Genomic DNA, 57051 nt, shown 5'->3' with positions numbered 1-57051 from the left:
TCACCGTCGGCTCCGTGCCGCCCTTGCCATAGCAGGCCGGTCCCGGCTCGGAGCCGGCCGAGCGCGGCCCGACCTGGATGCGGCCCATCGTGTCGATGGAGGCGATCGAGCCGCCGCCGGCGCCGATCTCGACCATCTCGACCACCGGGGTCGAGACCGTCATGCCGGAGCCCTTCTTGAAGCGATAGGTGCGCGCCACCTCGAAGGTATTGGCGGTCTTGGGCGCGCCCTCCTCGATCAGGCAGATCTTGGCGGTGGTGCCGCCCATGTCAAACGAAAGCACCGACTCCAGCCCATGGCCGCGGGCGAAATCGGCAGCAAAGATCGCGCCGCCGGCGGGGCCGGATTCCAGCAGCCTGACGGGTTGTTCCGCCGCCACCTCGACCGAGATCAGCCCGCCGCCGGAATGCAGCATGAAGACCGGCGCCGAGACCCCGGCCTCGCCCAGACGCGTGACCAGCCGGCCGAGGTAATCGGCGACCTGCGGCTGCACATAGGCATTGGCGATCACCGTGTTGAACCGCGGCAGCTCGCGCATCTGCGGCGAAATCACCGAGGACAGCGAGATCGACAGCTCTGGCGCGGCCTTGCGCAGCGCCTCGGCCATCCGCACCTCATGCGCGTCATTGGCATAGGCGTGCATCAGCCCGATCGCCACCGCCTCATAGCCGCCAGCCAGCACCTGCGCGACCACCGCCTCGATGTCCGAGGATTCGAGCGGCAGCAGCACCTCGCCCGCCGGCCCCATACGCTCGCTGAGCGTAAACCGGTCCTCGCGCGCCACCAGCGGTTTGGGCAGGGTCAGGTTCAGGTCATACTGCTCGAAGCGGTTCTCCGAGCGCATCTCGATCACGTCACGAAAGCCTTCGGTGGTGATAAAGGCCAGCCGCGCGCCTTGACGCTGGATCAGCGCATTGGTGACCAGCGTGGTGCCGTGGATCACCTGACCGATCTCTGCCAACGCAACACCGGCCGTCTCGGCGGCGATGGCGATACCGTCGAGAATGGCCTGTTCGGGCCGGGCATAATCGGTCAGCACCTTGCAGGTCGCGAGCCCGTCGGGATGCGACAGCGCGACATCGGTGAAGGTGCCACCGATATCGACGCCGACACGGATCTTGGGATGGTTCATGGGTCAGAGGGCCTTGAGAAGCTGGTTGGCGGTAAAGGCGGAGTGATAGAGCCGCGACATCAGCGGCGCACGCGGCACCGTCGACATCTCGGTCATCGGCAGGGGCAGATCGGCACGGTCCATGCCGGTCAGCAGCCCGGCCATGGTCTCGCCGAACAGGGTGCCGGTGGTGATGCCGCGGCCGTTGTAGCCGATCGGCGTGAAGAGGTTGGGCGCAAGCTCGTGGATGCGCGGCAGGTGGTCGGGCGTCATCGCGATCTGGCCGTGCCAGGCCTCGTCGAAGTCCACCGGGCCGAGGGTCGGGAACAGCCGGGCAATCTGCTTGCGGGCAAACCGGTGCGACAGGCCGTGGTCCTTGTCGCCCATGACCTTGCCCATGGAGCCGACCAGCAGCCGGTCAGAGGCATCGCGGCGCAGGCTGAACATGAACTGCCCGGTGTCCCAGACCCCCTGCCGGTCGGGCAGGATGTCATCCGCCTCAGGCCCAAGCGGTTTCGTGGCCAGCTGGAAGTAGTTGATGATCGTGAAGACGCGTTTGAGCCCGGGCCAGAGATCGTCGGTATAGGCGTTGGTGCCCAGCACCACGGCTTTGGCGGTGATCACGCCGGCGGTGGTCTCGACTTTCCACAGGTCGCCGTCGCGGTGCAGCTTGGTGGCGCGCACCCCGGTGCTGATCCTCGCGCCGGCCCCCAGCGCGGCGCGGGCCAGCCCGCGGCAATACCCCATCGGGTTGATCGTGCCGCAGCGCCGGTCGACCAGACCGCCGTGAAAATGGTCGGTGCCGATCAGCCCGGAGACCTCGTCGCGCGACAGCAGGTCCACCGGCTCGCCCAAGCGCTGCCATTCCTTGTGCCGGTCCTGAAGATCGGCAAATCCCTTCGGGCCATGCGCGGCATGGATCGTGCCGGTGCGGGTCACCTCGCAGCGAATCTGGTGTTTCTCGATCAGTGAGAACACATGCTCCGGCCCTTTGCAGAACCGTTTGACGAACCGCGGCCCATAGGTCTCGCCCAGAAGCGCGCGGACCTGCCGGGGCGGCAGCCAGAGCCCGGCGTTGACCAGCCCGACGTTGCGGCCGGAGCCGCCAAAGCCGATCTGCTCGGCCTCGACCACATGCGCCGAAAGCCCCGCTTCGGCGCAATGCAGCGCGGTCGACAGGCCAGTGTAACCGCCGCCAACGATGGCCACGTCGACCTGCACGTCGCCCTCCAGCGGCGCCCGGTAGTCGGGCTCCTGCGCAGAGACATCCCAGAGCGAAACTGCGGTCATTCAGACCTCCTGATGCGGGCCACCGCCCACTTGCGCCAGAGCTTGCATGCGCCCCTGAATAGTGTCAATATTTGAAATAACTGTTCCGTATACCGGCACAGCCCTACCCCCGGAAGGATGGATGATGGCCGCTCTCAAGATCTCCTCGGCCCGGATGGTGGCCGAGGCCCGCGCCCGGATCACAGAACTCGAAACCGCCGAGCTGATCGCCATGCTGGACGATCCCGACGTCGTGGTGGTCGATATCCGCGACGTGCGCGAGCGCCAGCGCAGCGGTCATATCCCCGGCAGCTTTCACGCGCCCCGCGGGATGATCGAGTTCTGGGTCGACCCCGACAGCCCTTACTTCAAGGACATCTTCACCCAGGACGGCAAGACATTCGTGCTGCACTGCGCTTCGGGCTGGCGCTCGGCGCTGACCACGGCGACCCTGCAGGACATGGGGTTCGACGCCGTGCACCTGAAGGAGGGCTTCTCGACCTGGAAGGAACAGGGCGGTCCGGTGGTGTATCCCGACCCCAAACCCTGATCTGCATCCTGACCGGCCGGGGGACCGTGGCCCGTCAGAGAGGGGTTCAGACAGACGGCCGGAGGCGATCCTGTCCTTCTCTTGTTCGAAAATACCTCGGGGTGAGCCCGCAGGACGAGGGGCAGCGCCCCTGCCGCCGTCGCTGACAGATGCGACGTTCCGGGGTTGCCGCGCCTAGCTGCCGGCCAGCTTTTCCGAAACGGACCGGGCGGCATCGGCCACCAGCGCGCCGAACCGCTCTTCGCCGCCTTCGGGCAGGTTGATGTCGGGCAGAGAAATGCCCAGCGCCCCCACAGGCTCGCCCCCCGGCAGGGTGATCGCCGCGCCGAAGCTGAGGATGCGCTCGCGAAACTCGCCGGTGTCGAAGGCAAAGCCGCGCGCGCGCGTGCGCGCAAGATCGGCCTCCAGCGCCGTAAGATCGGTCAGCGTCCGGTCGGTGTGCCGCGTCAGAGCGCCACCGATCTGGTCGCGCAACGTGTCGTGGGCTGCCGCGAGGATGGCCTTGCCGGTACCCACGCAATGCAGCGGCGCGGTGCCGCCGATGGCGTTCCACGACCGGATCGGCTTCTGGCTGTCGAGCTTGTCGATATAGACCACCGACAGCCCCTCGCGCACCGCCAGATAGACCGTCTCGCCGGTTTCCCGCGACAGAACCGACAGCTCGGGCGCTGCCATGTCCCGCAGGTTCAGGTTCTCGACCGAGGCCCGGCCGACGCGCCATGTCTTGAGCGTGGCGGAATAGGTCTTGTCGGGCAGATGCTGGACATAGCCCAGCGTCGTCAGGGTCTGGAGCAGGCGAAAGGTGTTCGACTTGGTCAGCCCCAATTCCTTGGACAGCTCGGTGACACCCTTCGCCTCCTGCGAGGCCGCGAGGCTCTCGAGGATCGACAGCCCCTTCGACAGGGTCGAATCCACCTTGGGCTTTTCCGGGGCGTCCATGTTCATGCGGTGTCCTGTTTTCGCCTTGGTATCAGTTGCAGCCCGGCTTCGAAAGCCGGCGGGGCAGACGCCTTGACCGGGGCGCCGGACTGCCGCACAGACGTGTTTGCGATAATTTGAGATTTATACTTCGAGATGACGCGCGTACCCTCGCGCCCTTGATGCAACCGTCGAGACCTTTTCATGGCCCGCTCCCTCACCTCCCGCGACCTCAGCCTCAAGTCTCTCGAGCTGTTTCAGATCTGTGCCACCCAGGGCTCGCTTCAGGCCGGCGCGCGAGAGGCGGGGCTGACCGTCAGCACCGTCTCGCATCACCTGCGCAGCCTCGAAGAGCATCTGGGCGTCGAGCTGTTCAACCATGCCCGCCGGCCGATGGTGCTGACGCCCAAGGGACAGGCCTTCCTGCGCAATATCGACGACGCGCTGCGCGCCATCCGCAAGGCCCGCGCCGAGGCCTCTGCCGGCAGCGTGGCCGAGGCGAGCCACCTGCGGATCGGCTCTATCGAGGATTTCGAAAGCGATATCGTGCCCGGCCTTGCGGTGTCGCTGTCGTCCCACATGCCGGCCTGCAATTTCATGTTCTACACCGCGTCGAGCCACGACCTGATCGGAATGTTACGCAACCGTCAGCTCGACCTCGGGATCACCACCGCGCCGGATGAGCGGCTGAGCGATCTGCAGGACCGCCCGCTGCTGCGCGATCCGTTTGTGGTGGTGCTGCCGCGCCTCGCGTCGCAATCCCTGGCGAATGTGGTGGACGGCACGACCAAACTGCCGTTCCTGCGGTTTTCCGGCAACCTGATGATCGCCCGCCAGATCGAATCGCAACTCAGGCGGATCGGCGTGACCTCGCCGCATCGCTTCGAGTGCAGCAACAACCAGACGCTGATGGCCATGGTCGCCGCCGGTGCCGGCTGGACCATCACCACGCCGCTGCTGTTTTCCCGCGCCAAATCGTTCCACCAGCAAGTGCAGATGCACCGCTTTCCCGGCAAGGCCTTCGCAAGGACGCTGGCGCTGGTGACGACGCCCGACTGCTCGCGTTCGGTGATCGAGCTCGTGGACACCAAGGTCCGCAGCCTGATCCGCAGGCACGCCATCGCGCCGCTCCACCAAAGCGATCCCTGGCTCGAGGACAGCTTTCGCCTGATCGACTGACGCCGTGGGCAAGGATTGAGGAACGGCAACGCCCTGCGGGACCGATGCCCACCGCGTCGGCGGCGGGGTCCGGCCGCCATGGCATATCCGGTACCGCTCAGGCCACGAGGGACGGAATTTTATCGCCCGTTGGCAACAGGTTCCGCCTTACTCTCAAATCGCCGAAAGCGAACTGCGATATTTTGACATCAACATAGATCGCCATTGCACGTGCAGCAACTTGGCCGCCTACTGCCCCCAACATGTATCGGAGGCGCACCCCATGAAATCTCGGACCAAAGTTGTTGTGATCGGCGGCGGCATTGCCGGGTGCTCGACGCTCTATCACCTGACGCAGGAAGGCTGGTCGGACGTGGTGCTGGTCGAGCGCGACGAGCTGACGTCCGGAACCACCTGGCATTCGGCGGCGCAGGTGACGAACTTCGGCGGCACCCAGACGATGGTGGGGCTGAAGACGCATTCGATCGCGCTTTACAAGCGGCTGTCCGAGGACCCCGAGTATCCGATCAACTATCACCACGCCGACGGCGGCATCCGGCTGGCCAATACCGAGGCGCAGATGCAGGGTTATCGGCACTTCTCGTCGATGGCGCGGGGCATGGGGGTCGAGCTTGAGGTGATCGACGCCGAGGAATGCGCCCGGCGGCATCCGCTGATCTCGACCGACAACCTGCTGGGCGGGCTGTGGGATCCGCTGGACGGCGATATCGACCCGGCGCAGCTATGCCAGGCGCTGGCCTATCATGCGCGGAAGGCCGGGGCCGAGGTCTATCGCAACACGCCGGTCACCGCGCTGACCCAGCACAAGGACGACACCTGGACGGTGCACACCGAAAAGGGCGACATCGACTGCGATATCGTGGTCAACGCCTGCGGCTACCGCGTCAACGAGGTGGGGTCGATGATGGGTGTGCATCACCCTGTCGCCTCGATGGAGCACCAGTATTTCCTGACCGAGGATATCCCCGCCATCGTCGAGGCAGGCCACCGCATGCCGCTGTTGCGCTGCCCGATCAGCGACTACTACAGCCGGCAGGAAAAGAACGGCCTGCTGGTCGGGTTCTACGAACAGGGCTGCAAGACCTGGGGCATGGACGGCATCGATCCGAAGTTCGTCAACGCGCTCTGCCCCGATGACCTCGACCGGGTGATGGACGTGCTCGAGGGCGCCTTCGAGCGCATGCCCGCGCTGGCCGAGACCGGCATCCGCTCGATCGTCAACGGCCCGATCACCTATACCATCGACGGTGCGCCCTTGGTGGGGCCAATCCCCGGCAAACGCAACGCCTTCTGCATCATCGGCTTGCGGGCCGGGCTGGGCGAAGGCGGCGGCCACGGCTGGCTGCTGGCGCAGCAGATCGTGCATGGCGAGGCGCAGTACGACACCTGGGTCATCGACCCGCGCCGCTTCACCGGCCATGCCAACGTCGAGCTGACCGCGCTGAAGGCCATCGAGGACTACCAGAACGAGTTCCGCTTCCACTTCCCGCACGAGCACCGCCCCGCCGCGCGTCCCGCCAAGACCACGCCGCTGACGCCGGTGCTGGCGGCAGAGGGCGCCGAGTTCACCGTGGTCAACGGCTGGGAGCGGATGGAGTACCTCAAGCCCTCGCCGGAATTTCACCCGACGCTGAGCTTCAACTTCGACGAGGCCTTCGACGTGGTCGCCGCCGAGGTGAAGAACGTCTCCGAGAATGTCGGCCTCTGCGAGGTCAACGGCTTCAACCGGTTCGAGATCACCGGCGCCGACCGCCACGCCTTCCTCGACCGGATGTTCTGCGGTGCGGTCACCAAGCGCGATGGCCGCGTCGGGCTGGGCTACCTGCTCAACCACCACGGCATGGTCAAGGGCGAGGCGACCATCGCGAACCTGCCCGCCTCGGACCGGGGGCCGCAGCGCGTCTGGTACGGCTCGGCGGCGGCCAGCGAATACCACGACATGGACTGGCTCCGGATGCACCTTAACCCGGACGAGGACGTGCAGATCCGCAGCCTGACCAACGACCAGACCATCCTCGTGCTGGCCGGTCCCAAGGCCCGCGACGTGCTGTCCGCCTGCTCGCGCGGCGACTGGTCGAAAGCGGCCTTTCCCTGGCTCAGCGTGCGCGAATGCTTCATCGGCTTCGTCCCGGCCACCGTTCTGGGTGTCAGCTTTTCCGGTGAGTTGGCCTACGAGATCCACGTGCCCAACAACGCGCTCTACGCCGCCTACCTCGCGCTGCGCGAAGCCGGCGAGGCGCACGGGCTGAAACTGTTTGGCGCCCGCGCGGTGGACTCGATGCGGATGGAGAAAGGCTTCCTGCACTGGAAGGCCGACCTCTTGACCGAGTTCGACCCCTTCGAGACCGGCCTCGACCGCTTCGTGAAGCCCGAAAAGGAAGGTTTCATCGGCAAGGAGGCGCTGCAAAAACGCATCGCGGAAGGCCCGCGCGCGCGACTGGTCACGCTGAAGATCGACACCACCAAGGCACCGGCCCACGGCGGCGCCTCGCTGATGCAGGGCGATACGGTCAAGGGCACGATCACCTCGGGCGACTGGGGCCACCGGACGGGGCTGAACCTCGCCTATGCCTTCGTCGACCCGGATTTCGCCGCCCCGGGCAGCACGCTGGAGCTCGACCTCTGCGGCGATTTGGTCAAGGCCGAAGTCATCGCTCCTTCGCCCTATGACCCCGACTACAGCCGGATGCGTGCCTGAGCGTGAAGCGCCGCCTGCCGATCCCGGAAAGGACCGAGAACATGCACCTGTGCCGCGTCCCCCCAGCCCGGACTGCGCCACCGCGGCGCATGCACCCGCAGCCCGGAAGCACGGTTGCGCTGTCCTCGGAATTCGCCGGCCTGATGTCTGATTCTACACGGAAAGGCTGACACCATGGCCATCACCTACCTCAAGCAAGCCACCCCCCGCCCCGCGGTCGAGACCAGCGACATCCGCGACACCGTCTCAACCATGCTCGCCACGATCGCCCGCGACGGCGAGGCGGCGGTGCGCGACTACGCCAAGCGGCTCGATGGCTGGACCGGCGATATCGTGCTCTCTGACGCGGCCCGCCAAGCGGCCTGCGCCCGCGTCCCGCAGCAGCTCAAGGACGACATCCGCTTTGCTCAGGCCAACATCCGCCGCTTTGCCGAGGCGCAGAAGGCCACGCTCGGTGACTGCGAGGTCGAGGTCATCCCGGGGCTGATCGCGGGCCAAAAGCAGATCCCCGTCGCCAGCGCCGGCTGCTACGTGCCGGGCGGCCGCTACAGCCATGTCGCCAGCGCGCTGATGACGATCACCACCGCCAAGGTCGCGGGCGTGCGCCATATCACCGCCGTCTCACCCACCCGGCCGGGCGCCGGCATCCCCGATGCCATCGTCTTTGCCATGGACCTCTGCGGTGCCGACCTGATCCTCAACCTCGGCGGCGTGCAGGGCGTGGCCGCCATGGCGCAGGGCCTGTTCGGAGGCCAACCGGCCGACATCCTCGTCGGGCCCGGCAACAGCTACGTGGCCGAGGCCAAGCGCATGCTCTTCGGCGAGGTCGGCATCGACATGTTCGCGGGGCCCACCGACTCGCTGGTCATCGCCGATGCCACCGCCGATCCCGAGACCGTCGCCTGGGACCTCGTCAGCCAGGCCGAGCACGGCGCCGACAGCCCGGTCTGGCTGGTCACCACCGACCGCGCCCTGGCCGAGGCCGTCTTGGCCCGCGTCCCGGCCCTGATCGCCGAGCTGCCCGAGCCCAACGCCTCTGCCGCGCGCACCGCCTGGGCCGAGCGCGCCGAGGTGATCCTCTGCGACAGCCGCGAAGAGGCGGCGCAGGTCTCGGACCGCTACGCGCCAGAACATCTGCAGGTCCAGGCCGCCGATCTCGACTGGTGGCTGACCCGCCTCTCCGCCTACGGCTCGCTGTTTCTGGGCGCAGAGACCACCGTGGCCTTCGGCGACAAGAGCTCCGGCCCCAACCACGTGCTGCCCACCAGCGGCGCGGCGCGCTATACCGGCGGGCTGTCCGTGCACAAGTTCACCAAGACCGTCACCTGGCAACGCTGCACCGCCACGGCATCGCACGAGCTGGCCCTCCGTACCGCCCGGATCAGCCGCATCGAAGGGATGGAGGGCCACGCCAGAGCCGCGGAACTCCGCCTTGCCCGCGCCTGACAGACGCCCTAGCGGCTGTGCGCCTTAAAGCCGCGCGCGCTGAAGCATTCGGCTCAGCTGCCGGCGCCGTTTCGGGACAGCGAGAGACGACGCTTGCTCTTCGGCAGGGCGAACGCGCGCCGACTGCATCAACCAAGGTATCAATTTCAGGAATACCGACCCGCACCTAATTCGATTATATTTCTTCGCCACCAGCTTCTAAGTTGCTCGACATGCCAGCCGGAGGGGGCGCGGCAGACGAGGGAGGATGACCGGTGAAGACGATCTTTGTCATATTCGATTCATTGAATCGCACAGCGCTTGCGCCCTATGGCGGCGATGCCACGCTGACGCCGAACTTCGCCCGTTTCGCCGATCGCGCCGTCACCTTCGACAAGCATTACGTGGGCTCGCTGCCCTGCATGCCGGCGCGCCGCGACATGCACACCGGACGGCTGAACATGATGCACCGGCCCTGGGGTCCGCTCGAGCCGTTCGACAATTCCTATGCGCAGATGCTCAGCACCGCCGGCGTCTATACGCATATGGTGACCGACCATTACCACTACTTCGAACCCGGCGGCGCGGGCTATGCGCAGGCCTTCGACAGCTGGAGCTTCAAGCGCGGTCAGGAGTACGACCCGGTTACCGTGCGCGTGGCCCCCGATGTCGCGGCCCTGCGCGAGGGTTATGACCCCCGCCACTACCCGCTGGACAGGCTGCCCGAAGGCACGCTGACCCATCGCTCCACCGACCCGCTCGCCTATCGCCGCATGCAGCATGCCCTGAACGCCGAGCACATGACCGACGAGGCCGACTACCCGCTCGCGCAGTGCTTTGCCTCGGCTTTCGAGTTTCTCGACGGCAACAAGGATGCGGACGACTGGCTGCTGCAACTTGAATGCTTCGACCCGCATGAGCCCTTCATGGCCGCCGACCGTTTTCGCGACGGCGACGACAGCCGCCCGGTTCTGGACTGGCCGCCCTATGAAAGGCTGGCCAACAGCCCCGAGGAAATCGACAGCATCCGCGGCAACTACCGCGCGCTGTTGCGGATGTGCGACGATTATTTCGGCCAGCTGCTCGACTGGATGGACGCGACCGGCGCCTGGCAGGACACCTGCCTGATCGTCACCACCGATCACGGCTACCTGCTGGGCGAACATGAATGGTGGGGCAAGAACAAGATGCCCTGCTACGAGGAGATCGCCCATATCCCGCTGATGGTCTGGCACCCGGACCACGCCGATCAGGCCGGCACCCGCCGCGGCGGCGTGACCCAGACCATGGATATCATGCCGACACTGCTGGAGCTCAACGGCGTTCCGGTGCCGGGCGAGGTTCAGGCCCGGTCGTTGCTGCCGCATCTCGCCAATCCAGACGCGCCGGCCGAGGACCGCACGGTCGTCTTCGGCCTGTTCGGCGGCCCCATGGGGGTGACCGACGGCAGCTACAGCTACGTACATTATCCCACGTCCACGGCCACCGATGCGCTCAACATGTACACCATGGCGCCTCAGCACATGACCGAGAGCTTCTCGCCCGAGGAATTGGGCCAGGCCGGGATGGTACCGCCGCTGGGCTTTACCAAGGGCGCAAGGCTGATGCGGGTGCCGGTGGCGCGCGAGGTCAAGGAAGCGGGCTTTGCCGCGGCGGCCGACAGCGCTGCGGGATCAGCGGTCTACGACCTGCGGGTCGATCCGGGCCAGACGACACCGATCGAGGCACCGGGCACCACGGCGCGGCTGCAGCGCGCACTGGCCGAGACATTCGCCCGCCACGAGGCACCGCCCGAACTTTTTCATTACTACGGGCTGGACGATGTCCTGTCCGAAACCGCCGCGCCGAAACGTTCGGCCGGCTGAGAACTTCTTGGAGGAGGAGAAGGAAGATGAGTTTCACCACGAAGATATCCGCAGCGCTGGCCGGCGCCTTGATGCTGGCCCAGCCGCTTTCGGCGCAGGACTACCCCGCGCGCAACATCGAGGTCGTGTTCCCCTGGGGGCCGGGCACCGCCATGTCGGCGGTTCAGGTCATCGCCGAAGGCATGAGCCAGGAACTGGGGGTGTCGCTGCCCGTGGTGTCCAATCCGGGGGCGGCCGGCGTGCGCGCGGTACAGACCGGGCTGGACCGCCCGGCGGACGGCTACACCATTATCGACAACTGGGTCGCGCCGCTGGTGCTGCAGCCGCTGCTCGGCAATGCCGACTGGTCGGCCAAGGATTTCATCCCGCTCTATTCCGGCGTGACGGTCCCCTTTGCCATTGCCGTTCGCAAGGATGACGACAGGTTCCCCGACTTCCCGGCCTTTGTCGACTACGTCAAGAACAACCCCAACGGCGTGCGCTATTCGTCGGGCAGCTACGGCAACCTGCCGCATATGATCATGGCCCAGACCATGCGCGCCAACGGCGCCTATGCCCGCAACATCCCCTACCAGCAGGACGGTGACGCCCTGAAAGACCTGCGCGCCGGGGTGATCGACTACATGTTCGTCTCGCCCGCCACCTATTCCGCCAACGCCGATGCCTTCAAGCCGGTGGTGGTGCTGAACGACGACCCCGGCGTCAAGAAGTTCTTTGACGATGCGCCGCTGGTGACCGAGTTCGGCACCGACATTGGCCTGAGCGGACTGGCCCCGATGGGCTGGCACTGGTTCACGCTGCATCCCGACACGCCCGACGCGCAGGTGCAGGTGCTGCGCGATGCGATGGAAAAGACGCTGAACAACCCCGAGGTCGTGTCACGGCTCGAAAGCCTGAACTTCTTCGTGCCGAAACTGCCGCCCGAGGACTTCGAGGCCACCGTGACCAATGTGCGCGAACAGCTCTCTGCCGCCGCCGATGCGGTCGCTTGGGAAAAAGAGCAGCTGAACAACTGACCCCAGCTGTGCGCCCGGCCCGCAGACGCTGTGCCGGGCGCGACAGTCACACCAGGAGGTGACCGCCATGCCCACCGGATTTCGTGGCAAAATCGCAGAACTGGCCTTTCTCGGGATCTTCGCACTGATCACGGCGGTCGCCTTCTTTGAAACCCGCGTGACCCTGGTCGCGAAACGTGCGGCCAGCGGTGACGCCTTTTCCAACTCGGCGCTGTTTCTCGAGATCATAGCGGGCCTGATGGCCGCCTTTGTCCTGGTCATCGCGGTCCAGACCCTGGCCCGCGGCGCCAGGCCCGCATCAGACGAGGCGCCGACACTGGCCGGACGGACCGCACTGCGGCTGATCGGCTTCGTGGTAATCGTCGCCTTCTACGTCGCGTCGTTCCGGTTGCTGGGATATTACATTGCCACCACTCTCACGGTCGCCGGAATGCTGGCGGTGATGGGGACACGGTCGCGGCTGGCCTTCTTGGTCTTCCCGCTGGCCGTGTCCCTCATCATCGGCTTCGTCTTCGAGATCCTCTTCAACGTCGTGCTGCCCCTCGGCTTTCTCGGGCTGACGCTGCAATCGGTCCTCGGGTGATCACATGCTTCATGATCTGACATTCCTCGGCGGCAGCCTGCCCGCCTTTGCCATCCTCACCGTGCTGATCGGCACCTTTCTGGGGCTGTTCATCGGCGCCATGCCGGGACTCGGGCCGCTGATGGGCATCATCCTGATGCTGCCGGTCGCCTTCTACATGGACCCGGTCAGCGGCATGGGCCTGCTGATCGCGATCTATGTCGCCGGCTCCTGCGGCGGCGCGATTTCGGCGATCCTGCTGCGCGTGCCCGGCACACCGCTGGCCGCCGTGACCCTGCTTGACGGCTATCCGATGGCGCAGAAGGGTCAGGCGGGCGAGGCCGTGGGCCTTGCCATCACCGCCTCGGCCATCGGCGGCCTGCTGAGCGGCGTCGTACTGGTCTTCGGGGCCCCGCGTCTTGCCGCCTTTGCGGTGAATTTCAGCGCGCCCGAGTTCTTTGCCCTTGCCATCACCGGCATCCTCGCCGTGGTGGTGGTGGCCGGCGACAGCTTTGCCAAGGGGATCATCGCCGGGCTGCTGGGCATCCTGATCGCCACCGTCGGCACCGATCCGATGTCCTCGGTCACCCGCTTTACCTATGACAACAACGATCTGCTGGGCGGGATCGGCATCGTTCCCGCCGTCGTCGGCCTCTTTGCGCTGCCGGAACTCGCCAACCAGATCCTCGGCGGCCGCACCGAGGGACGCCGCGACATCGGAAAGTTCCGGGTCTCGTTCCGCTCGATCGGCACGGTTTTCAATGACAAGTTCAACCTGCTGCGGTCCTCGGTGATCGGCACCTTTCTGGGCGCGCTGCCCGGCGCCGGCGGCGTGATGGCCTCGTTCACCGCCTATGCGGTCGCCAAGTCCTCGGCCCGTGACAGCAGCGAATACGGCCACGGCGCCAAGGGTGGCGTCATCGCCTCGGAGGCGGCCAACAACGCCTGTTGCGGCGGCGCGCTGATCCCGACCCTGGCGCTGGCAATCCCGGGCGACGCGGCGGCGGCGGTGCTGATGGGCGCGCTGTTGCTGCTGGGCCTGCAACCGGGTCCGCAGCTCTTCACCCTGTCGGGCGACCTGGTCGAAGGCGTCTTTGCGGTCTACCTGCTGGCCAATGTCTTCCTGCTGGTTCTGGGATTCGCGCTGGCGCCGCTCTTCGCCTCGGTCCTGAAAATCCAGAACCGCTTCCTGATCCCGCTGATCCTGGTGCTCAGCGTGGTCGGCACATTCGCGGTGCAGTCGTCGCAGTTCGATCTCTGGATCATGCTCGGCTTCGGCGCGATAGGCTTTGGCATGCACCGCTTCGGCTATCCCGCCGCGCCGCTGGTGATCGGGCTGGTGCTCGGGCCGCTGCTGGAATCCAACATGCGCCGGTCGCTGCTGCTGTCGGGGGGCGAGCTCGACATCTTTGTGCAACGCCCGATCAGCGCCACCATCCTGGCGGTGAACCTGCTGGTGCTGGTGGTCGTCCTGATCCGGGCACTCCGGCGGAAAGACAAGGCGCCCGAGACCCTTCCGAGCCTCGGCGACTGAGATCAATTGACGGTGCAGCCGGGCCGGGCTTGGGCTATCGTGCGGAATGGAACGAGATCTCGCAGCCTTTCTGGCGATTGCAAAGACCGGCTCACTGTCGGCGGCGGCCCACGAACTTGCGATCACGCAGCCGGCCCTGACCAAGCGCCTGCAGAACCTCGAGGACCGGCACGGCATCACCCTGTTCGACCGCCGGCCCCGCGGCATGGAACTCACCGGTGCCGGCCGACAGTTCCTGCATCACGCCCGGCGCATCGAACAGGAATACCTGCAGGCTGCCGAGGCCATCGATCTTCTCAAGGTCGCCCGGATGGCCGAGTTGCGGGTCGGCGCCGGCCCCTTGTTCCACATCCGCTACATGGCCGATGTCTGGCAACGGATGCGGGTGGCGTTTCCCCGGCTCGGCCTGCACCTCGAGGCCGGGGTGAACCCGGTCCTGCTGCCCAAGTTGCGGAGCGGCGAGCTGGACATGGTGCTGGGCGCTAGCGAGTCGCTCGATCCCGACGATCCGCTGGCCTTTGTGCCGTTGCTGAAGGTTGATGTCGGCGTCGTCATGCACAGGGACAACCCGCTGACGCGAAAGGCCGAACTGGCGGCCGACGATCTGACGGATTTCGACTGGGTGGTCTACAGCGAGAACCCGCATTTCAAGGAACTGGTGGCGAACTTCTTTGAACGCAGCGGCGCGCGGCCGCCGGAGTTCATCTTTCGCACCTCGTCCTTCTTTACCGGTCTGCAGTACGTTCAACGGGTCCGGGCGGTGATGACCATCCCGCTCCAGCTTGACAAGGTCCTGCCGCTGCCCGAGCTGACGGTCGTGCCGACCACGCCGCTGATCAGCGAGAACCAGGCCGGCATTTTCGTCCGCAAGTCGCTGCAGGACTGCGCGGAAATCCGCACCATCTGCACCATCATGGCCGATCTCACCTCAGAGGCATCGCGGCGACAGGACCTCGGTGGCGCCCCTCCGCCCTCATCAGGATAACAGGCGCGGCGCGCCCCTGCCCTATACCCCTAGCCCCGCTCAGGCCCCTCCGCGGTCCTTCGCCCGGCCGAAGTCTTCTGCGTTTCCTCTCGACACTTCGGAGGAGCCTCTTGCCATCCCGCCACGGCACTTCGGCAGGTGAGGTTTACCCACGGGTACAGCTCGATTGCCTCGCATCAGGTCCCGTCACCTCAAATCGGCGTAGGCTTTGCCATTTCATGGGCAGGAACCGCGTGCGGATCTTTCAGGAAGCCGCCCAGCCGCGCGCGATAGTCGGCGGCCAGCTCGCCCCGCCCCGAGGCCTCCAAACGCTCGAGATAGAGCTCTGGATCGGAGTAGAGGACCGGGCCGCGCGTGAGGTTCTGCTGCATCTTGTCGGGCTCCGAGGTGGACCGCCCGGCGTATTCGAACCACCAATCGGCCAAGTCGGCCTTGAGAGGCGCTGCGCGCTCCGGCTGATCCGGCATCAGGTCGCGCGTCATGTGCGGGTCGTTGGACAGATCATAAAGCGCCTCGGGATCGGCCTTGTAGGTGCCCGGATGCAGCGTGCGGATATAGAGCAGGTCGCCCTTGCGCACCGCGCGCTGGAAGGTGTGGACCCCCTGGCTCAGGATCAGGTGATCGCGGCCGTCAAACTCCTCGCCGCGCAGCACCGGCGCGAAAGATTGACCGTGCCAGCCCTCTGGCGTCGGCAGGCCGAGCATGTCGCAAAGCGTGGGGCCGAAATCGAGGTGATAGAACAGCCCGTCATGCGAGCGTTTCTCGTCCGGCAGATCGTCGGTCACGCCGGGCCAGCGCACGATCAGCGGCACCCGGGTGTTGGCCGGGTGGGCATAGGCATGCTCGCCGTAAATGCCATGTTCGCCAAAGGCCTCACCGTGGTCGGCGGTAAAGACGATGGCCGTCTCGTCGTCGATCCCCAGCTCCTTGAGCTTTGCCAGGATGCGGCCGATGTGATGGTCGATATAAGAGATCGCGCCGTCGTAGCCGTTGATCAACTGCTCGAAATCGGCGCGGTTGGTGATCGCATGCGGCGTGATCTCGGGGTTTGGCGAGGGGTCGCCATAGGCACCGTGCAGGTCCTTGGCGGTGGCAGCACCGTAGAGGTCCTGGTGCGCGGCGATCGTCTCCGCGTCGGGCCAGTCAGGGGCCGGGCCGCTGGCGGCGGCGCGGTCCAGCGTTGCCTTGTCGATCTGGTAGTCGCGGTGCGCGTCCCAGAAGTTGAGCATCAGGAACCACTTGTCGTCCTTGCCACGCCGGTCGAGCCAGTCGAGCGCGGTGTCGGCCACGTCGGCGGCATCCTCGTCGATGCCGAGCGACAGGCTGGGGCGGATGAACTCCATGAAATTGCCGTGGAACCAGTAGGCTTGGTGACGCTCGGCGAAACAGGTCATGCCGACGGTGTGATAGCCGCCGGTGTTGGCCAGGTGAAAGCCGAGGAAGGGCGCGCTGCTGCGCTGGCTGCGCGACTCGGTCAGGTAAAGATCGCCGTCATTGCCCTGGTGCCCGGTCAGGCCCGTGGTGACGCCGAACCTCTGGGTGGTCATCGCGCCGCGCGACGGGACGCAGGGACAGTCGGAGCTGTGGTATTCGTCGAACCGCACCCCCCGATCGGCGATCGACTGGATGTTCGGCGTCAGCTTCCGGGCATAGCCATAGGGCGAGGTGTGATCGGGACGCAGGGAATCGACGTCAATGTAGATGATGCGCATGGTGGCCTCTCAGTCCGGAAGTACAAGATGTGATCTAACAAATACCACCAATATCGATCATAATCAAACTAATTTGAGAGGTATTGTTGTTTTCTGTGCGCTCCCCCCGGGCTGCGCTCGCACAAGGCTGTCACACCGCGATGACCACTTCGACGTTAAACTCATTCAGCAGAGCGGCCATCTCCGCAGGAAGCGGCGCGTCGGTGATCAGCACGTCGATACTGTCGAACCCCATGACCCTGACGGCAGAGGACTTGCCGATCTTCGAGCTGTCGACCAGCAGGACCCGCGATTGCGCCTGACCGGCGAGTGTCTTCTTGATTTCCGCATCCTCGAAGGAATAGTCGAACAGCCCGTCCTCGGTGATCCCGGCGACCGCGAGAAAGGCGATCTCGAACCGGAAATCACGCAGGTAGGCGACGGTCTGCGCGCCCACAGTCGACGGGTCAGCGCCGGCGATGCGGCCGCAGGGCGCGTAGATCTGCATCTGGTTTTTGGCCAGCAGGCGTTGGATCGGCAGCGAGGCGCAGACGATATGCACGCTGTTGTCAGAGATCTGCGAGGCCAGCTCGTAGCAGGTTGTGCCGACATCGATCGCGATCGTCGAACGCGGCTGGATGCGGCGGGCGGCACTGGCGGCGATGCGCTTTTTCTCGGGCCGGTTGCGGGTGGCCCGGTTCTCGACGCTGGGTTCGACCATCTCGAACACCTTGCTGCGCAAATCATCGTTCGAATGCGCCCCGCCGTGGGTGCGCACGACGTAGCCCTCGGCGCCGAGCTTGTCCATGTCGCGCCGGATGGTCATCTCGGACACGCCCAGCCGCTCTGCGATCTCGCTGACAGAGGCGTGGCCGTTATTCTCGACCTCGGCCAGAATGGCTTCAAGCCGGACGGTGGCGGGGATGCGTTTCGTGCTCATGGCGACAACTCAAAATTGATTTCGGGGCAAACATACAGGAAAACTATCAAAACCGAACAGACCTTGTCGATGGACCTTGTGCCTGCCCCGAGACCGTCTCACTCCGGGGGCCGCTGGTGTGCCCAGGGCGCCACACGCTCATAGGCGCGCGAGGCCTGCAACACCAGCGCGTCGGCATGGCGCGGCCCGACGATTTGTAGCCCGATCGGCAATCCTGCCTCGGACAGTCCGGCCGGAACGCTGGCCGCCGGGTTGTGGAACAGGTTGAACGGAGAGCTGAACGGCGCCCATTCCATCCAGTCCCAGTCATGCTCGGGGTAGTCCTCCGGCAGCAGGCGCCCGTTGGTGACCGGCAGGCAGGCAACCGCGGGGGTCAGCAACAGGTCGTGCTGTTCGAACCAGCCCACCAGCCGCTGGTAGATCGGAAAGGCGTTGACCTTGTCGAACAGGAACTCGCCGGAGGTCTGGGTCAGCGCGCCGCGGGCGCAGGCGACGAGCGCCGGATCGAGCGCGTCGAGATGATCGCCCAGCCGGTGGTTCACGATGGCCGACATGATCGCCTGCCAATTGCGCTTGGCAATCTCCATCGATCCCGACAGGTCCAGATCGGCGGGCACCACCTCGGCACCGAGATCGGCAAAGCGCTGCGCCGCCGCTTCGCAGGTGGCCAGCACCTCCGGGTCGATCTTGTCGACGAACCCGAGGTCTGCGCTCCAGCCGACACGCATCCCCTTGAGCGGTTTGTCGAGGCTTTCGAGGTACTTGGGCGAGGGACATTCCAGCGAATAGAGGTCGCGGTCGTCGGGGCCGGAACAGACCTCCATCATCAGCGCAGCATCCGTGACCGAGCGGGTCAGCGGGCCGTAATGGGTGTGCTGGTTGGTGTTGGGCAACATCAGCGGGATGCGGCCATGCGAGGGCTTGAGCCCGTAGATGCCACAGAACGAGGCCGGAATGCGGATCGAGCCGGCACCGTCGGTGCCGGTGGCCAGTGGAGCCATTCCCGCCGCAACCGCCACCGCAGAGCCGCCGGAACTGCCGCCGGGGTTGCGGCTCTTGTCCCATGGATTGTGGGTCATGCCGTGCAGCTCCGAATAGGTCAGCCCGATCCAGGCCATGTCCGGCGTGGTGGTTTTGCCCAGCGGGATCGCGCCGGCCCGCTCCATCCGTTCGATGATCGGCGAAAAGCCGGTGGCGACGTGACCCTTGTTGGGCAGCGATCCGACGGTGGTCAGCTGCCCCTTGTAGTCATCGGAATCCTTGATCGCATAGGGCACCCCGTGCAGCGGACCCCAGAACTCGCCGCGCATCTGCGCCGCTTCGGCCTGTTTCGCCTTGTCGCGGGCGATGTCGAACATCGGCAGGCAAAAGGCGTTCAGCTCGCCATCGCGCTGTTCGATCCGCGCGATGCAGGCCTCGGTCACCTCGACCGGCGAGAGCGTCTTGTCCCTGACGCGCGCGGCGATTTCGCTGGCGTCCATCCAGTGCAGGTCTGTTGCGGTCATCGTCTCAGATCCTCTGGCCGGTCAGGGCGTCGAACAGGTGCACCGCAGTCAGGCGCAGGGAGACCGGGATTTCCTGGCCGGGGCGCAGGTTGAGCCGCTCCTGCTGGGTGATCTGCACCTCCTGGCCGCCGATGGTGCCGCTCAGGATGGTCTCGTTGCCGGTGGGTTCGACCACGTCGACCTTCATCACCGTCATGCCCTCGCCCTGCACGATCTCGAAATGCTCTGGCCGGATGCCGTATTTCACCGCGCGGCCGTCCGGGCCTGTGACGCCGGCGGGCAGGGGCAGGGTGCTGCCATCGCTCAGCTCGAACACCGCCCCGTTGATGGTGCCCTCCAGCAGATTGATCGAGGGCGAGCCGATGAAGGTCGCCACGAACTCGTTCACCGGCGCGTCATAGAGCTCCAGCGGCGAGCCGATCTGCTCGATATTGCCGCCGCGCATCACCACGATCCGGTCGGCCATGGTCATCGCCTCGATCTGGTCGTGGGTGACATAGATCGAGGTCGCGCCCAGCCTCTGGTGCAGCGACTTGATCTCGGTCCGCATACGCACCCGCAGCTTGGCATCGAGGTTCGACAGCGGCTCGTCGAACAGGAACACCTTGGGGCTGCGCACGATGGCGCGGCCCATGGCGACCCGCTGGCGCTGGCCACCCGACAGCTCGCGCGGATAGCGTTCGAGATAATCGGTGAGGTTCAGCGTCGCGGCGGCTTCGCGGATCCGGGCCTCGGTCTCGTCCGCCGGCACCTTCGCCAGCTTGAGCGCGAAGCCCATGTTCTGGGCCACCGTCATATGCGGATAGAGCGCGTAGCTCTGGAACACCATCGCAATGTCGCGATCGCGCGGCGCGATGTCGTTGATCACGTCGTTGTCGATGCTGACGGTGCCGCCGGTGACATCCTCGAGCCCGGCGATCATCCGCAGCAGGGTGGATTTGCCGCAGCCCGAGGGACCGACGAGGGCGACGAATTCGCCGTTCTGGATGTCGATGTCGATGCCATGGATCACCTCGACGGTGCCATAGTTCTTCTTGAGGTTTTCGACGGAAACATTGGCCATGAGATTATCCTTTTACGGCGCCGGCCGTCAGGCCTTTGACAAGGTATTTTTGCAGGAGAAGCACCAACAGCAGGGTCGGAGCGAGACCGATCAGGCAGATTGCCATCATGACGGTGAAGAAGACGAACTGGTCGGACACCAGTCCCGCCAGCACCACCGGCAAGGTCATGAATTCGGGCTTCGAGGCGATGATCAGCGGGATCAGAAGCTCGTGCCAGGAGATGATGAAGATGATCACCCCGCAGGCCGCCAGAGCCGGGGTCGAGAGCGGCACCACGATGCGGACATAGGCGCCGAAGCGCGAACAGCCGTCAAGCCGCGCGGATTCTTCGAGCTCCTTGGGGAAGGCCTGGAAATAGGGCACCAGGATGATGATCGCATAGGGCAGCAACAGCCCGACCTCGGTCATGATGATCCCGGAAAGCGAGTTGAGCAGCCCGAGGTTTCGCATCACCACGAAGAGCGGCAGCATCAGCACAATCAGCGGTACCATGCGGCTGACCACGGTGGCGTTCATCAGGTAGCCGGTCCAGTTCAGCTTGAGCCGGGTGACGGTCAGCGCGGTGAGCGTGGCCAGCACGAGGGTCAGCACCGTCACGCTGCCCGCCACCAGCACGGAATTGAGAAAGGCGTTGCGGAACCAGGTGACCGAGTTCGGCAGGTAGTCGATGCCCTGGAAGGCCTCGCCCTTGTTTTCGCCGCCCGACAGGATCAGCCGGAAATTGTCCAGCGTGTATTCGGCGGGCAGCAGGGCCCAGACGTCTTCGTGCAGCGTGCGTTCCGATTGCAGCGCGCCGAGCACCACCGGCACCAGCGGCAGGATCAGGAAGCAGATCACCAGGACGTTGGCCAGGTTCATGAAGATGCGGTAGCGCCATGTCATCCGGTTCATGATCAGTACTCCACTTTCTTGTAGACGTAGCGGACATAGGCGATGGCCACGACACCGACGATGAGCGCCAGCACATAGGCCGAGGCGGCCCCCACCCCGATGTTGAAGGGCGGATTGAACGAGGTCTTGTAGGTGTACCAGGCCGCGACCCAGGTATCGTTGCCGGGACCGCCCTGGGTGATTGCGAAGATCTCGTCAAAGATCATGAAGGCGAAGGTGGTCCGCAGGATCAGCGTCACCGCGATGATCGGGCGCAGCAGCGGCAGGGTGATGTAGCGGAACTTCTCCCACATGGTGGCGCGGTCGAGCTCGGCAGCCTCATAGAGGTGATCCGGGATGCCCTGCAGCGCCGCATGGTAAAGCAGGATGTTGAAGGGAACCGTGCGCCAGACATAGGCGATGATGATCGCCATGAAGGCGGTCGAGGGGTTGCCGAGCCAGATCACCTGCTCCTCGATCAGACCCAGCTGATAGAGCAGACGGTTCAGATAACCGAACTGGGTGTTGAAGATGAACGCCCAGAGAAAGCCGTTGACGATCGGCGGCACCGCCCAGGGCACGAGGATCAGGAACTTGGTCACCTTCGACAGCTTGACCCGGTGCTCGTTGATCACCAGCGCGATGCCGAGGCCGATCACCACCTCGAGCAGGACCGAGATGACCACGAACAGCACGGTGTTCTTCAGCGATTTCCAGAACACCGGGTCGCTGAACAGCTCTGCATAGTTGGCCCAGCCGGTAAAGGAATACTCGCCGGAGCGCAGCTCGCGCACGCCCACTTCGTGAAAGGACAGGTAGCCGGCAAAGAAGATCGGGTAGGCGAGAATGAGAACGAAACAGAGCAGGGTCGGGACGTTCATGCCGAGGGCCAGCCAGGATGGCGCCAGCTCTCCCCAACGACGTCGTGTCGCTCTCCTCTTGCCGATTGCAGTGTCTGACTGTCCTACCATGAGAAGTGTCCAATATTTCTACAATTTCTGGTGGCGGGGTGCCAGCGATCCGGGGATGCGGCAGCCCTGTGCGGGATACCGGCCCGCGGGCCGGTATCCCCGGTCTTGCGGCTCAGCGCTTGGCGGCAATCGCGGCGGCGGTGATGTTGTCACAGGCCACGTCGACCGAGATCTCGCCCTTGAGGCAGGCGGTCAGCTCGAGGTTCAGCTGTTCGTTCCACTTGCTGTACCAGGGCTGGGTGACGGCCGGGACGACCTTTTCGTAGTTCACGCCGTTGGAGAAGATCTCGTTGAGCACGTCGACATCGACCCGGTCGGACCAGGCCTCGCGGACCTCGTCGCTTTGCGCGACAGAGGTGAAGCCGGGATAGAGCATCGAGCTCTTCGCCAGGCTCAGCGCCTGGGTATAGGTGCCGTCCTTGGTTCTGCCGCCGAGGTACTGCAGCATCTTCCACGCCCATTCACGGTCGCGCGTCGCGTCGGACATCATGTAATACCAGGTGGCCACGAGGGTCGCGCCGTCGCCCGGCAGGCCATGGATCTTGCCCTTGCCGGCAATCGGCGACTGCGCCGGATCGTTCATCTGGTTCATGAAGTAGTTGTGGAAGGTGCCGAGATAGAGGTGCTTGCCGGTATTGAAGACCTTCACCGCCGGCAGGAACTTCAGGTTCAGCGAATCCGGGTCCGCGATCTCGTGCTTGATGAAGGTGTCCTGGAAGTACTGAAGCGCTTCGCGGGCGATCGAGCCGGGGCCCATTTCAGGGTTCATGTCCTCGTCGAAGATCCGTCCGCCGCGGTTGCAGACCTGGCTGAACCAGGTCCCCGGCAGGGTTTCCAGCGCCGGGCCACCAACCCAGAGCAGCGGGTAGTTCGAGACACCGTCGGCCTTGGCCTTGAGGCATTGTTCCGTCAGCTCCTCCCAAGTCTGGAACGGCTTTCCGGCAAAGCCCGCATTGGCCAACAGCTCTTCGTTATAGGCAAACGCCCAGGCGATCGAGAGATAGGGCAGCCCCCAGAGCTTGCCATCGACGGTGGCGGTCGACCGCGCGAGCGGCGTCATGTCCTCGATATAAGCCTCGACACCCGGCAGCCCGTCAAGCGGCGCGGCGATGCCCTGGTCGATGTAGCTCGCCATGGTCGAGAGGATCGAGACGAAGACGTCGATGTCTTCGCCGGCGGCATACATGGTGGTCAGCTTGGCGATCTGAGGCTCGATGTTCGGCTCGATGACCTTTTCCACCGGCACGCCCCAGTCGGCCTCGAACTTGGCGGCGATCTCTTCATAAATATTGCCGTACTGCCAGACGACGAGGTTGATCTGATCGACGTCATGATCGGGCCGGGCGGCATAGGCCTCCTGGGCGAAGGACATACTGGGCAATATGCCCGCACCTGCGGCGCCCGCGGCCGCCAGCGCCTTGAGGAAATTGCGCCGCGCCATCAGCACGTCGTCGAGCGATGTTTTCACTTTCGTCATCTGTCTTTCTCCCTGTGATTGCCGCCACGCCGCGGCCCTGTTTATTGTGTCTACATTTCCTGTTTAGCACAAAATAAGACAGATCAAAACAAAAATGTTGCGTATTTGTGTTTTTATGTTAGTTATTGAGCAGTAGAAATTTGCTTCGAGGAGTCTCAGCCCATGATTTTCGATTTTCTGGGGGATAAGAAACGCGCTGTCGTATCCATGTGCCATATGGGCGCCCTGCCCGGCTCGCCGCTCTATGATTCGGACGGCGGCATCAACAAGCTGATCGACGACGCCCTGTCCGACATTCACAAGCTGCAGGATGGTGGCGTCGACGCGATCATGTTCGGCAACGAGAACGACCGCCCCTACCTGCTCGAGGCGACGCCGGAATCGATTGCCGCCTACACCGCCGTGGTGCAGGCCTGCAAACCCGAGCTGAAGGTGCCTTTCGGGGTCAACTACCTTTGGGATCCGACCGCCTCGATCGCCATCGCGGTGGCCACCCAGGCCAAATGGGTGCGCGAAATCTTCACCGGCGTCTTCGCCTCGGACATGGGCGTCTGGGCCCCCAATGCCGCCCGCCCGGCCCGCATGAAACGCGACCTGGATCGCCGGGACCTGAAATTGTTCTTCAATATCAACGCCGAATTTGCCCACTCGCTGGACCAACGGCCGATCGAGCTGCGCGCGAAATCGGCGATCTTCTCCTCCCTGGCTGACGCCATCCTTGTGTCAGGCCCGATCACCGGCCAACCCGCCGATGCCTCGGACCTGCGCAAGGTGGCCGAGGCTGTGGGCGAGATGGTCCCGGTCTTTGCCAATACCGGCGTCAACGTCGACAATGTCACCGACGTGATGTCAGTGGCCTCCGGCTGCATCATCGGCTCGCACTTCAAGGTCGACGGCGACACCTGGAACGCGGTCGATGCCGACCGGGTCAAACGGTTCATGGATAAGGTCAACACGCTACGCTGAACCTGCTCCCCACTCACGGGAACCGAAGCATGGGCGGCCCGCCGGGCCGTTCATGCGCCCGTGTTTCCGGCAAGCGGCGACGTGGCGAGGGGGATGACCTGTCAGAAACACCACCGCCACACCGGCACGGAAAGTAATACAAAGCAACAAAAGATCCGAAAGTATTCGCACAGAAAACCAGCAATCACAGGGGCGTCTCATGAGCTGCGTCATCGGTCTCGACATCGGGACAACCTCCACCATCGGCATCATCCTCGATGTCTCGTCTTCCAGGATCCTCGCCTCGGCCACCCGGCCGGTGACCCTGTCCTCGCCGCAACAGGGCTGGGCCGAGGAAGACCCGGCCGAGTGGTGGGCGAATGTCTGCGCCATCGTGCCGGAGCTTCTGCAGCAATCCGGCCTGCAGAACACCGAGATCGCGGCCATCGGCACCACCGGCATGTTGCCGGCAACAGTGGTTCTGGACAGCGCGGGCACGGTGCTGCGCCCCTCGATCCAGCAGAGCGACGGGCGCACCGGGCAGGAGGTCAAGGAGATCGCCGCCGAGGTGCCCGAGGCGCAGTTCGTCCGCCGCGCCGGCAATGGCATCAACCAGCAGTTGGTGGCCAGCCGCATCCGCTGGATCGAAGAGCACGAGCCCGAAGTCTTTGCCCGGATCGCCACGGTCTTCGGTTCCTACGACTATATCAACTGGCGCCTCACCGGCGTGCGGAGGGTGGAGCAGAACTGGGCACTGGAGGCCGGGTTTGTCGACCTGTCCACCAATGACCTCGCCGATGACCTGATCGCGCTGGCCCACCTGCGGCGCGACATGGTGCCCGACAAGGCCGGCTCGGCCGAAATCATCGGGCAGGTGTCGCCAGAGGCCGCGGCGCAATCGGGTCTGGCGGCGGGCACGCCGGTGGTTGGCGGCGCGGCGGATCACATCGCCTCGGCCTATGCCGCCGGGGTTCTGGCCTCGGGCGACGTGCTACTGAAGTTCGGCGGTGCGGCCGACATCATGATCGCCACCGACACGGCCCGCCCCGACCCGCGAATGTTCCTCGACTACCACATCATCCCGGGCCTGTTCATGCCCAATGGCTGCATGTCGACCGGCGGCTCGGCCCTGAACTGGTTCATCGCGCAATTTGCCAAGGCCGAGGCCGCCGAGGCGGAAAAACGCGGCATCAGCCCGCATCAGTACCTCGATGAACTGGCCGCCGAGATCCCGCCGGGCGCCGATGGCGTGACCTTCATCCCCTATCTGCTGGGCGAGAAGACCCCGATCCACGACCCCGAGGCGCGCGGCACGATCCTGGGCCTCAGCCTCAACCACGATATCCGCCACCTCTGGCGCGCGCTGCTCGAAGGCTACGCCTATGCCTTCCGCCACCATATCGAAGTCTTCAACGAGATGGGCTTTCCCACCACGCGCTACCTCGCCTCTGACGGCGGGTCAAAGTCGCGGCTCTGGATGCAGATCTGCGCCGACGTGCTGCAGGCCCCGGTCCAGCTTCTGACCGGGCATCCCGGCTCCTGTCTTGGCGCGGCCTGGCTGGCGGGCATGTCCACCGGGGCCACAGATGACTGGGGCGGCGTCGCAAACTGCGTGAGCTACGGCGACGAGGTCCAGCCAGACCCCGCACAACGGGCCGGCTACGACGCCGGCTACGGTTTTTTCCGGGAAACCTACCGGATGCAGAGGGAGCAGCGCCAATGATCAAGGCCATCGCATGGGATATCGACGGCACCCTGGTCGACAGCGAACCGCTGCACCTGTTTGCGCTCAAGCAGGTCTGCCTGGCGCATGAGGTGGATATCTCCGATCTCGACGATACGCATTTCGTCGGCGTCCACATCGGTAATGTCTGGAAGGAGCTGCAGCCGCGCTTTCCCGCCGGGCTGTCCTTTGCCGCCTGGTCAGAGAAGATCAACCGCGCGTTTGCCGACAATGCCCGACGGTTGGTCGAGATCGCCGGTGCGCGGGCGGTCGTGGCCGGGTTTGCCGAGAAGGGTCTGCGCCAGGTCGCGGTCTCGAACTCCAACCGCGCGGTGGTGGATGCAAACCTCGCCGCCATCGGTGTTGCCGAGTTCATGGAATTCAGCCTCAGTCTCGATGACGTCTGCGAAGGCAAGCCCGACCCGTTTCCCTACCGGCTCGCCTGCTACCTGTTGCGGCTTGATCCGAGCGAGGTTCTGGCGGTGGAAGACAGCGCAACCGGTGCCGCGAGCGCCCGGGCCGCTGGACTGCCGGTGGCATTTCTCCATGCCAAGGACCGGGCGGAGGGGCAGACCCCGATCGCCAGCCTCGCGGAGCTGACCGGTGTGATCGCCGAGCAGGCCGGCGCCACCGGGATCGACCGCGATGCGCACGAAGAACTGCAGGGTCCGCAACGTCTTCGGCACGCCTGAGTGAGACGGATCAGCATGACAGACACACCCAACATCCTGTGGATCACCACCGATCAGCAACGGTTCGACACCATCGGCGCCCACGGCAACCCGGCGATCAACACGCCCAACCTCGACCGGCTGGCCGCCGAGGGCCTGTCGTTCATGCGCACTTATTGCCAGGCGCCGATCTGCACGCCGAGCCGGGCCTCCTTCATGACCGGGCGCTACCCGGCCTCGCACCACGTGCACCGCAATGGCAACGATCACTGGCCCGCGGCGGAGAAGATCCTGCCGGCGATCCTGAAGGAGACGACCGAGTACACCACCGGCCTGATCGGCAAGCACCACCTGTCGCGGTCCGAGGACCGGATCGAACTGATCCCCGAAGATGGCTACGACGTGGCCGAACTGTCCGATTGCTGGCCGATCGGGCGCGACTACGACGCGTGGCTGAAGCACAAGCATGGCATCGGCGATCCGCTGACGCTCTATCCCGAGCTCCTGTCCAAGGCGCCGCGCGATTACGGTCCCGGCCTGCCGATGGCGCTTCAGCAATCGACCTGGTGGGCCGAGCGGGCCGCGGCCTTCATCGAAGATCACAAGGACGGGCCGTGGTTTCTCAACCTCAACGCGGTCGATCCGCACCCGCCGTTCTTTCCGCCACAGGAGTTCCTTGACCGGTACACTCCCGAGGAGATGCCCCTGCCGCTGTTTCGCGACAGCGACATCGCGCGGCAGGAAGAGTTCTGGGACATCGACCAGCAATGGAAGAAGATCCAGGACGTGCGGCACTACGATCCGGCCGAGGATATCGACCAGTCGCAAACCCCGCTGGAAGACCGCAACCTGTTCGACTTTCCGCCCGACACCTACGACGCCCGCATGGTCAAGGCCTGCTACTACGCGATGATCGAGATGGTCGACGACCGCATCGGCGCGGTGCTCAAGGCGTTGGAGGACAGTGGGCAGTCAGAGAACACCATCGTCATCTTCACCTCCGACCACGGCGAGATGATGGGCGATCACGGTATGCTCTACAAGGGCTGCCGATTCTTCGAGGGGCTGGTGCACGTGCCGCTGATCATCCGCTGGCCCGGCGTGACCGCTCCCGGCACGCAGACCGATGCGCTGGTCGAACTGGTCGACCTCGCGCCGACGATCCTCGACATCGCGGGTGTGGACCTACCCTACACCATGCAGGGCAGGCCGCTGACCGACCTGCTGACCGGCGCGGCCGAGACGCACAAGCCGCACGTGGTTTGCGAATTCAACGAGGCGCTGGCGGGGATGCCCTATCAGAGCCACGGCACCATGGTTTTTGACGGGCGCTACAAGACCTGCATGTATCACGATGCCGGCAAGGCCGAGATTTTCGACCTGCAGGAAGACCCGGGAGAGTTCGTCTCGCTCTGGGACAAGCCGGGCTTCGAGCGCGAGCAGATCCGGTTGCTGAAACTGCATCTCGACGCGGTGATGGCGACCTCTGACGCCGGCATCGAACGGACCGGCAACTACTGATCCCGGTCCGGCGGCGCGGGGCGTTCACTCTGCACCGCGCCACCCGATCTCAGGTCATATAGACCCCGCCGGTGACGTTCACCCCTTGTCCGGTCATGAACCGCGCGCCATCCGAGGCCAGGAACACCACCACATCAGCCACGTCCTCGGGCGTCTCGATACGGCCCAGCGGCGTCTGGTCGATATAATCCTGCAGCACCTCGTCGGGCGTCATGCCGCGCAACTCCGCCTCCCATGCGACTTCCCGCGCCTGCATCGGGGTGCGCACGAAACCGGGGCAGACCGCGTTGACCCGGATGCCGTCCTTGGCATGTTCCCGCGCCAGCGCCTGGGTCCAGCCGAGCACGGCAAACTTCGACGCCGAATAATGCGCCAGCAGCGGCGCCCCGACCTTGGAGGCGAGCGAGGCGGTGTTGACGATCGCCCCCTTGGTGCCATGCGCCAGAAAATGCGCCACCGCGACCTGGTTGGTGAAGAAAACGCCCTTGGCATTGACGTCGAAGTTGAAATCCCAATCCTCTTCGGTCAGCTCGAGCGCGGGCTTCATGTTCGACACCCCGGCATTGGCATGACAGCGGGAGATCGGCCCGAAGGCCTCGGCCCCGGCCTCGAAGGCGGCCTCGATCGACGCCTTGTCCCTCACGTCGACCCGGTGGCAGGTTTTCGGCGCGTCGATATCCGCGGCCACCGCCTTGCAGCGGTCGAGATCAAGGTCGGACAGGACGAGGTTGAACCCCGCCGCCGCAAACGCCCGGGCCGACGCGAGACCGATGCCGTTGGCCGCGCCGGTGATGAAGACTGTCTCTGCCATGTGATTGGGTGCCTCTCCGGTTATCTCACATATTCAACCGAATTATAACACATACGAACCAAAACACACAAACAATTAACCTGAGTGAGCTCAGATTGCTCAGGCGCCGCTCGCCTCTGCGGTCGTTCAGTCTGGTGATCTTGCTACGGCTCCCGGCCGGTCTGGCACAGCGCCGGCACCTGAGGTTCAATCCCGGCGATCAAATACCTCGGCGGCAGATTTCGGTCGCCCTGCCCGGCGTACTCTCAGGTGTCTTGCGGCTCTTGCCACCGGCGGGTGATCGGCTGAGCTGGGGTCGTATGGGCGGCGGGATTGGGGAGCAGAGGCAAGCAACACTCACCAAACCTCCCGCAGCACGGCGTCCTACAGATCGACGTAGATCACGCCCGTGAACAAGGCCTGCAGGGCGAAACAGACCACGGTCGCGACGGCCAATGCACCAACCGCGCGCGCAGCGCTGAGGGTGTTTGCCAGCAGAAGGTGGTTGACCGTGGAAAAGATGGCGGCCGTCACGAAGAACGGCAGGACCTTCAAGGACAAGATGACCACGAAGAGCGTGTTCGCGCTGCAAAACAGCCAAAATCGCGGGCCGGCACGGTCTGTTTCGGCTTCGTCCCGGGCGCGCGCGACCAAGAGGCGAAGAGCCAGGAGGCCAAGGCAGCCCAGTGCCACCGCCAGAGGCCATCCGCGCGCGCCGATGACGTCATAGGCCTCCGGCGGGGTACGAAGCGCCGTCACCAGAAAGGCCAGGCCCAATAGGACCGCGATCACATCGAACGGCGCAAACCGCTGCAGCCAGGTCCGGGGACGTATCATGCCAGCCTCCGGTTCACCAAGAGCATGGCGGCGATGATCGCCATCACCGCCAAAGGGATCGGCTGAAGCACCAGCGGCAGGATGGCCCCGTCGGTGAACATCGTCGCGGATCTGAGGTTTGCCTCTGCAATCGGCCCCAGAACAAAGCCGATCACGAAGGGTGCGAGGGGATAGTTTGCCCGTTCCATGGCGAACCCAAGCGCGGCGAAGACCAGCATGACGACGACCGTGGCCCAGCTGTTCGAGATCGAGAAGGTGCCGATCACGCACATCAGGATCAGCGGTGGCAACAGGATCGATTTCGGCACACGCGCAACGCGCGAGATCAGCGGCGTCAGCAGCAGCATCATCGCCAGCATCAGCACATTGCCGATGACCGCCGCGCTGAAGATTGCGTTGACCATGTCAGGCGAGTTGCGGAACAGGAACGGCCCCGGCTGAAGCCCGTGGATGACCAGCGCGCCCAGCAGAATCGCATCGACGACGCTGCCGGGAATGCCAAGCGCGATCAGCGGCACCAGCGCGCCGCCGACGGTGGCGTTGTTCGCCGTCTCGGATGCCACGATGCCCTGCGGACTGCCGGTGCCAAAGCTTTCCGGGTCGCGCGCCATGCTGCGCTCGACCCCGTAGGCCAGCGCCGAGCCGACGTTGGCCCCCACCCCGGGAAGCACGCCGACCCAGGTGCCGATGACCGAGCAGCGCGCAAGCGTCTTCCAATGCGCCAGCGTTTCGCGCGGGCTGAAGCGGACCTTTTGGGGTTGCTCGGTGTCCTTGGGCTTTGCCTCGCCCATCGACAGGGCCTCTTGCAGGATCTGGTTGCCGGCGAAGAGCCCGACCAGCACGGCCAGCATCGGCAGGCCGTTCTCGAGATACTGGATGCCGAAGGTGAAGCGGAACGAGCCGCTGATCGGATCGGCCCCCGGCACCGCCGCCAGCAAGCCCAGCCCGCCGGCAATCAGCCCACGGATCATGTTGCCCCGGCTGAGGGTGACGATCAGGACCAGCGCCATTGCCACGAGGGCGAAATAGTCGAACTTGGAAAATTTGACCGCGGCGCGGCTCAGCGGCTCGGACAGCAGCACAAGGAAGCCGCAGCTGATGATACCGCCGACAAAGCTGGCATAGATCCCCAGCGACAGGGCACGGCCAACCTCGCCGCGCGCGGCCATCGGGAAACCGTCGAGGGTGGTGATCACCGAGGCCGGTGTGCCGGGGATGCGCAGGACAATCGCGGTGATCAGCGACCCGGAGACGCCGCCCACGTACATGCCCACGAGCATCGAGATCGCCGGGATCGGCTCCATCGTGAAGGTGAAGGGCAGGCTCAGGGCGATCAGCATCGTCGCGGTGAGGCCCGGAATGGCCCCGACCACGATGCCAAGAAAGACCCCCAGCGCGATCAATGTCGCTGAATGGAGCGTGATGACGTCAAGCATGGCCTGCTTTCCTTTCCCGGCGGTGGTCGGGTCCGATGCGCCTGCGCGCGCCGGACCCTATGCGGCCTCAGTCGCCCATGCCTTCGGCAACGGAGGAGAGCCGCTCGAGCGTCGCCGCGGTCCAGTCCGCGGCCTCGGCCGCCGGGTAGAACACGGCCGACATGCCGCGTCCGGCCAGTGTCTGCTGCAACTCACCGTCATTCATCGCGGTGCCCAGGGCCTCGCTCATCCGGTCGACAACGGCGTCGGGCGTGCCCTTGGGGAAGTACCACGTGTGCTCGATCGCCAGGCTGACGTCGGCGCCCTGTTCGGCGGCGGTCGGGACGTCCGGCAGGCTGTCGATGGGGGCGTCCTGCAGGGCGGCGATGACCTGAACCTCGCCGGCCTCGCTCAGCGGCTTGGCCTCGGCGGCAGACAGCACGCCGACGGAAATCTGTCCGCCCAAAAGCGCCGCGGTGGTTGCCGCCCCGCCGCCGGTCTGGACATAGCGGAAGTCACCGGCACCCAATGCATCTTCGACCATCAGCAGCGCGAAATGGTTCACCGCGCCGATGTTGACGCCGGCGATCACCGGATCACCGCCCGCCAGCGCGTCTCTCAGCGCGTCCAGCGAATTGATCGGGGAGGTGGCGGGCGTGGCCACCACCAGCGGAATCGCGGTTGTGGACCCCGCGATCTCGAAGGCGTCGAGGCCGAAGTCGGCCTTGCCCACCGCCATGTTGGTCAGGAGCGTGGCGTGGTTGACCAGAAGGTTGTAGCCGTCAGCATCTTCGCCCGAAGCCGCGCGGCTGCCCGTCACCGAGCCGGCACCGGGCTTGTTGAGCACGACAAGGTCACCGCCGAGCGCCGCCTCGACATAGGGCTGCAGGGTACGCACCAGCGTGTCGGTGCCGCCGCCGGCGCCGAAGGGCACGGTCACCCTTACCGGCTCTGACGGGTACTGCTGTGCCTGTGCGGCACCTGCGGCCAGCGCTGCGGCTGCAAATGCCAGGGCCGCGGCGCGGTGGGTCATTTTGTTCAGCATCTTGGTCTCCTCCTGTGATGCATGTGGACCGCGTCATTCACCGCGGCAGTAGGCAAGGCGCGGCGGTCCGTGCGGGTGGCACGGCCCCGCCGGTGTCTCGGCGCGTCAGGACATCAGCCCCCAGCGGCGGACCGTGACTTTTTCGATTGGACGGAAGATCGTGTAATCCAGCAGCAGCCAGAGGATGCCGATCAGGATCATCCCGAGGATCACGATCTCGGTCTGGTACCATTGCACCGCCTCGAGGGTCATGTAGCCGATGCCGTCGGAGCCGGCGATCATCTCGGCGGCAACCAGCGCGCGCCAGCCATAGGCCATCGAGGTGCGCAGGCCGACGAGGATCTGCACCAGCGCGCCGGGCACGACCACTGTCCGCACCACGTCCCAGCGGCTTGCGCCATGGCTGAGCGCCGCGCGGTAAAGCACCTGCGGGATCGACTGCACGCCGATCACGGTCGAATAGATCGAGGCAAAGAAGATCGTGTTGGCGATCACGAAGAGCACCGATCCCTGACCGACCCCGAACCAGATGATCGCCAGCGGCACCCAGGCGATGCCGGCAATCGACTGGAAGAAGCTGAGCACCGGGGTCAGCGTCTCGGCCACGGCGCGATTGAGCGCGATGGCCAGCCCCAGCGGAATGGCGATCAGGTTGCCCAGCAGATAGCCCACCGCGAGCCGCTTGAGGCTGGCCCAGACGTCGGGCAGCAGGCTGCCGTTGGCCAGCATGTCGGTGAAGGTGGTCCAGACCTTCATCGGCGAGGGCAGCTTGTAGGCCGGGATGTCGCTCAGCGTCGGGGCCAGCGCCCAGAGCGTGATCAGCACGACGAAGGGCAGAGCGCCGGTGATCAGGCCCGGGTCGATGCGGGGTTTCGCCGGTGGCGGTGTGATGGCAATCGCGGTCATGCGCCGTCTCCCTGTGCACGGATGAGGCCCCAGCGTTCGATGGTGGCGCGTTCGACGGGGCGCAGCAGCAGCCGGTCGAGCAGCAGCCAGAGCAGGCCCATCATGATCATGCCGACGACCACCCGGTCGGTCTGGCGCGTGGTGGCGCCCTCGAAGATCAAAAAGCCGAGGCCAGACCCGGCAGCGATCATCTCGGCGAAGATCAGCCCGCGGAAGGCAAAGCCCGCGCCGACGCGGAAGCCGGTGATGATGTTGGGCAGCGCCGAGGGCAGGATCACGCTGGTCACCACCTGCCGGCGGTTGGCGCCGAGGGTGCGCATGGCATTGATCAGCACCGGCTGCACCGTGCGCACGCCGGTCAGCGTGTTGTAGAGCACCGGGAAGAAGACCACGTAGGTGATGGCGATCAGGATGGTGTTGAAGCCATAGCCGATCCAGATCACCAAGAGCGGGATCCATGCAACCTCGACAATCGCATAGAAGAAGTTGATCAGCGGCGCCAGCAGCCGCGACCAGAAGCGCGACAGCCCGATCAGCAGGCCGAAGCCCACGCCCATGCTCAGCCCGAGGGCAACGCCGGCGCCGTAACGCCCGGCACTGTCCAGCAGGTAGGCGGGCAGGATGCCCTTGTGCATGAGTTCGACAAAGGCCGCGAAGACGTCGGTGGGCGCTGGGTAGAAATAGGCCGGCAGGTCGATCAGCCAGACCGAGATCTGCCAGAGCGCCAGAACGACGAGGATGCCAAGCGCACCGCGCCGCTGGGCGCGACCGGGCAGCGGCAGCCGGCGGGTCGGGGGCGGGGAAAAGGCAGTGTCAGCCATCAGTCGATCTCCAGGGCGGCGATCTCATCCACCCAGTAGTTGCGGGCCAGCCGCCTGAGGCCCTCGGGATCGGCGGCACGGATCACTGCACCATCCTCGGTCCAGCCCTGGTAGCGGCCAACCTCCTGAAAGGCCTCGAGGTGAAACCGCTCGGGCTCGAACGGCAGGCGGACGGTGACGTCGAGCGGCTTGCGGCTCAGATCGACACCGGCCAGGGCGTCGCGGGCGTTCATCCCGCCGACCACCGCGGCGCCGGCCATCGCCAGCGCGACGGTGGAAACGGTCAGCACCGGCGTCCGCCAGGCCTCGGGGATGCGGGCGATCATCGGCTCGGGTCCCGGACCAGCTTCATCACATGGTCGCGCAATTCCACGAACCGCGGGGTGTTGGAGATCGTGTCCCAATGCCGGTCCTCGCGCGGGATGTCGATGTCGACGACCGAGCGCAGCCGGCCCGGCCCGGGGGTCAGCACCGCCACCCTGTCGGCGAGGAACACCGCCTCTTCCACAGAGTGGGTGATGAAGAGCACGGTAATCGGGTTGCTCGCCCAGACCCGCAGAAGCTCTTCCTGCAGGGTCAGGCGGGTCTGCGCATCGACCGCGGCGAAGGGCTCGTCCATCATCATGATTTCGGGCGTGTTGGCCAAGGTGCGGGCCACCGCCACGCGCTGGCGCATGCCACCCGAAAGCTCATGCGGATACTTGTCCGCCGCCTCGGACAGCCGCGCCATGGCAAGGTATTCACGCGCGGTCTTCTCCCGCTCGGCCTTGGGCACGCCGCGATATCGCAAGCCGATGGCGACATTGTCGAGCACAGTCTTCCACGGCAGCAGCGCATATTCCTGGAACACCACACCACGGTCGGCGCCGGGTTTGTCGATTTTCCGGCCGTTCATCGTCACCGTGCCGAGGCGCGGCTTCATGAAGCCCGCGATGGCGGACAGCAGGGTGGATTTCCCGCAGCCCGAGGGGCCCACGACACAGAGAAACTCTCCCTCGTTGATGTCGAGTGTCAGGTCCTCTACGGCGACGTTTTCCTGCCGGCGCTCTTCGTTGGTGTGGACGAGCGTGACATCGGAAAGCGAGATCTTGGGTTCTCGGACTGCGGTCATCATCATGGTGTCCTCAATAGGCCTTGCGGTCGTCGGGGATCGGCTCGAGATCGGCAAAGGCGTCGGGATTGGCCTTTTCCGCGGCGGCGAGGAACGAGGTGTTGATCGAACCCGAGGGATCGAAGTTCTCGTCGATGCGGCCCAGCCCCATCAGGAACGGCAGGGTCTTTGCCTGGTACATCTCGGCGGTGTAGGTCGAGATCCGCGGATCGAGCGCCGATCCGCTGAGCGCCAGCTTCATGGTGTCCAGATCGACGCCCGAGATCCAGCGCATGCTGATCTCTGCCGCCTCGTCACGGTTCGAACGCACCCAGGCCTGCGATTCCGCGAAGGCAGCCATGAACTTCTCGAGCTCCTGGGTCTTTTCGGCAGCGATGCTTTCGCGGCGGTCGCACCCCAGGGTTGCCAGATCGCCACTGCATCGACGTCGTTCTGGTTCAGCGCGGTGACAAGCTCGGCCGGGGGCACATTGATCAGCTGCACGTCGCTTTCCTCGAGCCCGGCAGACCCCAGCACGCCCAGCAGGAAGCCCTCGGCCCCGGTGCCACGCGGCAGTCCGATGCGCTTGCCTTCCAGCGCGGCAATGTCACCCTTGGCGATACCCGAATCCGCAGAGGCCACGATCGACTGGTTGTCGGTGTATTCATCCCGGTTGGGGTCGCCGTGCAGATGGGCGATCAGCACCAAAGGAAAGCCGCGGGCGAGGCCGGTCAGATAGGGCACCGATCCCATGGCGTTGACGTCCTGCGCGCCGTTCAGCAGCCCGTTGAGCATGTCGACGCCGGACTGGTACATGACCACTTCGGCATCAAGTCCGTGATCGGCAAAGATGCCCTGCTCGACACCCACGAAAATGGGCGCGTGATCGACGGCGCCCGCGGCACCGATCTTCAGCGGCAGCATGTCCTGCGCAACGGCACTGCCCGCGCTCAGGACGGCCGCCATGGCGGCAAGTATTAAGGTCTTCATGATGTCTCCTCCCTAAAGTGACGCTCTCATTCCTCCTGAGAGCAGGTCTCCAACCGGTTGATCCCCGGTGTGAAATTCCAGATGTGGCTGCTGCCCGGCTGGACCTGCGCGCTCCAGCTGGCCAGCAGGTCCTTCTCGGCCCGACGCGCGCGCATCCGTGCGGCGACGGCCTCGACCGACCAATCCGCAGTCAGCGCAGCCTCAAGCTCGCTTCGAATGGCGGCACAGGCCGGATCCTCGGCGCGGTTGACCAACTCGTCCGGGTCCGTTGCCAGATCGAACAGCAGCGGCGGCTCGCCGTCATAGAGCGAGAGCTTCCAGTTCTCGCGGCGGATCATCCGCTGCTGCACCGCGCGCCCCCCGGTCCAGGCGGGCACGGCATCGGTGCAATATTCGCTGAAGGTCTCGTTGGTCCATGGCGCGGTGCCATCCTGCGCGACAGCCCAGAAACTGCGCCCGTCCGCATGCGGCAGGGGCGCGCCGCCCATCACCTCGATCATGGTCTGGCTCAGGTCGACCAGATTGACCACCTGCTCGCGGGTCTCGCCGGCGGGCACCTGCCCGGGCAGCCGCATGATCAGGGGCACCTTGACGCTCTCCTCGAAGAAGGTGTGCTTCCACCACAAGCCGCGCTCGCCCAGATGGTCGCCATGGTCAGAGGCATAGACGATCAGCGTGTTGTCCAGCTCGCCGATGGCCTCCAGCGCCGCCAGCACCTCGCCGATCATCTCGTCGAGCCGGTGCACCAGCGCCCAATAGGCGGCGCGGGCCCGGTCGCGATCGCCCTGCGGCACCTCGTCGATCTCGCGCGCGCTGCGCCACCAGTCATGCCAGCCATCCGCCGCATCGGCCCCGAGCCGCGGCTCGGGCACGCGGCCCTTGTAGAGCGCATAGGCCTCGGGGTCCGCCACATAGGGCGGATGCGGCAGCATGTAGCCGACGGTCAGGCAGAAGGGGTCGCCCGCCGCCGCCCGGGCCGCGCCGGTGTCGTGCAGCCAGCGGACGGCCGCGTCGGTGACGTCCCGGTCCTTGCTCTGATAAGCGCTGTTGCCGGGGCCGGATTTGGCGATGGACTCGGGGTTGGGGTCATTGGTGCCCGCCAGCGCGCCCAGCGATTGCCGCGCTGCACCGGGATAGTTGGGCGAGTGATCGCCGATCTGCCGCTCGCGGTAGCCATGCAGCTGATCCGGCCCGATGGCATGCATCCGCCCGATCAGCACCGGGTCATAGCCCGCGGCCCCGGCCGCATGTGGCCAGCTTGGCAGGTCCGAGCGCAGGATATCGTCGTTGGCCCAGCACTCCTGCCGGTACGGCCAGCGCGCCGTGAGCATCGACATCCGGCTCGGCACGCAGATCGGCGAGGGGCAATAGGCATTGTCGAAGCGCACGCCTTCGCGCGCCAGACGGTCGATGTTGGGCGTCTGTACCACCGCGTCGCCGTAACAGCCCGAGACCTTCTGAGCGTGCTGGTCGGAGAAGATGAAGAGGATATTGGGTCGGCTCATCCGTTGACCTCGTTTCCGAGAGAGCGGCGCCAGGAGGTGCGGATATGCGCCTCCATCGCCTGAACGCTGGCGTCTTCGTCGCGGTCGAGCAGCGCGGCAATGATGTTGAGGTGCTCGTCCATCGCCTCGGCCAGCCGGGTGGCATAGAACCGGCCGTTCAGGCGGATCAGACGGATGCGGTCGTCGATCGAGCCATAGGTGTCGGCCACCAGCGAATTGCCGATTGCCCCCACCAGCCCGGCGTGCAGCTCAAGATCGACGTCGAGCCCTTCCTGCATCAGCGCCACATCGGCCGCATCGGCTTTCACCGCGCGTTCTTTCAGGTCCTGTGTCTTGCCGAGCAGGGACGTCAGCAGCGCCTTGTCGGGTTCCGCCACCATCCGCCTGACGGCATCAAGCTCGATCATCAGCCGGAACTGAAAGGCTTCGTTGATGAACTTCACGTTGATATCGGCGATCTGGATGCCGCGCTGGGGCAGGAGGTTGATCAACCCCTCGGCCTCAAGCCTCTTCAGCGCCTCGCGGACGGCCCCCATAGGGCACTCCAGGATTTCGCAGAGCTCGCGCTGGCTCACGAAAGCACCGGGAAGCAGCGACTTGTCGAAGAGCTTCTGCTTGAAGTTCTTGTAGGCGGTGTTTCGAAGTGGTTGAGCCACAGTGCCCTCCTTAACTGAGTACTCAGTAAAAACTCAAGCAGAACTCAATGCAAGGAAAATCGGTGGCTGATTGTGATTTCGGCGTTGCCGCGGGATTTCCACGGGAGGCGCGAGAGGCCCCTCACCCCCGCTGGCGTCATACCACGCGGGCGATCTCGGCGGTGCCGAGGGCGTTGAATGGAGTTACGTGAGTGATGCGAATTTGGGTTCCGGCGGCTTGCCAGACGGGGTCCGCGGCCAGAAGACCGATTCGCCTTGGCGGTGGTCCCGCCCTTGCTTGCGGACCTGCCAATCGAAGTCGCCCAAGACCATCGCCGCCTTGCTGGCGGCCAGAACGCTCAGCGCGCCAGCGGCCCGCCGGTCGAGATCCGGGTCAACGGAATCTTGTGCCGAAGAAACAGCCTCGCGACGTCCGGCCTGCGACCGCAGGAGGCCCGGCGGACGCATGAAGAGACCCTTGATCCCCTCTCAAATCATGCGGTGAAATGCCCTGCCGTCAGCTGCGCTTCAGCCGCACCCAGCCCAGCGCGCTCCGGCGCCATTCGGATGGCGTGAAGGCCACAATCAGCACCAGCAGGTCGATGGCAAGGATGGTCGTGGCGATGGGCCGTTCGAGGATGAACCACGGGCCGTTGTCGGAAAATAGCAGCGTGCGGCGGTAGCTGCCCTCGGCAATGGGGCCGAGGATCAGACCGATCACGATGGGCGCCAGCGGATAGCCATAGCGGCGCAGGGCGAAGCCCAGCACACCGAAGATCAGCATGACCCAGAGGTCATCGACCCGCGACTGCACCGAGTAGACACCGACGATCGACAGCAAAAGAACGCTGGGCACGAGGTACTGCTTGCGCACCTTCAGCACCCGCACGAACAGCGGCGTCATCAGCATGCCGACGAAGAACAGCACCACGTTGGACACCAGAAACGCGAGGAAGATGCCCCCCACCGCATCGCCCGAGAGCGCGAACATCTGCGGCCCCGGCACCAGTCCCAGCAGCAGCAATGCGCCGAGCAGAACGGCCGTGGCCGCATCGCCCGGGATCGCCAGCGCCAGCGTCGGGATCATCGCCCCGCCGCAGGCCGCGTTGTTGGCGGATTCGGTTGCGACAACCCCGCCCTCGGCGCCTTCGCCATAAGGCGCGTCGCCCTTCAACGGCCGGCTGCGCGCGATGGCATAGGCGGTGAACGATGCGATGATGCCCGAGGCGCCCGGCAAGGCTCCGAAAAAGACACCGATGGTCGAGGAGCGCAGCAGGTTCTTCCAGTGCCGCAACGCCATCCAGAGCGAGCGCATCGAGACCCGGACGTCCTGCACCTCTGGCTTCTTGCGGAAGCCGCCTTCGAGGATCTGGAACGCGGCCTCTGACAAGGCAAAGAGCCCGACGATGATGGCGACGATGTGGATGCCGCCCGACAGCGCATTGGTGCCGAATGTGAACCGCGCCGCGTTCGACAGCGGGTCGGACCCCACCATGGCAATCAGCACGCCTAGGGCTCCGGTCATCAGCCCCTTGATCGTGCTCTCGTTGGACACAACCGAGATCGACAGAAGGCCGGTGATCGCCAGGGCGAAATACTCTGGCGGTCCGAAATTCGTGGCCACCGCCGCCAGCGCCGGGGCACCGAGGATCATCACCACCCCGCCGAGGACGCCCGCGAGGGCGGAAGAGGCGATGGCGAGGCCGATGGCATCCGCCGCGCGGCCGTTCTTGGCCATGGGATAGCCGTCGAGCAGCGTCGCGGCGGCCAGCGGCGTGCCGGGAATGCGCAGCACGATGGCCGAGATCGCCCCGCCGCAGGAGCCTGCCACGAAGATCGACATCAGCATGCCCATGCCGGCAACCGGCTCCATGTGGAAGGTCACCGGCAGCATCAGGATGATGCCGATCAGCGGGCCGAGGCCGGGCAGCACGCCCACCACCATGCCGATCACGGTGCCGAAGATCACGCCGCCGATGACTTGCCAGGACTGGAAGCTGTCGAGCCCGGAGAGGAGAATGTCGAACATGCGGTTATCCTTGTCCCGGGAGGCCGAGCCGCCCCTGTGGCAGCACCACGCGCAGAAGCTCTTCGAAGACGTAGCCGACCACGAAGGTCAGCAGCACGGCAACCAGCGCCGCGATCCACACCGGCCGCGCCTTGAGCAGCAGGAACAGCGCCAGCAGGAAAGCACCGGTCGCGGGGTAGAACCCCAGCAGCGGCAGGCCCAGCACGTAGGCGAAGAGCACGGCCGAGGCCACGAGGCAGCGCCAGACGGTCTCGCGGGTCGCGGGGTGGAGAAATTCGGGGCTCAGCCGCACCCGGCGGCGCAGAAGCTGCACCAGTTGCAGCGCGCAGAGCCCGAGGATGAGGTTGGCCACCAGTCGCGGAAACAGCGCCGCGTTGTTGACCGCATCGCCGCTGGCGTAGCCCTCATCGGTCAGCGGGCCGAGAATCTGTTGATGCACGAAGAGCGCAAGGGCCACGAAGGCCGCCAGCAGCAGCCATTCGCCCAATGCCACGCGGGCCACCACGTCGGTGTCCGGATCGCGCCGTGAATTCTGTGTCGCGCTCATTTGCGCCTCCCCGCTTGCAAAGTGGGCCGCACCGATATTGCCGGGACGGCCCCTGTTTTCGTGAGTGGGTTACTTCTTCAGCTGTTCGGCTTCCCAGGTGATGGCGTCCTTGGCGGCCGCGATCTGGTCACCGATGGGGCCGACGATCTCTTCGTAGCGCTCCGGCGGGTACATGGTGGGCAGGAAGCCCGCCGCCTTCAGCTTTTCCTGCACCTCGGGGCGCTTCAGCGCCGCTTCCATCGCGGTGTTGAGCTTGGCCACCACGTCCTCGGGCGTGTCCTTGTGGACGAGGAACCAGTTCCAGCCCGACGGTGCAAGCCCGGTCAGGCCGATATCAACACCCACGTCGTCGAGCGTCGGCGTGTTCTCGTCATAGGCCGCGGCCACCTCTTCCTCGTTGGTGAAGGCGACGAGGGTCTTGAAGGCGTCCTTGTTTGACTGGAAGGTGATCGGGTCGTTGAAGCTGAAGTCGAGCAGCCCGCCGCGCAGGTCCTTGAAGGCATCGCCGTCCTGCGGATAGGGGATGTTGCGGGCATAGACGCCCTCGGTCTGCATCATCTTGGCCAGCACCATATGCGGGATATTGCCGATGGAGCCCGAGGAATAGCGCGCCTTGCCCGGGTTGTCCTTCAGGTACTGGATGAAGGCGTCGTAGTCGGGGAAGCGCGCGTCGTCCTTGCGCACCACCACGGCAAAGGGCACGCGGGTGGCCGACCACAGCGGGGTGAAATCGGTGTGGGTGAACTCGGTGTTGCCGGCCAGCGGCTGCAGCACCAGCGGCGCGACCCAGCCGTCAATCAGGGTATAGCCGTCGGCGGGTTTCTCCAGCGCGGTGTTAAAGGATTTCACACCGGCCGCACCGGGGGTCGAGACCACCGAGATATTGGTGCCCAGCTCGTCGCCCATGGCATTGGTGATGATCTGCGCCATGGCAAAGGCCGAGCCCGGCCCCCAGGGGAACATCATCTCGATGTTGCGCGAGGGGTAATCCTCGGCGGCACTGGCCGCGCCCGCAATGGGGCCGATCAGGGCCGCGACGGCGGCGGTTTTGATGAGGGTTTTAAGCATGGGTCCTCCCTTGGATTTCAGCTTGTGTGGATGTGTCGGAATTCAGGATGCGTCTTGCATCGCGGGGCTTGCGGCACAGGCCGCGTCGCTGCTGGACCGGGCGACCTGCGCCGCGCCGGCGACATAGACGGTGGTGCCGGTGGTAAAGGTATTGTCTGGCGCCAGCAGGAACAGCGCCGGGCGCACCACGTCCTGCGGCTGACCCGCGCGACCGGCGGGATTGGCGCTGCGGATGAACGCCTGCCATTCGGTGCGGTCCTGGCGGCGAAAGGCATTGCGGTCGGTCTGGATCAGGCCGGGCGCGATATTGTTGATCATCACGTTATCGCGCGCGCATTGCACGGCAAGGTTCTCTACGAGGTTGCGCAGCGCCGCCTTGGTCATGGCATAGATCGGCATCTCCGCCCCCGGCGCCACTTCCTGCACCGAGCCGATGGTCAGGATGCGCCCGTAGTGTTCGGCCTGCATGCGCGGCAGCACCGCCTGCAGCAAAGCCACATTGGCGGTAAGATTGACCTGCAATTGCGTGGCGATATCCGACGGGGTCTGACGCCAGAACACCTTGTTGACCTGCGCGCTGGCCGACAGCACCAGCGTGTCGATGGCCCCGAAGCGCTGTTCGCACTCCGCCACAAGGCGCTCTGCGGCCCCCGGCTGGGCGATGTCGCTTTCGATGGCGATGGCCTCGCCGCCGGCGGCCTTGATCTCCTCGACCAGCCTGTCGGCGGCGCCCTCATGCCCGGCGGCCCTGTCGGCCGAGGCTGCGTAGCTGATCGCCACACGGGCACCCTGCCCGGCCAGCCCCTTGGCGATGGCGGCAGCGATGCCGCGGCTTGCTCCGGTCACGAGAGCGGTGCGGCCCGAGAAGCCTGCGTCGGTAATCATGGCGGTGTCCTTGTCGTTCATGCGTCCGGCCCCGCGCCGGGGGTTCCGGTGAAAGAGGCCAGCCCGGGCGTCGCGGCGCGGGTTGTGTCCAGTGCCGATGTGTCCGGGACAAAGCCGAAACCGGCCGTGTCAGAGATCGCAACGCGGCCCTTGGCCTGCGCGGCAGGATCGGGGCGAATGCGGGCGGTCAGGTCGGATTCGCCGATCTGCCGCTCAAGGATCAAGAAGGCCGGCAGGCTCGCCGCGACCTCGACCGAAATCGCATCGAGCACCGGGCCCACCGGGTTGTGCAGGCTTGCCGCGACACCCGAGGCCGCCGCGAGGCGCAGCATGGCCACGCCTTCCTGAACGCCGGTCAGGCGCAGATCGGGCAGCACGACATCATGTCCGCCATCCGCCAGCAAGGCCGCCATCCCGGCGCAATCGGTGACGTTTTCCCCCCCGGCCAGACGCGCGCCGCCGGAATGGCAGGCCGCCCGCAACCGGCGTTGATCCTCGGGCGCAACAAGGTGCATGTCGGCAGGCTCTTCGATCCAGGCGACACCGATGCGGCAAAGCTCTGCAATCACTGTGCGCGCGCCCTGAAGGTCGAACCTTGCGTGACAATCGACAAAGACATCGGCCGTGCCGGCCAGCGCCTGCCGCACGGCGTCGACCCGGGCAAAGCCCTGCTCCATCACCGCGCGCCGTTCGGGCCAATCAAGCCGGTCCCAGCGGTAGCCATCAAACGGCGCGATCTTGACCGCGCAGGCGCCGGTGGTCTCGATCATGGCACGGGCACGATCAGCGAAGCCTTTGGGGCTGCGATCAGAAATGCCGCGGTTGATATTGGCATAGAACGGCACCGCGTCGCAGCGCGCGCCGCCCATGATTTCGGCCAGCGGAAGGCCAGCCCGACGCGCCGCAAGATCCAGCCCGGCCTGCTCAAGCGCGCTCAGAAGCGCGCGGCGGCCCGGAGCGATTTCGGACTGGCGCAGGGCGGCCAGAAGCGGCTGCACGCCGCGGATGGCCTCGGAGTTCAGGAGGTCGCGCAGATGAGCGGCCAGCCCGGCAATCTCGACCTCATTGCCAAAAGACGTGGCTTCGCCCCAGCCCTCGTTGCCCGCCGCATCGCGCAGGCACAGCAGCAGCCAGGTGGTTTTGGCCGAAACATCGGCACGCCAAAGCGTGATCTCGGAAAGGGTCGCGGTTGGGGTCATTTCATCCTCCGTACCACAATGTGGAACGTTTTTTCGTCCGTGTCAACATGTGACCCATTGCACGCAAAGCTTCCCTTATGTGATACATGGGCAGACGGAGGAGAGGACGCCATGCAGATCGACGACCCGCTGGAAAACGCCGAGGATGTGCCGGGCGCACAGTCGCTGACCCGTGGCATTGACCTCTTGCTGCTGCTGGGCCGGTCCTCACCCCTGACATTCCGGCAGATCCAGGATCACCTCGACCTGTCCAAGGGCTCGCTCCATCGTTTGCTTTCGGCTCTGCGCTCGCGCCGGCTCGTCCGCTATGACCGCGACACCCGGCGCTATGCGATCGGCGCAACGGTGATGTCGCTGGCCCGCGGCGCGCTGGACCGCGATGCCACCGTGCGCGCCTGTCAGGCCGAGATGTCGCGGCTGTCGCAGCTGCTCAAGGTGCCCTGCTGCCTCTATGTCAGCGACGACGATTCGGTCTTTGTACTGGACGCCGCCGATCCTGCCGGGCGCACCGTGCGGGTCTGGCCACGCCTGTCGATCGAAGACAGCACGCCGGGACAGGCGATCCTGGCCGGCCGCCCGGCGGGTCAAAAGAACGAATGGTCCGCCGATCTGCAACGCATCCTCAGCAAGGCCCGCGCGCTGGGCTATGTCGCCAGCTACGGCGATCCGCTGGCGGTCGCGGCCTCGGTGCTCGACGGCGAAGGCACGGTGGTCGGCGCGCTCTGCTGCCAGTTCGACGCGGCCGGCACCAGACCCGAAAAGCTGCACGAGGCCGGCCAGATGATCCGCGAAGCCGCGCGCCGGGCCTCGCATCACGTGGGCGTCACCCAGCGGCTGAACGAACAGGGGATTGCGCCGCGCCCGAAGACCGGCTTCACGGGCCGCGTCCATGACACCGGGCGCGATTACGTCGGCGAAAGCCCCAGCTGGTGCGCGCAAACCGGGCGGCTGTGGTGGCTGGACGTGCTGGCGCCCGCCCTGCGCTGGCTGGACGTCGAGACCGGCCAAAGCGGCCGCACCCTTCTGGAGGGGCTGACCGGCGGGCTGGCCCTGACCACCGGCGCGGAGCTGTTGCTGAGCGGCGAGAACGGGCTGTCGCTGTTCGATCCGGCGAGCGGCGCGCAGACTGCGCTGATCGACCCGGAGGCGCATCGGCCCGAAAACCGCTTCAACACCGTCGGCGTCGATCCGCAGCAGCGGATGTGGGTCGGCACCATGCCGCTCGACAACCTCGAAAAGAGCGGCACGCTCTATCGCATCCACCCAGATCTGACGCCCGAGATCATCGTGCCCGAAATCTTTCTGCCCAAGAACACCGTGTTCAGCGCAGATGGCCGCCACGCCTATCTGACCGAGCAGGACCGTGAGGGGGGCCATGCCGTGCTGATCGCCTATGAGCTGGGCGACGATGGCCTGCCGGTGTCGCGACGCGCACTCCTGCAGGGCTCGGAGGCGCAAGGCCAGCCGGCCGGGCTGACCATCGACGCCGAGGATTGCATCTGGGTGGCAATGCGCGGCGGCTGGTCGGTGATCCGGCTGGACACCGAGGGCAAGGAACTGGCCCGCCACGCCCTGCCGGTGCCCATGCCCACGGCGCTGACCTTTGGCGGGGTGGATCTCGACAGCCTGTTCGTGACCTCGACCTACCTGCGCCTGCCGCCGGGCTACAATGACATCGCGCCGCTTTCGGGGCGGCTTATCGAACTGAAGCCCGAGGTCGCAGGCCGCGCCCCTGTCCGTGTGAAACTGGAAAGACCATGACTGATATGAATTACGACTTCACCCTGCGCCACGACGCCATGGCGCTCACTGCCGAGGTGCCGCTCTGGGACGCAGATCGCGGCTGCCTCTGGTGGGCCGACATCCAGGGTCAGCGGTTGCTGCGCCATGTGCCGGGCGGCGCGGACGCGATGATCGCCCTGCCCGGCCAATGCGGGCTGATTGCCCTCGGCGAAAGCGGGCGGCTGGTGCTGGGGCTGGAAAACGGCCTGTTCGCCCTCGACCCGGAGGCGATGACCTGGGACCAGCTCAGCGATACAGAGGCCGATGCCCCGGAGCGCAGGCTCAACGATGGCAAGCCGGATCGACAGGGTCGGCTCTGGTTCGGCTCGATGGACATGTCCGGGCGCGGCATTCCGACCGGCGGGCTGTTCCGGCGCGACCGGGAGGGCCGGATCGAGAAGGTGTTGAGTGACATCGCGATCCCCAACGCCATCGTCGGCGACCCGACGGCCGATGCGATCTGGTTCACCGACACGCCCAGCCGCACATTGGAACGGCTGGAGCTGGATGCACAGGGCGGCATCGCGCGGCGGATCACACTCCTGACCCTGCCCGAGGGCGCGCATCCCGACGGGATGAGCATGGACGCGGAAGGCCTGCTCTGGCTCGCGCTTGTCGGACCGGGAGAGCTGCTGCGGATTGATCCGGCCAGCGGCGATATCGTCATGCGGCTCACCTTGCCGGTGCGCCGGCCGACCATGGCGGTTTGGGGGGATGACACGCTCTATGTCACCAGCCAGCGGCGGTTCCTCGGGGCCGAAGAGCTGTGCGAGCAACCGCATGCCGGCAACCTGCTCGGCGCGCAAGGCGCGTTCGGTCCCGGGCCGGTCTTGCGGGTGGCCGGCGTCTGAGGCAATCGGACGCGTGCTCAGCCCGAGTCCGCCGCCCTCTGCGCCGCCCCGCAACAGGTGAGCATCGTCGCATCAATTGGGCGGTGTCGCGGACGTCTGAAGCCATGGGTTCACTTTTAAAGCTCATGGCGTTTCTTCTGAATGACAGTGCCGGTTCCAGCGTTCGGCGTCGTTTACGATCGGAACCAACCGGTCTCCGAGCCAATCGCCCGCGAGGCTGACCGCCAGGGTCGGCAGGAAAACGATACGGCCGGCCGGGAATCAGCCTGTGCGTGTCCCGGCGCCAGCGGCACGAAAACCTCGCGGTTCCGCCGCTTCTTCTCCCGGACATAGTCGGTGACGATCGTGATGCCGCCGGTGAACCCGTGCTCGTCCCGGAGCCGCTCCAAGATCCGCTATGCCCTGTGCCCGTTTCCATGGCCAGTCTGCCTCCGGGATTACTACGGCAACGATACACGGGGCTATTCAGTGCGCGCGGCCCACTCCGGACGTTGCCCCATGATCATGCCATTAGGTTGCGGCTTCGCCAAACCCGCAATTCCCACACGATCCAGCATTTTTTTGGGCAGACGAGCGCCCACACTGTGGACGAAATGCAATTTCGCCGCGGTGGCTCCAACGGCTGGCTTGTGCAGACGTTGAGTTCGGTCACCTCAGGTCTTTAGCCCCTTGGACACTGTGCCAAGCAACAGCGACAAACGCGCCAGCGCAAGCCGCGATCGCTCCGCGCAAAAGCTATCCGTGGGTGCAGGCACCCTGCCGATCACGCGTCGGATTTGCAGGTCTCCTACGAGCAAGTTCATGTAAAGCGATGCGGCATCCCCGGGTTCGTCGAAAGACAAGTCGCCCTGCCGCCTTGCCGCTTCGAGAACCTGAACCAATAACGGCAGGACAGTTTCACGACCCGCTTGCGAGATCACGGCACCCAGCGCGCCGGTGGGGTCCGCCGCTGCCGCGCGGTTCAAGGCGATGGCACGGTCCCCCAGCAACAGGGTCAGCAGTTTCGGGCCGAAGCGCGCGAGCGTTGTCATGGGCTGTTCTACGGCCAGTTCGTCTTCCAGCAGCGATTTCACTTCGGCCGCGTTGCGGGTCACGAGGGCTTTGAACAGCCCCTGCTTGTCACCATACCAATTATAGAGCGTCTCGTTGGAGGCGCGTGCCTTTCTGGCAATCGCCAGCATGGACGTCCCGGCATAGCCCTTCTCTTCCAGCAGGCTGTAAGCGGCAGTTTCGATCTGCTGCTGGCGGAGCGACTTGTTTTCCTCTCGCATCCGAACCTCCTTGTTGACAGAATCCGTAACGCAAATTACGGATAATGCAAAGCCGTAATCACAAATACGCTTAAGAGGATGAATATGACCCGATACGCACTCCTCCCGGTCGCCTTGCTTGCACTGCTTTTGAGCGGCGCGATCTTCGGGTTCTTTTTTGCCTGGGTCTGTTCGACCATGTGGGGGCTGGACGCAGCCGACCCTGCGGTGGCCATCGCCGCCATGCAGGCGATGAATGCCTCGGTGCGCAATGCAGTCTTCTTTCCGGCGTTCTTTCTCACCCCAGTTGTCTTGTTGATCGCCGCTCTACTGGCACGACAGGCGCAACTGCGCCCGGCCTCATATGCTTTCGGCGGGGCGGCGCTGGTGTACCTGCTCGGCGGGCTCATCCTCACGTTGATGGTCAACGTGCCGATGAACGAGACGCTCGCGGAAGTGAATGTTCCGGGCGACTCGCAGGCAGCGCGGGAGATCTGGCAGGCCTACTCAGCCCCCTGGCAGGGCTGGAACATCGCCCGAACCGTTTTCAGCGGTATTGCGCTTTTGCTGACTGGGGTCGCGTTGACGCAATTGCGGCACCGTACGGGTTGAGCACGGACGGTATGGACCGGCCACCGAGCAATGCAATCCGGATACCGGCAGACACCTAACCAAGGGCGTTCCCGATGGATATCTCGCTTCTTGCCTTCGGCCTCGTGGCCTTCGCTACGGTCGCCACGCCGGGGCCAACCGTGTTACTGGCATTGAGCAACGGGTCGCGCTTCGGAATGATGCGCGCCGGGGCGGGGATCGTCGGGGCCGGTTTGTCCGACCTGGTGCTGATGACCGCAGCCGCCGCTGGGCTTGGAGCGATACTGGCAACATCGGCGTTCTGGTTTTCGGTGGTGAAGTGGATCGGTGCGATCTACCTCGCCTGGCTCGGAATCCAGATGCTCAGATCGTCAGCGGCGCCTGGAAACGCGACGAAAGGGACAACAACTGCCTCGACCGAAGGTGCTCCGTTGCGCCTCTTCCGGAAGAGCTTTCTGGTCGCGGCCACCAACCCGAAGGGCTATCTCTTTTTCGCGGCCTTCCTGCCCCAGTTCGTCGATCCGGGCGAGCCTCTTTTCGGCCAATATGCCACTCTGGCCGTGATCTTCGTCGCCATCGATCTTGCCGTCATGACCGCCTATGCGGCTCTGGGTGTCAATACGATGCGGTTCATCAGAGAGAGGGGAGCACTCTTGCTTGAGCGCAGCTGTGGCGTCGTCATGCTGTCGCTCGCCGGCGGTCTTGCGCTCTACAAACGAACGTAGAACCGCTGCATGGCCTGCGAAAGTCTACGTCATTGGTGCGCCCAACTTGAACATTTGTCGGCCGCACAGCATCGGGCGAGATGGGCTCGAAGCGGCCCTGCGCTGGTCGACACGGTCGCTCAGTCAAGACACTCGCGGCGCGCGCGGCCCAATGCCTCACCTCCTGCGCAGCAAAGGTCGACCTCGGCCAGACCACCTCGCCGTTGGGAGAGCTTGCGTTGGCTCAGCCACTGCGACGATGAGGCCATCACGTGATCGGTCAGCGACACTTCAGGACAGCAGCGCGCAAATCTCCCTCACGAAGACGTCGGACTACTGGCACCCGCGACGAATAGGTATACCTACTGTTCTGAGAACACGCTCCGTGCCGGGAGCTGGATGGGAGATGGTGGTTGCGAGACGAGGATTTAGGAAACATTGCGCTCCCCTCAGGTGGCGGAACGATGGGCCAGTTGACCCGCGACCACGACTGGGCGTCCTCCCCCCTCGGCACGCCCGATAGCTGGCCGCACGTCCTGCATGTTCTGATTGACTTGATGCTGACCTCGAGCCAGCCGATGTTCATCGTTTGGGGCCCTGAGCGCACGCTTCTCTACAACGATGCCTATCGGGAAATCCTCGCTGCGAAGCACCCCGCGCTCGGCCTTCCCTTCGACGTGGTCTGGGAGGAGATCTGGGAGCGGGATCTGGAACCCATCGTCACGCAGGCCTACGCCGGCGAAGCCCTGCACATGGACGACATTCCGCTGATGATGCGGCGCAAGGGGTATCTCGAGGAAACGCATTTCTCGTTCTCCTACACGCCCGTGCGCGGTCGTGACGGCATCGTGCAAGGTTTCCTCTGCCCCTGCCTCGAGATCACCGAGCAGGTGCTTGAGGAACGCCGGGCCCAGCTGAGGGTGGAACTCAATGAGAATTTCAGAACCCTCCGGGACCCGCTCGCGCTCAGCTTTGAGGCGGCGGCCCTTCTCGCCCGGCATCTTGGTGTCGAGCAAAGCGCCTACGCCGAGATCGACGAGGCTGGCGCATTCGCTTTGATCGACAAAGATTGGAACAGCGGCAGCATGCCAAGCTGCGCCGGACGCCACCGGCTGCACGATTTCGGTGCCGACTTTATTGCGGATCTCAAGGAGGGCCGTAGCGTGGTCATCGCCGATGTGCGCGAAGACCCCCGCACGTCGACACCCGAGGCCCTTGAGGCCTTCGCGCAACGCGGTATCCGGGCTTTCCTGAATATCCCGCACATCCGCGACGGTCGGCTTGTCGCGGTGCTGGCCATCCATTCCGACCAGCCGAAGCACTGGCATCCGGCCGATGTCGCCTTGGCCGAGGAGGTGGCGCAACGGACCCATGCGGCGGTCGAAGGCGCACGTGCAGAGATGGCGCGGCGCACAAGCGAGCAGCAGCTGCGCGAGGCCCGGGACGCGCTGGAGATGGCCACCCAGGCCTCGAGCCTGGGATGGGCCACGTGGGACTTCACCACGGGCGCCGCGACCCTCGACGCCTGCGGACGCGACATCATGGGGGTTGGTGATGGCGAGATCACGATCACCGGCTGGATGGCTCACGTTCACCCCGAAGACCGAGCGACGCTCGATGCGGAGGTCCGTGATTGCATCCGCGAGAACCGCTCCTTCGACCTCGAATACCGGGTCATTCACCCGGACGACAGCCTGCACCACGTCCATGCCACAGGTATCGTTCAGACCGATGCCGAGGGCGAGCCGATCCTCGGCACCGGCTTTGTCCGAGACGTGACCGATCGCAAGCGCTCCGAGCAGCACCAGAACATGCTGATGGCCGAGCTCGATCATCGGGTGAAGAACATTCTTGCTGTCGTGCAGTCGATTGCCCGCCAGAGCCTGCCCAGGGGTCAGGCCATCGGACCGGATGCAGCGGATCGCCTGGTCGCCCGTATCTCGGCTTTGGCGCAGTCCCATTCGTTGCTGGCCCGCAGCCGCTGGGAAGGCGCCTCGTTCGAGGTTCTGGTGGAGAACGCGGTCGCGCCCTACCGCGGGGAGGATGACAGCCGCATCTTTGTCGGGGGACCGGGGCTGAGGGTCACGCCCAAAGCCGCGCAGACCCTGACCCTCGCCCTGCACGAACTGGCCACCAACGCGGCCAAATATGGTGCCCTTACGCGCCCGGAAGGGCGGGTTACCGCCGAGTGGCACCTGTCCGGCGAAGGCGATGACCGGCGACTGATCTTTGTCTGGCAGGAAAAAGGTGGCCCACTGATCGACAGCGCGCCGAGCCGAACGGGCTTCGGCTCCGTTCTGATCGAACGCATTCTGGCCACCGACCTCGGCGGCGATGTCACCCTCGACTACGCGCGCGCTGGCCTGAAGGCGCTCATCGAGTTGCCGCTCGACACTCTGTGGGCGAAAGATGGCCGGGCCGAAAGCAGCTTCAACCCTGCCAGGCCGCCTGAGGGTGATCGGACGGTCCTCAATGGGAAACGGGTGCTTGTCGTCGAAGATGAACACCTCGTCGCCCAAGAGACCACGGCGGCCTTGCAGGCAGCTGGATGCATCGTGAGCGGGCCCGCCTCGACACTGAGCGAGGCCCTTGAGGCAGCTGCCACCGGGAGGTTCGACGCGGCGGTGCTCGACATCAATTTAAATGGCGAACTCGTCTGGCCTGCCGCGAAAGTCGTCCGCGAGCGAGGCATCCCATTTGTGTTTGCGACCGGCTATTCCGGCGTCCTCGACATCCCGCCGGACATGAAGGACGCGTTATGGCTGGAGAAGCCGTTTAAAGCGGATCGCCTGGTCCAGACCCTTGCGGCGGCGGTCATCGGGGTCAGTGAAAAATGATCCGCAGGCGAGGCAGAGATGGTGCACTGCCGAACCGGCACCCGGTTGGCGCGCCATGGCATTGCGCGTGCGCAGCACTGAGCACCGCCGCGACCTGCGTTAAACCTGGCGGTCCACTTCCAATCTCGCACACTTCACCTTGCTCACCCGGCGCAAGCGGCAGGTCAACATTTTCAGCATAGCGCTTGCTGAGGCCGAAGCCTGCCGCGGCGAATTCAGCTTCACGCTGGCCCCCGGCGATACCGCTGTAGGGAGGCTGGCGATGCAGGAAGCCCAGATTGCCTACTACCTCGTGACCGCCGAAGGCGGACAGGCGAGTTTCGACCTGCATGGCCCTGCAGGCGGCCAGTCGGTCACCTGCAATGCAGGCCGCGGCGGATGAAAAAACACGAAACCCGCCCACAAGACACTGAAGTTAAGAGATTTATGCACCCGCGCGCTCCTATGGGGCAGGTTGCAGGTTCAAATCCTGCCGGAGGAGCCAGCCATTTGTGAATGACTTGGGTCCGGGGGCTCTCTAGCAGCCGATCGGCTGCAGGGTCGCCCGCGGCGTGGGACCAATGCAGCCCCAAACCGTCGCTGCTGCTTGTGACGAGCATGACGGCAATGCCGGGCGTGGGCTCGTTCCACGCCAGTATTCTATCAAAACATGCGAACTCTGCTGGTTCATGGCGCCCGCACTGAGTTGCCAGCCAGTTGGTCCCGCGGTTCGGATCAGTCGGATGGTTTAAGGGGCCCCAGAACGCTCTGGCAAGAACGGCGCCATCGGCCGCGCAAACGGGCGATGCTGTCCAACACCGCAGAATATTGCCCGGCGGCTTGAAGCGGAGGTCCAGAATAAATGAGGGTCGTGGCACATGCTGACATCATCAGGCAACGCCAAGGCCGCGCGCGGCCTTTGAGGTCCGACCGGACCTGGCAAGCGGCATCCATGTACTTCACGGAATAAACAAAAGCCCCGGCCCGCGTCTGTTGCGGGCCGGGGCCGGTCACTTCTTGGTGTGACCGTCGGATCAGGCGTTGGGCAGGATCACGATCTCGACCCGGCGGTTCTGCGCCTTGCCCTGCGGCGTCAGGTTGTCCGCCACCGGCTGGTCTTCGCCGCGGCCGATGGTCTGCAACCGGCCGCCAGAGACGCCGGCGGCGACCAGAACGTTGGCCACCGATTCAGCCCGGCGCTTGGACAGGCCGAGGTTGTAGCTGGCGTCGCCGTCGCTGTCGGTGTGGCCGACGATCTGCACGGTGGAGTTCGGATAGGCCTGCAGGTTGCCGGCCAGCGCCCGCAGGTCGCGCTGCAGGTCGGGGCGCACGGTGGCATCGTCGACCGCGAAGAGGATGTCGTTCGGCAGGGTCACGATCAGACGGTCACCGGTGTTGGTGATCTGCACGTTGCCATTGGTCATGCTCTGGCGCAGGTCTTCCTCCTGGCGGTCGAGCACGTTGCCGATGCCGGCCCCGAGACCCGCGCCGACGATCGCGCCACCGATGATGCGGTTGCGTTTCTCGACCTCGTTGCCACCGGCAACAGCGCCGGCCGCCGCACCGGCGAGACCGCCGAGGATCGCGCCCTGACGGGCCTTCTGATTCTGGTTGGGGCCCTGGGTGGTACAGGCCGCAAGCGAGAGCGCGGTGGCCGTGGCCAGCAGGATGGGTTTGCTCAGGAATTTCATGATAGTCATTCGCCTCGTTGTTTGCGCTGTCGCACGCCGCGCGTGCTTTACACTGATGGCGATCCTGTCGCCGCTCACAATCGCGTGCAAGCGGGAATCGGCGGAAGCCCGCCAATGGCAAGGCTCTGCCGGGCCGGTCGGAGGATGGGGGCTCTGCCCCCGGCGCCTCTGGCGCCTCCCCCGAGGGTATTTTTGAACAGAAGAAGCCGGAAGAGGGTCAGGCGTCGGCGCGGGCCGATTCCCAGGCCAGCAGGGCGCGTTTCACCGGCAGGCCCCAGTGATAGCCGCCGAGCGCGCCCGATTTGCGCAGCGCGCGGTGGCAGGGGATCAGCCAGGACACCGGGTTGCGGCCCACCGCGGTGCCCACCGCGCGCACCGCGCGCGGGCTGCCGATGCTCTGGGCGATCTCGGAATAGGTGGTGACGTGGCCCGAGGGGATCGTGAGCAGCGCCTCCCAGACCTTGATCTGAAACGGCGCGCCTATGAGGTAGAGCGGGGTCTCGCCAGGCCGTTCGCCGAAAGCGGCGGCGACCCAGGGCGCGAGTTTCTCGGGGGCTTCGACATAGTCGGCCGCGGGCCAGCGGCGGCGCAGGTCTGCCATGCAGCCGGCCTCGCCCATCTCGGCGGCAAAGCCCAGCCCGCAGAGCCCGCGGTCGGTGCCCATCACCAGCGCCCGGCCGAAGGGGCTGTCGAACCAGCCCCAGCGGATTTCCAGCCCGGCGCCGCCGGCGGCATAGTCGCCGGGGCTCATCGCCTCCCAGCGCAGGAAGAGGTCATGCAGCCGACCGCCGCCAGACAGACCGGCGCCATCGGCCGCCGCAAGGGTGGTGAAGCGCTCGCGCAGCAACGCCTTGGCATGGCCCAGCGCCAGGTACTGGTGATAGCGCTTGGGCGAGACCCCGACCCATTTCGAGAACAGCCGCTGGAAATGCGCCGGGCTCATCTGCATCTCGCCGGCCAGCGCCTCGAGCGTCAGCGGCGTCCGGCTGGCATCGATCAGGTCGATGGCGCGGCGCATGACCTGGTAGTGGTATCCGTTTTCCTGCAGGGTCATGGGGCATCTCCTTTGCCTCAATCTAAGGCGCGGCGCCGCCCCCCGCGACCCGAATGTTGCGCTTGTGCACCGGCTGGGTCATAGAGCGGATATGGCCAAGCAGCTCGATTATCACACCATCCGCGAGATCTTTACCCGCTTTCATGCCTCGGAGCCCGCGCCCAAGGGCGAGCTCGATCATGTCAACGCCTATACGCTGGTGGTGGCCGTGGCGCTTTCGGCGCAGGCCACCGATGCCGGGGTGAACCGCGCGACAAAGGAACTCTTCCGGATCGCCGACACGCCGGAGAAGATGCTGGCTTTGGGCGAAGAGGGCGTGACCCAGCACATCAAGACCATCGGGCTTTATCGCAACAAGGCCAGGAACGTCATCAAGCTGTCGAAGATCCTCGTCGAGGACTATGGCGGCGAGGTGCCCAATTCCCGCACCGCGCTGGTCTCTCTGCCGGGGGTGGGCCGCAAGACCGCCAATGTGGTGCTCAACATGTGGTGGCAGTATCCGGCGCAGGCCGTGGACACCCATATCTTTCGCGTCGGCAACCGTTCGGGCATCTGTCCGGGCAAGGATGTCGATGCCGTCGAACGCGCCATCGAGGACAACATCCCGGTGGATTTCCAGCAGCATGCGCATCACTGGCTGATCCTGCATGGCCGCTACATCTGCAAGGCGCGCAAACCGATGTGTGCCAATTGCATCATCCGCGATCTCTGTTTGTACGAGGACAAGACCCTATGAAAACCTACCAGGTCGTCGGCATCGGCAATGCCGTTGTCGACGTGATCACCCAGGCCGACGACAGCTTCCTCGATCACATGGGCATCGAAAAAGGCATCATGCAGCTGATCGAGCGCGACCGCGCCGAGCTGCTTTATGGCGCCATGGGCGAGCGCAAGCAGGCCGCCGGCGGCTCGGTCGCCAATACCATCGCCGGGGCCGGCAATCTCGGTCTGCGCACCGCCTTTGTCGGCCGGGTGCATGACGATGCGCTGGGCCGGTTCTACGCCGAGGCGATGGCGCGTGTCGGCACCGCCTTTGTCAATCCGCCGGTGCCGGGCGGCGAGCTGCCGACCTCGCGCTCGATGATCTTCGTCTCGCCCGATGGCGAGCGGTCGATGAACACCTATCTGGGGATTTCCGCCGAGCTGGGGCCCGACGACGTGGACGAAGAGGTGGCGCAGAACGCCGAAATCGTCTTTCTCGAAGGGTATCTGTTTGACAAGGACAAGGGCAAGGAAGCCTTCACCCGCATGGCCCGCGCCTGCAGCGCCGCCGGCGGCAAGGCCGGGATCGCGATTTCCGATCCGTTCTGCGTCGAGCGGCACCGGGCGGATTTCCTGCAGCTGATCGAGAACGAGCTGGATTACGTGATCGGCAACGAGGCCGAGATCCGCTCTTTGTATGAGACCGAAGACACCGAGGACGCGCTGGCGAAGGTGGCGGCGATCTGCCCGCTGGTGGCCTGCACCCGCTCTGGCGAGGGGGTGACGATCGTGGCCCAGGGACAGCGCACCGACGTCGGCGTGCAGCGGATCGTGCCGGTGGATGCGACCGGCGCGGGCGACGGCTTTGCCGCCGGGTTCCTCTATGGGCTGGCGCAGGGGCGCGACATGGAGACCTGCGGCCGGATGGGCTGCGCGGTGGCGGGCGAGGTGATCCGACACGTGGGGCCGCGGGCCGAGACCGAGCTGATGCAGGTGCTGGAAGCGGCGGGGCTGGCAGGCTAGGCCCCGCCCTGCACCGCCGCGCCCCGGACCTGATCCGCGGCCTCACCGTGGACCGGGAGGCCCCGGCGCGGAGGCCGGGGCGGGGTCACCCGAGGTTGCATTGATCCGCACACCCGCGAGCCTTGCGGTGGCGGATAAGGCCCGCTGGCATGTCAGCTCGTGGGCTGAGACTGGACCGGATGCAGATGCGCGAAACGACCGGGCTTGCGGCACAGGCCGCACCCCACACCGCCCCGCCCCGGACCTGATCCGGGGCCTCACCGCGGACCGGGAGGCCCCGGCGCGGAGGCCGGGGCGGGGTCACCCGAGGTTGCATTGATCCGCACACCCGCGAG

General features: G+C 65.4%; 51 protein-coding genes (1 of these 51 only partly in view). 21 read left to right on the top strand and 30 right to left on the bottom strand.

Features of this window, described 5'->3' with window-relative positions:
• Together VOI27_RS12770 and VOI27_RS12765 are read right to left on the bottom strand one after the other, a co-directional pair.
• Positions 1 to 1132 carry the 5' portion of a hydantoinase/oxoprolinase family protein gene (locus tag VOI27_RS12770; protein WP_323765737.1) on the bottom strand. It extends 974 nt beyond the left edge of the window, so the window shows 1132 of its 2106 coding nt (coding positions 1–1132); its start codon is at positions 1130 to 1132; its stop codon lies off the left edge, out of view.
• 3 nt (positions 1133 to 1135) lie between these two features.
• Positions 1136 to 2401, bottom strand: coding sequence for an FAD-binding oxidoreductase (locus VOI27_RS12765; protein WP_323765736.1), 1266 nt, complete (start codon positions 2399 to 2401; stop codon positions 1136 to 1138).
• A gap of 124 nt (positions 2402 to 2525) precedes the next feature.
• On the opposite strand from VOI27_RS12765, the gene VOI27_RS12760 reads away from it, so the two are divergent.
• Positions 2526 to 2930 carry a rhodanese-like domain-containing protein gene (locus VOI27_RS12760; RefSeq protein WP_323765735.1) on the top strand — a complete coding sequence of 135 codons (405 nt, stop codon included), beginning with the start codon at positions 2526 to 2528 and terminating at the stop codon, positions 2928 to 2930.
• A 174-nt stretch (positions 2931 to 3104) separates the two neighbouring features.
• Here the strand turns inward: VOI27_RS12760 and VOI27_RS12755 are convergent, their stop codons facing one another.
• Positions 3105 to 3875, bottom strand: coding sequence for an IclR family transcriptional regulator (locus tag VOI27_RS12755; RefSeq protein WP_323765734.1), 771 nt, complete (start codon positions 3873 to 3875; stop codon positions 3105 to 3107).
• 177 nt (positions 3876 to 4052) lie between these two features.
• Between VOI27_RS12755 and VOI27_RS12750 the strand changes: the two genes are divergently transcribed.
• The 8 genes from VOI27_RS12750 (at position 4053) to VOI27_RS12715 (ending at position 15112) form a co-directional block, all read left to right on the top strand.
• Positions 4053 to 5027: a LysR family transcriptional regulator gene (locus VOI27_RS12750; RefSeq protein ID WP_323765733.1), complete on the top strand. Its 975-nt coding sequence runs from the start codon at positions 4053 to 4055 to the stop codon at positions 5025 to 5027.
• A gap of 262 nt (positions 5028 to 5289) precedes the next feature.
• On the top strand, positions 5290 to 7725 hold the full coding sequence (locus tag VOI27_RS12745; RefSeq protein WP_323765732.1) for an FAD-dependent oxidoreductase: 2436 nt from the start codon (positions 5290 to 5292) through the stop codon (positions 7723 to 7725).
• Between the two features lie 174 nt (positions 7726 to 7899).
• Positions 7900 to 9171 (top strand): histidinol dehydrogenase, encoded by a 1272-nt coding sequence (gene hisD / locus VOI27_RS12740; protein WP_323765731.1) that lies wholly within the window; start codon positions 7900 to 7902, stop codon positions 9169 to 9171.
• A gap of 254 nt (positions 9172 to 9425) precedes the next feature.
• Positions 9426 to 11015, top strand: a complete 1590-nt coding sequence (locus tag VOI27_RS12735; RefSeq protein ID WP_323765730.1) for a sulfatase — start codon at positions 9426 to 9428, stop codon at positions 11013 to 11015.
• A 26-nt stretch (positions 11016 to 11041) separates the two neighbouring features.
• The gene (locus tag VOI27_RS12730) at positions 11042 to 12031 is read left to right on the top strand and encodes a tripartite tricarboxylate transporter substrate binding protein (protein WP_323765729.1); all 990 of its coding nucleotides are present in this window, start codon (positions 11042 to 11044) and stop codon (positions 12029 to 12031) included.
• 67 nt (positions 12032 to 12098) lie between these two features.
• Positions 12099 to 12614 (top strand): tripartite tricarboxylate transporter TctB family protein, encoded by a 516-nt coding sequence (locus tag VOI27_RS12725; protein ID WP_323765728.1) that lies wholly within the window; start codon positions 12099 to 12101, stop codon positions 12612 to 12614.
• A 4-nt stretch (positions 12615 to 12618) separates the two neighbouring features.
• Complete coding sequence (locus tag VOI27_RS12720) at positions 12619 to 14127, top strand: tripartite tricarboxylate transporter permease (protein ID WP_323765727.1); 1509 nt, start codon at positions 12619 to 12621, stop codon at positions 14125 to 14127.
• A 46-nt stretch (positions 14128 to 14173) separates the two neighbouring features.
• Positions 14174 to 15112 (top strand): LysR family transcriptional regulator, encoded by a 939-nt coding sequence (locus VOI27_RS12715; protein WP_323765726.1) that lies wholly within the window; start codon positions 14174 to 14176, stop codon positions 15110 to 15112.
• A gap of 191 nt (positions 15113 to 15303) precedes the next feature.
• Here the strand turns inward: VOI27_RS12715 and VOI27_RS12710 are convergent, their stop codons facing one another.
• From VOI27_RS12710 to VOI27_RS12680, 7 genes are all read right to left on the bottom strand, one after another.
• Positions 15304 to 16824: a sulfatase gene (locus VOI27_RS12710; protein WP_323765725.1), complete on the bottom strand. Its 1521-nt coding sequence runs from the start codon at positions 16822 to 16824 to the stop codon at positions 15304 to 15306.
• A gap of 130 nt (positions 16825 to 16954) precedes the next feature.
• Positions 16955 to 17743, bottom strand: a complete 789-nt coding sequence (locus tag VOI27_RS12705) for a DeoR/GlpR family DNA-binding transcription regulator (RefSeq protein ID WP_323765724.1) — start codon at positions 17741 to 17743, stop codon at positions 16955 to 16957.
• A gap of 98 nt (positions 17744 to 17841) precedes the next feature.
• Positions 17842 to 19248, bottom strand: coding sequence for an amidase (locus VOI27_RS12700; protein WP_323765723.1), 1407 nt, complete (start codon positions 19246 to 19248; stop codon positions 17842 to 17844).
• Between the two features lie 4 nt (positions 19249 to 19252).
• Positions 19253 to 20311 (bottom strand): sn-glycerol-3-phosphate ABC transporter ATP-binding protein UgpC, encoded by a 1059-nt coding sequence (locus VOI27_RS12695; RefSeq protein ID WP_323765722.1) that lies wholly within the window; start codon positions 20309 to 20311, stop codon positions 19253 to 19255.
• A gap of 4 nt (positions 20312 to 20315) precedes the next feature.
• On the bottom strand, positions 20316 to 21203 hold the full coding sequence (locus tag VOI27_RS12690; RefSeq protein WP_323765721.1) for a carbohydrate ABC transporter permease: 888 nt from the start codon (positions 21201 to 21203) through the stop codon (positions 20316 to 20318).
• A gap of 2 nt (positions 21204 to 21205) precedes the next feature.
• A complete protein-coding gene (locus tag VOI27_RS12685) occupies positions 21206 to 22063 on the bottom strand; it encodes a sugar ABC transporter permease (protein WP_323765720.1) in 858 nt (285 codons plus the stop codon).
• A gap of 202 nt (positions 22064 to 22265) precedes the next feature.
• Entirely contained in the window at positions 22266 to 23630 is a 1365-nt protein-coding gene (locus VOI27_RS12680) for an extracellular solute-binding protein (protein ID WP_323765719.1), read from the bottom strand.
• Positions 23631 to 23792: 162 nt separating this feature from the next.
• On the opposite strand from VOI27_RS12680, the gene VOI27_RS12675 reads away from it, so the two are divergent.
• From VOI27_RS12675 to VOI27_RS12660, 4 genes are all read left to right on the top strand, one after another.
• Positions 23793 to 24596: a BtpA/SgcQ family protein gene (locus VOI27_RS12675; protein ID WP_323765718.1), complete on the top strand. Its 804-nt coding sequence runs from the start codon at positions 23793 to 23795 to the stop codon at positions 24594 to 24596.
• A 199-nt stretch (positions 24597 to 24795) separates the two neighbouring features.
• On the top strand, positions 24796 to 26298 hold the full coding sequence (locus VOI27_RS12670) for an FGGY-family carbohydrate kinase (RefSeq protein WP_323765717.1): 1503 nt from the start codon (positions 24796 to 24798) through the stop codon (positions 26296 to 26298).
• Positions 26295 to 26990: an HAD family phosphatase gene (locus VOI27_RS12665; RefSeq protein ID WP_323765716.1), complete on the top strand. Its 696-nt coding sequence runs from the start codon at positions 26295 to 26297 to the stop codon at positions 26988 to 26990. Before VOI27_RS12670 ends, VOI27_RS12665 begins: the two co-directional genes overlap by 4 nt.
• A gap of 15 nt (positions 26991 to 27005) precedes the next feature.
• On the top strand, positions 27006 to 28490 hold the full coding sequence (locus tag VOI27_RS12660; protein ID WP_323765715.1) for a sulfatase: 1485 nt from the start codon (positions 27006 to 27008) through the stop codon (positions 28488 to 28490).
• 49 nt (positions 28491 to 28539) lie between these two features.
• Here the strand turns inward: VOI27_RS12660 and VOI27_RS12655 are convergent, their stop codons facing one another.
• The 17 genes from VOI27_RS12655 to VOI27_RS12575 all read right to left on the bottom strand — a co-directional run bounded on the left by VOI27_RS12655 (position 28540) and on the right by VOI27_RS12575 (position 44252).
• Positions 28540 to 29301, bottom strand: coding sequence for an SDR family NAD(P)-dependent oxidoreductase (locus VOI27_RS12655; protein WP_323765714.1), 762 nt, complete (start codon positions 29299 to 29301; stop codon positions 28540 to 28542).
• Positions 29302 to 29664: 363 nt separating this feature from the next.
• On the bottom strand, positions 29665 to 30117 hold the full coding sequence (locus VOI27_RS12650; protein ID WP_323765713.1) for a tripartite tricarboxylate transporter TctB family protein: 453 nt from the start codon (positions 30115 to 30117) through the stop codon (positions 29665 to 29667).
• Positions 30114 to 31553, bottom strand: coding sequence for a tripartite tricarboxylate transporter permease (locus tag VOI27_RS12645; RefSeq protein WP_323765712.1), 1440 nt, complete (start codon positions 31551 to 31553; stop codon positions 30114 to 30116). The genes VOI27_RS12650 and VOI27_RS12645 overlap by 4 nt, the downstream gene beginning before the upstream one ends.
• 67 nt (positions 31554 to 31620) lie before the next feature.
• Positions 31621 to 32577, bottom strand: coding sequence for a tripartite tricarboxylate transporter substrate binding protein (locus tag VOI27_RS12640; RefSeq protein WP_323765711.1), 957 nt, complete (start codon positions 32575 to 32577; stop codon positions 31621 to 31623).
• A gap of 105 nt (positions 32578 to 32682) precedes the next feature.
• Positions 32683 to 33483, bottom strand: coding sequence for an ABC transporter permease (locus VOI27_RS12635; RefSeq protein WP_323765710.1), 801 nt, complete (start codon positions 33481 to 33483; stop codon positions 32683 to 32685).
• Positions 33480 to 34304 (bottom strand): ABC transporter permease, encoded by an 825-nt coding sequence (locus VOI27_RS12630; protein WP_323765709.1) that lies wholly within the window; start codon positions 34302 to 34304, stop codon positions 33480 to 33482. Before VOI27_RS12630 ends, VOI27_RS12635 begins: the two co-directional genes overlap by 4 nt.
• Positions 34304 to 34630 carry a hypothetical protein gene (locus VOI27_RS12625; protein WP_323765708.1) on the bottom strand — a complete coding sequence of 109 codons (327 nt, stop codon included), beginning with the start codon at positions 34628 to 34630 and terminating at the stop codon, positions 34304 to 34306. Before VOI27_RS12625 ends, VOI27_RS12630 begins: the two co-directional genes overlap by 1 nt.
• Positions 34627 to 35415 (bottom strand): ABC transporter ATP-binding protein, encoded by a 789-nt coding sequence (locus VOI27_RS12620; RefSeq protein ID WP_323765707.1) that lies wholly within the window; start codon positions 35413 to 35415, stop codon positions 34627 to 34629. Before VOI27_RS12620 ends, VOI27_RS12625 begins: the two co-directional genes overlap by 4 nt.
• Before the next feature lie 13 nt (positions 35416 to 35428).
• Positions 35429 to 35689 carry a hypothetical protein gene (locus VOI27_RS12615; RefSeq protein ID WP_323765706.1) on the bottom strand — a complete coding sequence of 87 codons (261 nt, stop codon included), beginning with the start codon at positions 35687 to 35689 and terminating at the stop codon, positions 35429 to 35431.
• Complete coding sequence (locus VOI27_RS12610; RefSeq protein WP_323765705.1) at positions 35653 to 36384, bottom strand: ABC transporter substrate-binding protein; 732 nt, start codon at positions 36382 to 36384, stop codon at positions 35653 to 35655. Before VOI27_RS12610 ends, VOI27_RS12615 begins: the two co-directional genes overlap by 37 nt.
• A 26-nt stretch (positions 36385 to 36410) precedes the next feature.
• Positions 36411 to 37889 carry a sulfatase-like hydrolase/transferase gene (locus VOI27_RS12605; protein WP_323765704.1) on the bottom strand — a complete coding sequence of 493 codons (1479 nt, stop codon included), beginning with the start codon at positions 37887 to 37889 and terminating at the stop codon, positions 36411 to 36413.
• Positions 37886 to 38545, bottom strand: a complete 660-nt coding sequence (locus VOI27_RS12600) for a GntR family transcriptional regulator (RefSeq protein WP_323765703.1) — start codon at positions 38543 to 38545, stop codon at positions 37886 to 37888. Before VOI27_RS12600 ends, VOI27_RS12605 begins: the two co-directional genes overlap by 4 nt.
• Before the next feature lie 496 nt (positions 38546 to 39041).
• Positions 39042 to 40553 carry a tripartite tricarboxylate transporter permease gene (locus VOI27_RS12595; RefSeq protein ID WP_323765702.1) on the bottom strand — a complete coding sequence of 504 codons (1512 nt, stop codon included), beginning with the start codon at positions 40551 to 40553 and terminating at the stop codon, positions 39042 to 39044.
• 4 nt (positions 40554 to 40557) lie between these two features.
• Positions 40558 to 41100, bottom strand: a complete 543-nt coding sequence (locus tag VOI27_RS12590) for a tripartite tricarboxylate transporter TctB family protein (protein WP_323765701.1) — start codon at positions 41098 to 41100, stop codon at positions 40558 to 40560.
• 69 nt (positions 41101 to 41169) lie between these two features.
• On the bottom strand, positions 41170 to 42168 hold the full coding sequence (locus VOI27_RS12585; RefSeq protein WP_323765700.1) for a tripartite tricarboxylate transporter substrate binding protein: 999 nt from the start codon (positions 42166 to 42168) through the stop codon (positions 41170 to 41172).
• Between the two features lie 42 nt (positions 42169 to 42210).
• Entirely contained in the window at positions 42211 to 43074 is an 864-nt protein-coding gene (locus VOI27_RS12580) for an SDR family oxidoreductase (RefSeq protein ID WP_323765699.1), read from the bottom strand.
• Positions 43071 to 44252 carry a mandelate racemase/muconate lactonizing enzyme family protein gene (locus tag VOI27_RS12575; RefSeq protein ID WP_323765698.1) on the bottom strand — a complete coding sequence of 394 codons (1182 nt, stop codon included), beginning with the start codon at positions 44250 to 44252 and terminating at the stop codon, positions 43071 to 43073. Before VOI27_RS12575 ends, VOI27_RS12580 begins: the two co-directional genes overlap by 4 nt.
• A gap of 111 nt (positions 44253 to 44363) precedes the next feature.
• Here VOI27_RS12575 and VOI27_RS12570 point away from each other — a divergent pair, with 111 nt between their 5' ends.
• Together VOI27_RS12570 and VOI27_RS12565 are read left to right on the top strand one after the other, a co-directional pair.
• Positions 44364 to 46013, top strand: a complete 1650-nt coding sequence (locus VOI27_RS12570) for an SMP-30/gluconolactonase/LRE family protein (RefSeq protein WP_323765697.1) — start codon at positions 44364 to 44366, stop codon at positions 46011 to 46013.
• Positions 46010 to 46885, top strand: a complete 876-nt coding sequence (locus VOI27_RS12565; protein WP_323765696.1) for an SMP-30/gluconolactonase/LRE family protein — start codon at positions 46010 to 46012, stop codon at positions 46883 to 46885. The genes VOI27_RS12570 and VOI27_RS12565 overlap by 4 nt, the downstream gene beginning before the upstream one ends.
• A 653-nt stretch (positions 46886 to 47538) precedes the next feature.
• Here VOI27_RS12565 and VOI27_RS12555 read toward each other — a convergent pair.
• Entirely contained in the window at positions 47539 to 48156 is a 618-nt protein-coding gene (locus VOI27_RS12555; protein WP_323765695.1) for a TetR/AcrR family transcriptional regulator, read from the bottom strand.
• An 84-nt stretch (positions 48157 to 48240) separates the two neighbouring features.
• Between VOI27_RS12555 and VOI27_RS12550 the strand changes: the two genes are divergently transcribed.
• The 4 genes from VOI27_RS12550 to VOI27_RS12535 all read left to right on the top strand — a co-directional run bounded on the left by VOI27_RS12550 (position 48241) and on the right by VOI27_RS12535 (position 52649).
• Complete coding sequence (locus VOI27_RS12550; RefSeq protein ID WP_323765694.1) at positions 48241 to 48747, top strand: DUF1772 domain-containing protein; 507 nt, start codon at positions 48241 to 48243, stop codon at positions 48745 to 48747.
• A gap of 74 nt (positions 48748 to 48821) precedes the next feature.
• Positions 48822 to 49451 carry a LysE family translocator gene (locus tag VOI27_RS12545; protein ID WP_323765693.1) on the top strand — a complete coding sequence of 210 codons (630 nt, stop codon included), beginning with the start codon at positions 48822 to 48824 and terminating at the stop codon, positions 49449 to 49451.
• 443 nt (positions 49452 to 49894) lie between these two features.
• Positions 49895 to 52267, top strand: a complete 2373-nt coding sequence (locus VOI27_RS12540; protein ID WP_323765692.1) for an HWE histidine kinase domain-containing protein — start codon at positions 49895 to 49897, stop codon at positions 52265 to 52267.
• A 139-nt stretch (positions 52268 to 52406) separates the two neighbouring features.
• On the top strand, positions 52407 to 52649 hold the full coding sequence (locus VOI27_RS12535) for a hypothetical protein (protein ID WP_323765691.1): 243 nt from the start codon (positions 52407 to 52409) through the stop codon (positions 52647 to 52649).
• Positions 52650 to 53280: 631 nt separating this feature from the next.
• On the opposite strand, the gene VOI27_RS12530 is transcribed toward VOI27_RS12535, so the two are convergent.
• Together VOI27_RS12530 and VOI27_RS12525 are read right to left on the bottom strand one after the other, a co-directional pair.
• Positions 53281 to 53937, bottom strand: coding sequence for an OmpA family protein (locus tag VOI27_RS12530; protein WP_323765690.1), 657 nt, complete (start codon positions 53935 to 53937; stop codon positions 53281 to 53283).
• A gap of 217 nt (positions 53938 to 54154) precedes the next feature.
• Positions 54155 to 54991: a bifunctional helix-turn-helix domain-containing protein/methylated-DNA--[protein]-cysteine S-methyltransferase gene (locus tag VOI27_RS12525; RefSeq protein WP_323765689.1), complete on the bottom strand. Its 837-nt coding sequence runs from the start codon at positions 54989 to 54991 to the stop codon at positions 54155 to 54157.
• 91 nt (positions 54992 to 55082) lie between these two features.
• Here VOI27_RS12525 and nth point away from each other — a divergent pair, with 91 nt between their 5' ends.
• Together nth and VOI27_RS12515 are read left to right on the top strand one after the other, a co-directional pair.
• Positions 55083 to 55727, top strand: coding sequence for an endonuclease III (gene nth, locus VOI27_RS12520; protein WP_323765688.1), 645 nt, complete (start codon positions 55083 to 55085; stop codon positions 55725 to 55727).
• Complete coding sequence (locus tag VOI27_RS12515) at positions 55724 to 56716, top strand: adenosine kinase (protein ID WP_323765687.1); 993 nt, start codon at positions 55724 to 55726, stop codon at positions 56714 to 56716. The genes nth and VOI27_RS12515 overlap by 4 nt, the downstream gene beginning before the upstream one ends.
• Positions 56717 to 57051 lie beyond the last annotated feature (335 nt).

The sequence above is a fragment of the Marinovum sp. genome (assembly GCF_034669705.1).
Classification (GTDB): domain Bacteria; phylum Pseudomonadota; class Alphaproteobacteria; order Rhodobacterales; family Rhodobacteraceae; genus Marinovum.
This window is presented reverse-complemented; position numbering and strand designations above follow the sequence as displayed.

Excerpts from the sequence above, each read along its gene's own strand:
- VOI27_RS12765 (WP_323765736.1), bottom strand. The coding sequence starts at position 2,401 with ATGACCGCAGTTTCGCTCTGGGATGTCTCTGCGCAGGAGCCCGACTAC.
- VOI27_RS12760 (WP_323765735.1), top strand. The coding sequence starts at position 2,526 with ATGGCCGCTCTCAAGATCTCCTCGGCCCGGATGGTGGCCGAGGCCCGC.
- VOI27_RS12755 (WP_323765734.1), bottom strand. The coding sequence starts at position 3,875 with ATGAACATGGACGCCCCGGAAAAGCCCAAGGTGGATTCGACCCTGTCG.
- VOI27_RS12750 (WP_323765733.1), top strand. The coding sequence starts at position 4,053 with ATGGCCCGCTCCCTCACCTCCCGCGACCTCAGCCTCAAGTCTCTCGAG.
- VOI27_RS12745 (WP_323765732.1), top strand. The coding sequence starts at position 5,290 with ATGAAATCTCGGACCAAAGTTGTTGTGATCGGCGGCGGCATTGCCGGG.
- hisD (WP_323765731.1), top strand. The coding sequence starts at position 7,900 with ATGGCCATCACCTACCTCAAGCAAGCCACCCCCCGCCCCGCGGTCGAG.
- VOI27_RS12730 (WP_323765729.1), top strand. The coding sequence starts at position 11,042 with ATGAGTTTCACCACGAAGATATCCGCAGCGCTGGCCGGCGCCTTGATG.
- VOI27_RS12725 (WP_323765728.1), top strand. The coding sequence starts at position 12,099 with ATGCCCACCGGATTTCGTGGCAAAATCGCAGAACTGGCCTTTCTCGGG.
- VOI27_RS12720 (WP_323765727.1), top strand. The coding sequence starts at position 12,619 with ATGCTTCATGATCTGACATTCCTCGGCGGCAGCCTGCCCGCCTTTGCC.
- VOI27_RS12715 (WP_323765726.1), top strand. The coding sequence starts at position 14,174 with ATGGAACGAGATCTCGCAGCCTTTCTGGCGATTGCAAAGACCGGCTCA.
- VOI27_RS12710 (WP_323765725.1), bottom strand. The coding sequence starts at position 16,824 with ATGCGCATCATCTACATTGACGTCGATTCCCTGCGTCCCGATCACACC.
- VOI27_RS12705 (WP_323765724.1), bottom strand. The coding sequence starts at position 17,743 with ATGAGCACGAAACGCATCCCCGCCACCGTCCGGCTTGAAGCCATTCTG.
- VOI27_RS12700 (WP_323765723.1), bottom strand. The coding sequence starts at position 19,248 with ATGACCGCAACAGACCTGCACTGGATGGACGCCAGCGAAATCGCCGCG.
- VOI27_RS12695 (WP_323765722.1), bottom strand. The coding sequence starts at position 20,311 with ATGGCCAATGTTTCCGTCGAAAACCTCAAGAAGAACTATGGCACCGTC.
- VOI27_RS12690 (WP_323765721.1), bottom strand. The coding sequence starts at position 21,203 with ATGAACCGGATGACATGGCGCTACCGCATCTTCATGAACCTGGCCAAC.
- VOI27_RS12685 (WP_323765720.1), bottom strand. The coding sequence starts at position 22,063 with ATGAACGTCCCGACCCTGCTCTGTTTCGTTCTCATTCTCGCCTACCCG.
- VOI27_RS12680 (WP_323765719.1), bottom strand. The coding sequence starts at position 23,630 with ATGACGAAAGTGAAAACATCGCTCGACGACGTGCTGATGGCGCGGCGC.
- VOI27_RS12675 (WP_323765718.1), top strand. The coding sequence starts at position 23,793 with ATGATTTTCGATTTTCTGGGGGATAAGAAACGCGCTGTCGTATCCATG.
- VOI27_RS12670 (WP_323765717.1), top strand. The coding sequence starts at position 24,796 with ATGAGCTGCGTCATCGGTCTCGACATCGGGACAACCTCCACCATCGGC.
- VOI27_RS12665 (WP_323765716.1), top strand. The coding sequence starts at position 26,295 with ATGATCAAGGCCATCGCATGGGATATCGACGGCACCCTGGTCGACAGC.
- VOI27_RS12660 (WP_323765715.1), top strand. The coding sequence starts at position 27,006 with ATGACAGACACACCCAACATCCTGTGGATCACCACCGATCAGCAACGG.
- VOI27_RS12655 (WP_323765714.1), bottom strand. The coding sequence starts at position 29,301 with ATGGCAGAGACAGTCTTCATCACCGGCGCGGCCAACGGCATCGGTCTC.
- VOI27_RS12650 (WP_323765713.1), bottom strand. The coding sequence starts at position 30,117 with ATGATACGTCCCCGGACCTGGCTGCAGCGGTTTGCGCCGTTCGATGTG.
- VOI27_RS12645 (WP_323765712.1), bottom strand. The coding sequence starts at position 31,553 with ATGCTTGACGTCATCACGCTCCATTCAGCGACATTGATCGCGCTGGGG.
- VOI27_RS12640 (WP_323765711.1), bottom strand. The coding sequence starts at position 32,577 with ATGCTGAACAAAATGACCCACCGCGCCGCGGCCCTGGCATTTGCAGCC.
- VOI27_RS12635 (WP_323765710.1), bottom strand. The coding sequence starts at position 33,483 with ATGACCGCGATTGCCATCACACCGCCACCGGCGAAACCCCGCATCGAC.
- VOI27_RS12630 (WP_323765709.1), bottom strand. The coding sequence starts at position 34,304 with ATGGCTGACACTGCCTTTTCCCCGCCCCCGACCCGCCGGCTGCCGCTG.
- VOI27_RS12625 (WP_323765708.1), bottom strand. The coding sequence starts at position 34,630 with ATGATCGCCCGCATCCCCGAGGCCTGGCGGACGCCGGTGCTGACCGTT.
- VOI27_RS12620 (WP_323765707.1), bottom strand. The coding sequence starts at position 35,415 with ATGACCGCAGTCCGAGAACCCAAGATCTCGCTTTCCGATGTCACGCTC.
- VOI27_RS12615 (WP_323765706.1), bottom strand. The coding sequence starts at position 35,689 with ATGCGCTGGATCTCGGGCGTCGATCTGGACACCATGAAGCTGGCGCTC.
- VOI27_RS12610 (WP_323765705.1), bottom strand. The coding sequence starts at position 36,384 with ATGAAGACCTTAATACTTGCCGCCATGGCGGCCGTCCTGAGCGCGGGC.
- VOI27_RS12605 (WP_323765704.1), bottom strand. The coding sequence starts at position 37,889 with ATGAGCCGACCCAATATCCTCTTCATCTTCTCCGACCAGCACGCTCAG.
- VOI27_RS12595 (WP_323765702.1), bottom strand. The coding sequence starts at position 40,553 with ATGTTCGACATTCTCCTCTCCGGGCTCGACAGCTTCCAGTCCTGGCAA.
- VOI27_RS12590 (WP_323765701.1), bottom strand. The coding sequence starts at position 41,100 with ATGAGCGCGACACAGAATTCACGGCGCGATCCGGACACCGACGTGGTG.
- VOI27_RS12585 (WP_323765700.1), bottom strand. The coding sequence starts at position 42,168 with ATGCTTAAAACCCTCATCAAAACCGCCGCCGTCGCGGCCCTGATCGGC.
- VOI27_RS12580 (WP_323765699.1), bottom strand. The coding sequence starts at position 43,074 with ATGAACGACAAGGACACCGCCATGATTACCGACGCAGGCTTCTCGGGC.
- VOI27_RS12575 (WP_323765698.1), bottom strand. The coding sequence starts at position 44,252 with ATGACCCCAACCGCGACCCTTTCCGAGATCACGCTTTGGCGTGCCGAT.
- VOI27_RS12570 (WP_323765697.1), top strand. The coding sequence starts at position 44,364 with ATGCAGATCGACGACCCGCTGGAAAACGCCGAGGATGTGCCGGGCGCA.
- VOI27_RS12565 (WP_323765696.1), top strand. The coding sequence starts at position 46,010 with ATGACTGATATGAATTACGACTTCACCCTGCGCCACGACGCCATGGCG.
- VOI27_RS12555 (WP_323765695.1), bottom strand. The coding sequence starts at position 48,156 with ATGCGAGAGGAAAACAAGTCGCTCCGCCAGCAGCAGATCGAAACTGCC.
- VOI27_RS12550 (WP_323765694.1), top strand. The coding sequence starts at position 48,241 with ATGACCCGATACGCACTCCTCCCGGTCGCCTTGCTTGCACTGCTTTTG.
- VOI27_RS12545 (WP_323765693.1), top strand. The coding sequence starts at position 48,822 with ATGGATATCTCGCTTCTTGCCTTCGGCCTCGTGGCCTTCGCTACGGTC.
- VOI27_RS12540 (WP_323765692.1), top strand. The coding sequence starts at position 49,895 with ATGGGCCAGTTGACCCGCGACCACGACTGGGCGTCCTCCCCCCTCGGC.
- VOI27_RS12530 (WP_323765690.1), bottom strand. The coding sequence starts at position 53,937 with ATGAAATTCCTGAGCAAACCCATCCTGCTGGCCACGGCCACCGCGCTC.
- VOI27_RS12525 (WP_323765689.1), bottom strand. The coding sequence starts at position 54,991 with ATGACCCTGCAGGAAAACGGATACCACTACCAGGTCATGCGCCGCGCC.
- nth (WP_323765688.1), top strand. The coding sequence starts at position 55,083 with ATGGCCAAGCAGCTCGATTATCACACCATCCGCGAGATCTTTACCCGC.
- VOI27_RS12515 (WP_323765687.1), top strand. The coding sequence starts at position 55,724 with ATGAAAACCTACCAGGTCGTCGGCATCGGCAATGCCGTTGTCGACGTG.